The organism is Billgrantia montanilacus (assembly GCF_003336675.1).
Classification (GTDB): domain Bacteria; phylum Pseudomonadota; class Gammaproteobacteria; order Pseudomonadales; family Halomonadaceae; genus Halomonas; species Halomonas montanilacus.
On the sequence record NZ_QPII01000016.1, the window covers coordinates 1 to 55,768 of the forward strand.

The 55,768-nt window shown below is 62.7% G+C and carries 58 protein-coding genes (1 of these 58 cut by a window edge); 34 read left to right on the top strand and 24 right to left on the bottom strand.

The genetic code is table 11. The features are described from left to right. Positions 1-239: 239 nt before the first annotated feature. The 5 genes from DU505_RS17360 to DU505_RS17380 all read right to left on the bottom strand — a co-directional run bounded on the left by DU505_RS17360 (position 240) and on the right by DU505_RS17380 (position 5,000). Positions 240-1,316 carry a TRAP transporter substrate-binding protein gene (locus DU505_RS17360; protein ID WP_114480249.1) on the bottom strand — a complete coding sequence of 359 codons (1,077 nt, stop codon included), beginning with the start codon at positions 1,314-1,316 and terminating at the stop codon, positions 240-242. A gap of 230 nt (positions 1,317-1,546) precedes the next feature. Further along, the gene (locus DU505_RS17365; protein WP_114480250.1) at positions 1,547-2,701 is read right to left on the bottom strand and encodes a serine hydrolase; all 1,155 of its coding nucleotides are present in this window, start codon (positions 2,699-2,701) and stop codon (positions 1,547-1,549) included. Between the two features lie 35 nt (positions 2,702-2,736). Then, positions 2,737-3,828 (bottom strand): acyltransferase family protein, encoded by a 1,092-nt coding sequence (locus tag DU505_RS17370; RefSeq protein ID WP_114480251.1) that lies wholly within the window; start codon positions 3,826-3,828, stop codon positions 2,737-2,739. Between the two features lie 52 nt (positions 3,829-3,880). Further along, the gene (locus tag DU505_RS17375) at positions 3,881-4,252 is read right to left on the bottom strand and encodes a hypothetical protein (RefSeq protein WP_245948034.1); all 372 of its coding nucleotides are present in this window, start codon (positions 4,250-4,252) and stop codon (positions 3,881-3,883) included. Positions 4,253-4,319: 67 nt separating this feature from the next. Further along, complete coding sequence (locus DU505_RS17380; protein WP_114480252.1) at positions 4,320-5,000, bottom strand: LysM peptidoglycan-binding domain-containing protein; 681 nt, start codon at positions 4,998-5,000, stop codon at positions 4,320-4,322. A gap of 369 nt (positions 5,001-5,369) precedes the next feature. Here DU505_RS17380 and glnH point away from each other — a divergent pair, with 369 nt between their 5' ends. The 6 genes from glnH to DU505_RS17410 all read left to right on the top strand — a co-directional run bounded on the left by glnH (position 5,370) and on the right by DU505_RS17410 (position 9,969). Then, a complete protein-coding gene (gene glnH / locus DU505_RS17385) occupies positions 5,370-6,107 on the top strand; it encodes a glutamine ABC transporter substrate-binding protein GlnH (protein ID WP_114480253.1) in 738 nt (245 codons plus the stop codon). Between the two features lie 53 nt (positions 6,108-6,160). After that, a complete protein-coding gene (gene glnP, locus DU505_RS17390) occupies positions 6,161-6,817 on the top strand; it encodes a glutamine ABC transporter permease GlnP (protein WP_114480254.1) in 657 nt (218 codons plus the stop codon). Then, a complete protein-coding gene (glnQ, locus tag DU505_RS17395; protein WP_114480255.1) occupies positions 6,814-7,542 on the top strand; it encodes a glutamine ABC transporter ATP-binding protein GlnQ in 729 nt (242 codons plus the stop codon). Before glnP ends, glnQ begins: the two co-directional genes overlap by 4 nt. Beyond that, the gene (locus tag DU505_RS17400) at positions 7,532-8,587 is read left to right on the top strand and encodes a C45 family autoproteolytic acyltransferase/hydrolase (RefSeq protein ID WP_245948036.1); all 1,056 of its coding nucleotides are present in this window, start codon (positions 7,532-7,534) and stop codon (positions 8,585-8,587) included. The genes glnQ and DU505_RS17400 overlap by 11 nt, the downstream gene beginning before the upstream one ends. Further along, positions 8,556-9,482 carry a MurR/RpiR family transcriptional regulator gene (locus DU505_RS17405; protein ID WP_245948038.1) on the top strand — a complete coding sequence of 309 codons (927 nt, stop codon included), beginning with the start codon at positions 8,556-8,558 and terminating at the stop codon, positions 9,480-9,482. The genes DU505_RS17400 and DU505_RS17405 overlap by 32 nt, the downstream gene beginning before the upstream one ends. A gap of 79 nt (positions 9,483-9,561) precedes the next feature. After that, positions 9,562-9,969: a glutaredoxin family protein gene (locus DU505_RS17410; protein ID WP_114480256.1), complete on the top strand. Its 408-nt coding sequence runs from the start codon at positions 9,562-9,564 to the stop codon at positions 9,967-9,969. Here the strand turns inward: DU505_RS17410 and DU505_RS17415 are convergent. Further along, a complete protein-coding gene (locus DU505_RS17415; protein ID WP_114480257.1) occupies positions 9,957-11,486 on the bottom strand; it encodes a PH domain-containing protein in 1,530 nt (509 codons plus the stop codon). The genes DU505_RS17410 and DU505_RS17415 overlap by 13 nt on opposite strands. Further along, complete coding sequence (locus DU505_RS17420) at positions 11,483-12,025, bottom strand: PH domain-containing protein (protein ID WP_114480258.1); 543 nt, start codon at positions 12,023-12,025, stop codon at positions 11,483-11,485. The genes DU505_RS17415 and DU505_RS17420 overlap by 4 nt, the downstream gene beginning before the upstream one ends. A gap of 218 nt (positions 12,026-12,243) precedes the next feature. Here DU505_RS17420 and DU505_RS17425 point away from each other — a divergent pair, with 218 nt between their 5' ends. After that, positions 12,244-12,714 (top strand): aminoacyl-tRNA deacylase, encoded by a 471-nt coding sequence (locus DU505_RS17425; RefSeq protein ID WP_114480259.1) that lies wholly within the window; start codon positions 12,244-12,246, stop codon positions 12,712-12,714. Between the two features lie 103 nt (positions 12,715-12,817). Here DU505_RS17425 and DU505_RS17430 read toward each other — a convergent pair whose 3' ends face one another. After that, complete coding sequence (locus DU505_RS17430; RefSeq protein WP_114480260.1) at positions 12,818-13,837, bottom strand: M28 family peptidase; 1,020 nt, start codon at positions 13,835-13,837, stop codon at positions 12,818-12,820. A 133-nt stretch (positions 13,838-13,970) separates the two neighbouring features. Here DU505_RS17430 and DU505_RS17435 point away from each other — a divergent pair, with 133 nt between their 5' ends. Continuing rightward, the gene (locus tag DU505_RS17435) at positions 13,971-14,837 is read left to right on the top strand and encodes an SDR family oxidoreductase (RefSeq protein ID WP_114480261.1); all 867 of its coding nucleotides are present in this window, start codon (positions 13,971-13,973) and stop codon (positions 14,835-14,837) included. Positions 14,838-14,873: 36 nt separating this feature from the next. Continuing rightward, on the top strand, positions 14,874-15,995 hold the full coding sequence (locus DU505_RS17440; protein WP_114480262.1) for a site-2 protease family protein: 1,122 nt from the start codon (positions 14,874-14,876) through the stop codon (positions 15,993-15,995). A gap of 34 nt (positions 15,996-16,029) precedes the next feature. Here the strand turns inward: DU505_RS17440 and DU505_RS17445 are convergent, their stop codons facing one another. The 3 genes from DU505_RS17445 to trxC form a co-directional block, all read right to left on the bottom strand. Then, entirely contained in the window at positions 16,030-17,091 is a 1,062-nt protein-coding gene (locus tag DU505_RS17445; RefSeq protein ID WP_245948039.1) for a methyltransferase, read from the bottom strand. Positions 17,092-17,250: 159 nt separating this feature from the next. Next, positions 17,251-17,760, bottom strand: a complete 510-nt coding sequence (locus DU505_RS17450; protein WP_114480264.1) for a hypothetical protein — start codon at positions 17,758-17,760, stop codon at positions 17,251-17,253. A gap of 132 nt (positions 17,761-17,892) precedes the next feature. Next, positions 17,893-18,333 carry a thioredoxin TrxC gene (trxC, locus tag DU505_RS17455; protein WP_114480265.1) on the bottom strand — a complete coding sequence of 147 codons (441 nt, stop codon included), beginning with the start codon at positions 18,331-18,333 and terminating at the stop codon, positions 17,893-17,895. 157 nt (positions 18,334-18,490) lie between these two features. On the opposite strand from trxC, the gene DU505_RS17460 reads away from it, so the two are divergent. The 8 genes from DU505_RS17460 (at position 18,491) to yejK (ending at position 24,728) form a co-directional block, all read left to right on the top strand. Continuing rightward, entirely contained in the window at positions 18,491-18,778 is a 288-nt protein-coding gene (locus DU505_RS17460; protein ID WP_114480266.1) for a DUF1330 domain-containing protein, read from the top strand. 93 nt (positions 18,779-18,871) lie between these two features. Continuing rightward, a complete protein-coding gene (locus DU505_RS17465) occupies positions 18,872-19,219 on the top strand; it encodes a putative quinol monooxygenase (RefSeq protein ID WP_114480267.1) in 348 nt (115 codons plus the stop codon). Between the two features lie 103 nt (positions 19,220-19,322). Further along, positions 19,323-19,643, top strand: coding sequence for a hypothetical protein (locus DU505_RS17470; protein ID WP_114480268.1), 321 nt, complete (start codon positions 19,323-19,325; stop codon positions 19,641-19,643). Positions 19,644-19,747: 104 nt separating this feature from the next. After that, positions 19,748-20,026, top strand: a complete 279-nt coding sequence (locus tag DU505_RS17475) for a peptidylprolyl isomerase (RefSeq protein ID WP_114480269.1) — start codon at positions 19,748-19,750, stop codon at positions 20,024-20,026. A 412-nt stretch (positions 20,027-20,438) separates the two neighbouring features. Continuing rightward, the gene (locus DU505_RS17480) at positions 20,439-21,362 is read left to right on the top strand and encodes an ABC transporter ATP-binding protein (RefSeq protein WP_245948050.1); all 924 of its coding nucleotides are present in this window, start codon (positions 20,439-20,441) and stop codon (positions 21,360-21,362) included. Beyond that, positions 21,359-22,120, top strand: a complete 762-nt coding sequence (locus DU505_RS17485) for an ABC transporter permease (RefSeq protein ID WP_114480270.1) — start codon at positions 21,359-21,361, stop codon at positions 22,118-22,120. Before DU505_RS17480 ends, DU505_RS17485 begins: the two co-directional genes overlap by 4 nt. 280 nt (positions 22,121-22,400) lie before the next feature. Next, positions 22,401-23,627 (top strand): GGDEF domain-containing protein, encoded by a 1,227-nt coding sequence (locus tag DU505_RS17490; protein ID WP_181872863.1) that lies wholly within the window; start codon positions 22,401-22,403, stop codon positions 23,625-23,627. Positions 23,628-23,711: 84 nt separating this feature from the next. Beyond that, positions 23,712-24,728, top strand: a complete 1,017-nt coding sequence (yejK, locus tag DU505_RS17495; protein WP_114480272.1) for a nucleoid-associated protein YejK — start codon at positions 23,712-23,714, stop codon at positions 24,726-24,728. On the opposite strand, the gene DU505_RS17500 is transcribed toward yejK, so the two are convergent. Then, the gene (locus DU505_RS17500; protein WP_114480273.1) at positions 24,709-25,446 is read right to left on the bottom strand and encodes a glutamine amidotransferase; all 738 of its coding nucleotides are present in this window, start codon (positions 25,444-25,446) and stop codon (positions 24,709-24,711) included. The two genes, yejK and DU505_RS17500, sit on opposite strands and share 20 nt — an antisense overlap. A gap of 192 nt (positions 25,447-25,638) precedes the next feature. Here DU505_RS17500 and DU505_RS17505 point away from each other — a divergent pair, with 192 nt between their 5' ends. Further along, positions 25,639-28,113 carry an NAD-dependent epimerase/dehydratase family protein gene (locus tag DU505_RS17505; RefSeq protein ID WP_114480274.1) on the top strand — a complete coding sequence of 825 codons (2,475 nt, stop codon included), beginning with the start codon at positions 25,639-25,641 and terminating at the stop codon, positions 28,111-28,113. 109 nt (positions 28,114-28,222) lie between these two features. Next, on the top strand, positions 28,223-29,998 hold the full coding sequence (locus tag DU505_RS17510) for an ABC transporter transmembrane domain-containing protein (protein ID WP_114480346.1): 1,776 nt from the start codon (positions 28,223-28,225) through the stop codon (positions 29,996-29,998). Between the two features lie 82 nt (positions 29,999-30,080). On the opposite strand, the gene DU505_RS17515 is transcribed toward DU505_RS17510, so the two are convergent. The 6 genes from DU505_RS17515 to DU505_RS17540 form a co-directional block, all read right to left on the bottom strand. Next, positions 30,081-31,109: a potassium channel family protein gene (locus DU505_RS17515; protein WP_114480275.1), complete on the bottom strand. Its 1,029-nt coding sequence runs from the start codon at positions 31,107-31,109 to the stop codon at positions 30,081-30,083. A 383-nt stretch (positions 31,110-31,492) separates the two neighbouring features. Further along, the gene (locus DU505_RS17520) at positions 31,493-33,058 is read right to left on the bottom strand and encodes a sensor domain-containing diguanylate cyclase (RefSeq protein WP_114480276.1); all 1,566 of its coding nucleotides are present in this window, start codon (positions 33,056-33,058) and stop codon (positions 31,493-31,495) included. 628 nt (positions 33,059-33,686) lie between these two features. Further along, positions 33,687-33,968, bottom strand: a complete 282-nt coding sequence (locus DU505_RS17525) for a DUF503 domain-containing protein (RefSeq protein ID WP_114480277.1) — start codon at positions 33,966-33,968, stop codon at positions 33,687-33,689. Positions 33,969-34,015: 47 nt separating this feature from the next. Then, positions 34,016-34,957, bottom strand: coding sequence for a pirin family protein (locus DU505_RS17530; protein ID WP_114480278.1), 942 nt, complete (start codon positions 34,955-34,957; stop codon positions 34,016-34,018). Between the two features lie 304 nt (positions 34,958-35,261). Further along, on the bottom strand, positions 35,262-36,023 hold the full coding sequence (locus tag DU505_RS17535; protein ID WP_114480279.1) for a metallophosphoesterase: 762 nt from the start codon (positions 36,021-36,023) through the stop codon (positions 35,262-35,264). A 117-nt stretch (positions 36,024-36,140) separates the two neighbouring features. Next, the gene (locus tag DU505_RS17540; protein ID WP_114480280.1) at positions 36,141-36,635 is read right to left on the bottom strand and encodes an SRPBCC family protein; all 495 of its coding nucleotides are present in this window, start codon (positions 36,633-36,635) and stop codon (positions 36,141-36,143) included. Between the two features lie 181 nt (positions 36,636-36,816). On the opposite strand from DU505_RS17540, the gene DU505_RS17545 reads away from it, so the two are divergent. The 7 genes from DU505_RS17545 (at position 36,817) to DU505_RS17575 (ending at position 43,171) form a co-directional block, all read left to right on the top strand. Further along, a complete protein-coding gene (locus DU505_RS17545) occupies positions 36,817-37,635 on the top strand; it encodes a DUF1206 domain-containing protein (RefSeq protein WP_114480281.1) in 819 nt (272 codons plus the stop codon). Between the two features lie 116 nt (positions 37,636-37,751). Further along, on the top strand, positions 37,752-38,633 hold the full coding sequence (locus tag DU505_RS17550; protein WP_114480282.1) for an NAD(P)-dependent oxidoreductase: 882 nt from the start codon (positions 37,752-37,754) through the stop codon (positions 38,631-38,633). Between the two features lie 92 nt (positions 38,634-38,725). Further along, positions 38,726-39,580 carry an AAA family ATPase gene (locus tag DU505_RS17555; RefSeq protein ID WP_114480347.1) on the top strand — a complete coding sequence of 285 codons (855 nt, stop codon included), beginning with the start codon at positions 38,726-38,728 and terminating at the stop codon, positions 39,578-39,580. 2 nt (positions 39,581-39,582) lie between these two features. After that, the gene (locus tag DU505_RS17560; protein WP_114480283.1) at positions 39,583-40,761 is read left to right on the top strand and encodes a vWA domain-containing protein; all 1,179 of its coding nucleotides are present in this window, start codon (positions 39,583-39,585) and stop codon (positions 40,759-40,761) included. 113 nt (positions 40,762-40,874) lie between these two features. After that, on the top strand, positions 40,875-41,522 hold the full coding sequence (locus DU505_RS17565) for a hypothetical protein (RefSeq protein ID WP_114480284.1): 648 nt from the start codon (positions 40,875-40,877) through the stop codon (positions 41,520-41,522). Beyond that, on the top strand, positions 41,519-42,277 hold the full coding sequence (locus tag DU505_RS17570; RefSeq protein ID WP_114480285.1) for a DUF3307 domain-containing protein: 759 nt from the start codon (positions 41,519-41,521) through the stop codon (positions 42,275-42,277). Before DU505_RS17565 ends, DU505_RS17570 begins: the two co-directional genes overlap by 4 nt. Positions 42,278-42,280: 3 nt before the next feature. Beyond that, positions 42,281-43,171 carry an N-acetylmuramoyl-L-alanine amidase gene (locus tag DU505_RS17575; RefSeq protein WP_114480286.1) on the top strand — a complete coding sequence of 297 codons (891 nt, stop codon included), beginning with the start codon at positions 42,281-42,283 and terminating at the stop codon, positions 43,169-43,171. A 67-nt stretch (positions 43,172-43,238) separates the two neighbouring features. On the opposite strand, the gene DU505_RS17580 is transcribed toward DU505_RS17575, so the two are convergent. Next, entirely contained in the window at positions 43,239-43,673 is a 435-nt protein-coding gene (locus DU505_RS17580) for a hypothetical protein (RefSeq protein WP_114480287.1), read from the bottom strand. 142 nt (positions 43,674-43,815) lie between these two features. On the opposite strand from DU505_RS17580, the gene DU505_RS17585 reads away from it, so the two are divergent. The 7 genes from DU505_RS17585 (at position 43,816) to DU505_RS17615 (ending at position 51,502) form a co-directional block, all read left to right on the top strand. Beyond that, a complete protein-coding gene (locus DU505_RS17585) occupies positions 43,816-44,409 on the top strand; it encodes a GNAT family N-acetyltransferase (protein WP_114480288.1) in 594 nt (197 codons plus the stop codon). 241 nt (positions 44,410-44,650) lie between these two features. After that, positions 44,651-46,372: a proline--tRNA ligase gene (locus tag DU505_RS17590; RefSeq protein WP_114480289.1), complete on the top strand. Its 1,722-nt coding sequence runs from the start codon at positions 44,651-44,653 to the stop codon at positions 46,370-46,372. A gap of 8 nt (positions 46,373-46,380) precedes the next feature. Next, entirely contained in the window at positions 46,381-47,052 is a 672-nt protein-coding gene (locus DU505_RS17595; protein ID WP_422667059.1) for a lytic transglycosylase domain-containing protein, read from the top strand. A gap of 88 nt (positions 47,053-47,140) precedes the next feature. Next, positions 47,141-47,818 (top strand): methylamine utilization protein, encoded by a 678-nt coding sequence (locus DU505_RS17600; RefSeq protein ID WP_114480290.1) that lies wholly within the window; start codon positions 47,141-47,143, stop codon positions 47,816-47,818. Between the two features lie 9 nt (positions 47,819-47,827). Then, a complete protein-coding gene (locus DU505_RS17605) occupies positions 47,828-50,161 on the top strand; it encodes a putative bifunctional diguanylate cyclase/phosphodiesterase (protein ID WP_114480291.1) in 2,334 nt (777 codons plus the stop codon). A 10-nt stretch (positions 50,162-50,171) separates the two neighbouring features. Beyond that, entirely contained in the window at positions 50,172-51,038 is an 867-nt protein-coding gene (locus DU505_RS17610; protein ID WP_245948041.1) for a DUF3034 family protein, read from the top strand. Between the two features lie 20 nt (positions 51,039-51,058). Then, entirely contained in the window at positions 51,059-51,502 is a 444-nt protein-coding gene (locus tag DU505_RS17615; RefSeq protein ID WP_114480292.1) for a group I truncated hemoglobin, read from the top strand. Positions 51,503-51,621: 119 nt separating this feature from the next. On the opposite strand, the gene DU505_RS17620 is transcribed toward DU505_RS17615, so the two are convergent. The 5 genes from DU505_RS17620 to rfaH form a co-directional block, all read right to left on the bottom strand. Continuing rightward, positions 51,622-52,767, bottom strand: coding sequence for a GGDEF domain-containing protein (locus DU505_RS17620; RefSeq protein WP_245948042.1), 1,146 nt, complete (start codon positions 52,765-52,767; stop codon positions 51,622-51,624). Beyond that, entirely contained in the window at positions 52,764-53,246 is a 483-nt protein-coding gene (locus tag DU505_RS22945) for a hypothetical protein (RefSeq protein WP_245948045.1), read from the bottom strand. The genes DU505_RS17620 and DU505_RS22945 overlap by 4 nt, the downstream gene beginning before the upstream one ends. A gap of 154 nt (positions 53,247-53,400) precedes the next feature. Then, complete coding sequence (ccoM, locus tag DU505_RS23005; protein ID WP_281271464.1) at positions 53,401-53,517, bottom strand: cytochrome c oxidase subunit CcoM; 117 nt, start codon at positions 53,515-53,517, stop codon at positions 53,401-53,403. A gap of 145 nt (positions 53,518-53,662) precedes the next feature. After that, entirely contained in the window at positions 53,663-54,169 is a 507-nt protein-coding gene (locus DU505_RS17630; RefSeq protein WP_114480293.1) for an FKBP-type peptidyl-prolyl cis-trans isomerase, read from the bottom strand. A gap of 74 nt (positions 54,170-54,243) precedes the next feature. Further along, positions 54,244-54,783: a transcription/translation regulatory transformer protein RfaH gene (gene rfaH, locus DU505_RS17635; protein WP_114480294.1), complete on the bottom strand. Its 540-nt coding sequence runs from the start codon at positions 54,781-54,783 to the stop codon at positions 54,244-54,246. A gap of 167 nt (positions 54,784-54,950) precedes the next feature. Between rfaH and DU505_RS17640 the strand changes: the two genes are divergently transcribed. Continuing rightward, a protein-coding gene (locus tag DU505_RS17640; RefSeq protein ID WP_114480295.1) for an AmpG family muropeptide MFS transporter crosses the window boundary here: on the top strand, positions 54,951-55,768 show its 5' portion. It continues 550 nt past the right edge of the window; only the first 818 of its 1,368 coding nucleotides appear in the window; it begins with the start codon at positions 54,951-54,953; the stop codon falls past the right edge of the window.

Here is a 55,768-nt window from a genome sequence, read left to right on the forward strand (position 1 = left end):
CCGACACGATCAGCGCCACCAGGATTGCGGCGATCAGATGCTCCATGAGCACGGTCAGCCAACGGAACAGCGCCGGTCCCTTGCGCGCCTCGATGTCGATCTCCAGTGCCTTGCGGTTGGGGTCGTCGAGATATTCGGAGGGATCGGGAGGAGGAGGGGATGAGATCATGCAGTGCTCCGGTGGTAGAGCAAGGGGCAAACCTGCCCCTTGCTCCGCCACAATCAGTCCAGAGGAGGAATCAGTCGTTGCCGGCAGCGTTGGCAATTTCCTGAATGCTGGCGATCAGGTCCTCACCGATGCGCGGACCCCACTCGTCGTAGACGGGCTGTACCGCTTCCTGGAAGGCGGCGATCTGGTCGTCGTCGAGACGGGTGATCTGCATGCCCCGCTCCTCGAGCTGGTCACGGGCCCAGTCGTCGTATTCGGCGGCCAGTTGGATCTCATACTCGGCCGACTTACGGGCCGCTTCCTGTACCAACTCCTGATAGGCCGGGTCGAGGCGGTCCCAGGTACGCTCCGACATCATCATGATGAAGGGGGTGTAGACGTGGCGTGTCTCGGAGCCGTAATCCTGCACTTCATGGAAGTTGGAAGTCAGGATGGTGCTCCAGGGGTTCTCCTGCCCGTCGACCACACCCTGCTCCATGGCCGAGAACAGCTCACCGAACGCCATCGGCGTGGGGTTGGCGCCGAGTGTCTGCCAGATCGACAGGTGCACCGGGTTCTCCATGGTGCGGACGGTCAGGCCGCTCACATCCAGCCCGGCCACGTCATCGGGCGACGCCACCGGACGTGCACTGTTGGAGAGCTGACGATAACCGTTCTCGGAAAAGGTCAGCGCCTTGATGCCGGTGCCGTCGAAGGCATCGAGCATCTCCTGGGCCACGTCGCTGTTCATTACCGCGATGGCGGCTTCCCGGGTCGGCAGCAGGAACGGCAGGTCGAACACCGCCAGCTCCTCGACATAGGTGGTGGCCGGCGATGAGGAGGGATAGCTCATGTCCAGGGTGCCGGTCTGCAGCATCTCCATCATCTGCACGTCGTCGCCGAGCTGGCTGTTGGGGAAAATATTGACGGTGATACGGCCGTCGGTACGCTCGGCAAGGATATCGGCAAAATAGCGGCTGGAGAGGTACTGCGGTGAGGTCTCGGCCAGGCCGATGCCCATGCGGATGGTATGGCTGCCGTGATCGTCGAGCACAGCGCCATCGATGGCGGGCGGATCGGACAGCTCCGGTGACTGGGCATGCGCCATGCCGAGAGTGAGCGTGGCCGCGCCGGCCAGTGTGAGCGTGGTGCGCCAGTAGCGTGTCATGGCGAATTCTCCAAGGATTGTCGTTATGAGTTGGGTCATCGAAGCGTATTCAACTGCTCGCCCCTGGCCGACATGAACCATCGGTCAGGGACAAATCGGATGCTGGTGGCAAACAACTTGTTACCGGTAACATCCAATACATTGAGGCTAGTCACAGCGATGGAAGCTGTCAACGCTTATAGCGGCAACACCACCTAGACTTTCGTTGCATGCAGGATGGCAGACAGCCGTCAGGGGGCGTCGACAAAGACACCCGATTCGTAGAGTGCCCGCCCCACCGCAGCCAGTATCTGTTCGGAGCGAGCCACGTTGAGTACCCCGCGGGCACAGGCCACAACGACGACCCGCTGGCGGGCGCTACCCTCGCCATGGGTGGCGATACCGGCATCGCAGGCACGCCGATGCTGGGTACCGGTCTTGTGCGCGAACCGTATGTCACGGCCCAGCCCCGCCTTGAGCCGCCTCTTTCCGCTGCTGGTACGTGACAGGATCGCCATGAGTTCCGCAGTGGCTTCGTCCCCCAGCGCCCTGCCCTCACCCAGCGCCCTGCCCTCACCCAGCGCGGCGAGCAGCTCGGCGAAGGTATCGAGTCGACCGGCGTTGAGGTCGGTCCCATAGTAGGCTCGGAAGGCGTCATCCAATGACGTCAACTGCAGCGCGTCACGCGCATCCCCCAGTCGCCTGGCGAGCCACTGGAGACGCTGATCGTCGCTCTCCAGCTTGCGCAGCTCGATGAAGTCGAGCCCGGTCAGCGCAAAGGCACCGGGATGGAGGTGGCGGTAGACATGACGGCGAACGTCCACCAGGGTCGTGATCGCCCCCAGCCCGGCGGGGCCTTCTACCAATGACCGGGCCCGGTGGTTAACGCTGTCTATACTGAGGTGATGTATCAGCATATCGCTGGCGGTATTGTCGCTGACCATCAGCATCGACTCGAGCAACTCACGCAGGGAGAGTGCGCTGCCGGGCGAGGACCAGTTGGTGGGGCCCGCACCGTCGACGTAATCGCTTCGGCGCAGCACCAGTCGATCATCGAGCGAGACGCGCCCCTCCTCGACCCGTGCCATCAGCTCGATGGCCACCGGCACCTTGATCAGCGACGCCAGATACCAGGTTTCCTGGTCACGCCAGCCGTAGCGCTCGTCCGGTCCTTCATTGCCCAGTTTCCAGACATGGACGCCAAGCTCCCCGTCGAAGCCCGCCTCGAGCAGAGCCAGGCGCGCCTCAAGGCGCTTGGCCCACGTCGGCTCAGTCGCGACACTGGCTTCGAGCCGCTCCGTCCAGCCGGTGCCGGGCGATGCCCACAGCGGCGCTGCCAGCAGCGAGACGATAAGCAGTGAGACGACAAGCAGCGGCAAGCGCGGCGGAAAAATCCATCGAGACATAGCGGATACCCGTTGCAAGGCAATGATCGAGCCCGTCAGGCGTACTTGCGGAACCAGCGGGTCAGGCCGATCCAACCCGCGGTGGCGAGTACCAGCGCCAGGCCAAGGCCCAACACCTGCGGGTAACTGAATACCTGCCAGTACCCCAGCAGGAAGCGAAAGATCAGGAAGATCACCACGATATGGAAGATGAAAGCCATCAGCGCATCGGAGCCGACCACCGTGATCGGTTTCAGCCAGGCTGCCGCCGCGCCTCCACCCAGCAGGCAGAGCGCGAGAATGACCAGCGCACCGCCCACGCTGAATAGCATGAAAGACGGTTCCGGAGGGTGTTTGCCGACATTCCAGGCGACCTCCATCAGTGCCTCATCGAGCGCGGGCAGCGACACCGCCACGAAACCCAGCAGCAGCAGCGTCCCGACCCCCCCCAGCCCCAGCACCAGCCGACGGCGCGCCACCGGCTGCCAGTAGCTGCGCAGCACCGTCTCGCCGATCAGCAATCCGACCATCACCAGCGGTAGCCGCGAGAGCTGGCCCCAGGTGTAGTGGTCAGCATCCTCGACCAGTATCGCCTTGAGCGGCTCGATGCCCCAGAAGCCGAAGTAACGCTCGAGCCACCCCGCCAGGAGGGCAACCAGCAGTGGGCTGGCCAGGCGCGACCAGAGGGGCATTCTACGCCACAGGGGCAGTACCCAGGGGATCCACAGCAGTGCGATGGCGTAGAAGCCGAGGATCTCGACCCAGATGGGAAAACGCTGATAAAGCAGGGTGTCGAGAATATCCTCGGGTGCGTAGAGCGGCATCATCTCCACGACGGTCAGCACCTTGTACCAGAACAGCACCAGCAGTCCACGAAGCATCAGCTTCAGGCGCCTTCGCGGCCACGCGGGGCTATCGCACTTCGGCAGGAAGGCCACGGCCAGGGCGATGCCGAAGACGATGATGAACAGCGACGAGGAGAACTTGGTCAGCAGGTGAATCGGCACCATGCCCCAGTCGGGCACCTGTCGAATGCCCAACAAGCCGCTGACGGCATGACTGAGGATCATCAGCGCGATGGCAAACCCGCGCGCCAGATCGATCGCCTCTATACGCCCCGGCGACGACGGCAGCACGGGGCACTGCATGAGGCCTTCCCTCAATGCCTTCCCTCGCATGTCACGAATTCCTTATCCGCGCTCACTCCGGCACGCTCAACGGCTCGACATGCTCCAGTGTCAGCCGACGCCCTTCCATGGCCGAATATTCGAAATGGCCGACGACACGCACGCGTTCGCCCAGATGCGGCGCAATTTCCTCATGAGGGAAGATTTCAACGCGGTTGAGATCCTGATCCTCGATCCAGTAATGCAGTGGCTCTTCAAAGTGGCGCACGACGCCCTCGGTGGCAACCGTGGCGCCATCATGGGACGCCGGGTTGGACGCCAGCACGGCCAGCGTTACTTCCGCCACGCTATCCTCGCCACTGCAGGCCGCCAGGAACAGCAGACAGGCGCCGACAGCAAGCCCGATGCGCCCCTCCGACTCGATTGGCTTTCCCAGACGATTCATCTCGTCCTCCCTCTCCCTCCGGCAATACCGACAGCCGAAACCGTGCCCTTGATGACAGCCTTTGTGCTCAGCGGGGCAACACGAGCATCAAGCCCGGCCAGACCAGATCCGGGTTGCGCAGCACATGGGCGTTGGCTTCATGAATCTCTTCCCAGCGATTGCTGTCGCCATAATAGCGTCCCGCGATGCCGGCCAGGGTCTCTCCACGCCGTACCTCGTATAGCGTATCACCGCGACCACGCGCGACCAGGGTCTGGTCTCGCGCCAGCTCTTCGATGAGCTCGTCGATGTTCTCCTCGAGCCCCGCATCGCTGCCGCCGGCACGAAGCAGTCCACTGCGCGCCGAGCGTAAGGCTTCGGCCGTCAGGCGAGCCGAATTGACGGCCGAATCGAGATCAAGATCGCCACCCTCCTCCTGCGGCAGGCGCGCTCGTAGTGCGGCCAGCTCGCGCTGGGCCTGGCGCAACTGGGCTTCGCGCTCTTCCAACTGAGCCGATAGATCATCGGCTTGCCCGTTCGTGGCCGGGTCGTCCGGGGCTTCGGCGTCACCGTTCTCTTCAGCGGCCATGTCGGTGCTCGTTTCAGTCGCCTCCTCGGCCTGCCGGGTCGCTTCGGCATCGGTCGCCTCTTCGTCCTGTTGGGCAGTGGCGACGCCGGAGAGAGTGAACACCAGCAGGACGGCCGCCAGCAAGCTGCCGACCGGCCCATATCGTCTCGGCTCAGTGGACGTGATGATAGGATCGTTCATGGCAGATACCTCCCTGCAGAATTTCTGTCTGCAAAAGTTCGAGCTGCAAAAGCTCTGTCTGCAACCTCTTGCTCTGACTCGTCAAACACCTTTCTGAAAAGGCATGAACCCGCCTGTAAGGGCCTGCAAGCGCAGCCCACGGAACCAGTATGGACAGCCAGAACTCAAGTTGCCCGCCGAGGCTTCAACATAAATCAGGTCAGGCTGTTTCAGCAGCACTGCATTTGTACAGGGTAACTCTGACCCTCTCGACAGAAACATTTCTTTACGCAAATATCTTGCTGTTACCTGCCTTATGCGCAAATATATTTGCAGGATGCCGACAACGGCATCTCTATGCCGCACAACAACGACAAGAGGAAAGACATCATGAAACAGCTGCTTACCTGGTCCGCCCTCGGCCTATCCCTGGCCGTAGCTTCTGCCGCCACTGCGGACAAATTGATCGTCGCCACCGATACCGCCTTCGTACCTTTCGAATTCATGCAGGACGGTGAATACGTTGGTTTCGACATCGACATGTGGGCCGCCGTCGCCAAGGACAATGACTGGGAATACGAGCTGCGTCCCATGGACTTCTCGGGAATCATCCCGGCCCTTCAAACCAATCAGGTCGATGTTGCCCTGGCCGGTATCACCATCCGCGAGGATCGCGCCGAAGTTATCGACTTCTCCAACGGCTACTACGACAGCGGTTTCACCCTGATGGTCCCTGTGGACAGTGAAATCGAAACCACCGACGACCTGGCCGGGAAGAGAATTGCCCTGCGCATGGGCACCTCCGCCGCCGACTATGCCCAGGAGCATTTCAGCGAGACCGAGCTGCGCCTGCTCCCCAATATCGACAACGCCTACCTTGAACTGCGTTCGGGTCGTGTCGATGCCGCCATGCATGACACACCTAACGTGCTCTATTACATCGCTACTGCCGGCGATGGAGAGGTCAAGGCCGTTGGCGAACAGATGATGGCCCACGAGTACGGCATCGGCTTTCCCAAGGGCAGCGAACTGGTCGAGGATGTGAACGCATCGCTTGCAGCCATGCGTGACGATGGCCGCTACGACGAGATCTTTGAAAAGTGGTTCGGTTCCCGTCCGAGTGAGTGAAGCCGTTCGCTGCACTTCCTCAACGACGCCCCTGACGAGATCCGAGGTATACGATGAATACAGATTGGTCCGTCATCGCCACCTTCATGCCGCAGTTGCTGAACGGTGCCAAGATGACCCTTTTCATCACCCTGGTCGGGCTGTCCGGCGGCATGGTGGTCGGCGCAATAGCCGGCCTCATGCGAACCTATGGCAACTGGCTGCTCAACTACACGGCGATGTTCTACATCGAAGTCATTCGCGGAACACCCATCGTGGTTCAGGTGATGTTCCTTTACTTCGCCCTACCGGTGCTGGCCAGTATTCGCATCGACCCTCTGACGGCGGCAATGATCGCCATCATCGTCAATGCCGGTGCCTATATTGCCGAGATCGTCCGTGGTTCGCTGCAATCGATCAGCCGAGGGCTTGCCGAGGCCGGCCTGGCGCTCGGCCTGCCGCGCTGGAAGGTACTGGTGCATATCGTCGGTCCGCTGGCGTTTCGTCGGCTGATCCCCCCGCTGGGCAATCAGTTCATCATCAGTCTCAAGGACACGTCGCTGTTCATCGTGATCGGTGTCAGTGAGCTGACCCGGACCGGCCAGGAGATCATGGCAGCCAATTTCCGCGCCGTGGAGATATGGAGCGCCATCGCGGTGATGTACCTGATCATGACGGGTTCCCTCACCCTGATGCTGCGCTATATCGAGAGAAGGATGAAGATCCTATGAGCATCATCGAATTCAAGAACGTCTCCAAGCATTTCGGTGCGCTCAAGGTACTCGACGAAGTCGACCTCAATATCGACCAGGGTGAAGTGGTCGTATTGATCGGACCCTCCGGGTCGGGAAAATCGACCCTGCTACGCTGCATCAACGGCCTGGAAATGATCACCGGTGGCGACCTTCTGGTAGACGACATCAGCGTACTGGCCGGCTATGCAAAGCTGCGCGAGATTCGCCAGGAAGCGGGCATGGTGTTCCAGCAGTTCAACCTCTTCCCTCAGTTGACGGCCCTGGACAACGTCGCCTTCGGGCCCAAGCATGTCCGCGGACAGTCCACGCAGGAGGCCAGGGCCCAGGCCTTGGCGCTGCTCGACAAGGTCGGGCTCAAGGATCGCGCCGACCATTTCCCCAACGAGCTCTCGGGGGGACAACAGCAGCGGGTCGCTATTGCCCGGGCACTCGCCGTCAAACCCAAGGTAATGCTGTTCGACGAGCCCACATCGGCGCTCGACCCTGAACTGAAGCAGGAGGTGCTGAATGTCATGCGCAACCTGGCCGAGGAAGGCATGACCATGGTGGTGGTGACCCATGAGATGTCGTTTGCCAAGCAGGTTGGCTCACGGCTGATCTTCATGGAAAACGGCAAGATCGCTGTGGATGGCCACCCCCACGAGATCCTGGCCGGTGACAGTAACCCACGGCTGAAGGATTTTCTGCGTCATGTCCATTGATTCCTCCTCCATGGCCGAGGATGCTGCCGGCCTGCCGCTGGTGTCGTCCAGCGGTGGGCCTTTCGAGACCGGCCTGACCCTGGGCCGGCACGGGCACCGTGCGGTACACGACAATCTGGTGAAAAGCGATATCTGGCAAGACGTCACCAGCGAGCGGCATCACCGCCGGGTGGCGCAGATGCTCGACCATAGCCTTCGCCACCATCCCGCCGTGGTGGAAGAGATCCATGGGCTGGCCCGAGGCCTGGAGTTGCCCTTCCAGGCAGTCTTCGCCTGGAACTGCCGAGGCGACCTGCTGGCCAACAGCCCCGACGGCTGCACCACCGTGATGCTGCCCGGCCCCGAACCCTGCATTGCCCACAACGAGGATGGCCTTCCCTTCTTCGATGGCGACAGCTTCCTGGCCAACGTGAAGCCCGATGAGGCACCCGCTTTTCTGGCCTTCTGCTATCCCGGCTCCATCCCGGGACATACCTTCGCGCTGACGGCGGCAGGTATCGTTCAGACGGTGAACAACCTGCGCCTGAAACGCGTCCCGCCAGGGGTGCCGCGCATGGTGCTGGGTCGCGCCATGCTCTCGCTGACCTCGCTGGACGCGATCCGGGAACTCCTGCAGCAAGCCCCGGCTAGTGGTGGCTTTCACTTCACCCTGGCTCAGCGCGGCGATCCGCGGCTGCATTCGATCGAGGTCGGTGCCGGCCAGGTGTCGCATCGCCACGTGGACAGGGCCATGATCCATGCCAACCACGCGCTCCATCACGATTGGCGCCACACGCGCCAGATCGTCACGGGCTCCTCCCACGACCGCCAGTCACGAGGGAGCGAACTGATCACCGCCGGCGAACGCGATCCCCTCACCATCCTCATGGATACGGGCGGCGAGGGCCTGCCGATCTATCGACGTGAACCGGACGACCCGGATCGCGAGAACACCCTTGCGACTGGTATCTTTCGCCTGCTTAATGATCGCATTCAATGGGAAGTTCACACCCCGGGGAGACGCAGACCACTTCATGGCACCGACAGATTACTCTTCGAACAATGAAGGTCAGGCGCCTCGTACCCTCGAGGAATTGCAGGCCCTGTCCATCGCAATCTCTCGCGGCGAAACCGACCTACACCTGGGCCCCCGTGCCCGTGAGGTGCTGTCGCAGCTGATAGAACTGCGGGGCGACCAGTCGCTGCTGTCGATCTCCTCCCTGGCCCGCCGCCTGAACGTCAATCCATCGACAATCTCGAGGCTGGCCCGGGCATTGGGATACGAACGTTTCGGCGAATTGCAGAGCCTGCTGCTGAGTTCCAGCCTGACCCCGACCCGTTCCTTTTATCGCCAACACGCCACTGCGGCGCTGGCAGCCGACAAGCAGGACCTGCAGGCACAGGCCAGGCAGCTATGCGGGGAGCATCAGCTCAACATCGAACGCTTCATGGAAGGGCTGACCAACGAGGATCTCGACGCATTCGCCACCACTGTGATGGGAGCCAGACGGGTACGCCTCCATGGCATGCGCCAGTTTCACGCTTTCTCCAGCTTTCTGGCCTATGGGCTCGGCATGATCCGCTCGGACGTGGGCCTGCTCAGCGATGACAGTTTGGGCGTGGCCGAGGGTCTCGCATCGATGACGGCGGGCGATGTGCTGATCGCCGCCAGCTGCAAGCCCTATACGCGCCATGTGATCGACGTATGTCGAGCGGCACACGACAACGGCATTCGCACCATCGTCGTGACCGACTACTCGAGCTCCCCCCTCGTTCGCCACTCGGAGATCGCCATCCTGGCGCCCCATGAGTCGAGCTTCATTTCCAACAGCATGGTCACGTTTCTCGGCGCAGCGGAATGCCTGGTCAATGCCTGCGCCACCGTGGGTGGGGACGGCGCAGCCGAAGCACTCTCCCGCCGCGACAAGCTCATCGACCAGCTCGACATCGAAATCGGCTGACCATGGCATCCCGGCGCCGAGAACGGCATCATGACCTCCCTGAGCCCATTCATTCACGACCGAGACCACCGGATATCCCATGAGAATCCTGATTCGCTATTTTTTCCGCGGCGTGCGCCTGGTGCTATCGCCGATCCTGCTGGCCTCCGAGAAACTGAGCACGCCGACCGCGGTGGAACGCTCTCCCGAAGCGCGGGCCAACGTCGACGACGCCTGTACCCAACTGGCGCTCTACCAGTTCCAGAGCTGCCCGTTCTGCATCAAGGTACGCAAGGAGATCGCACGGCTGGGCTTGAAGATCGAGCTGCGCGATGCTCGCAATGATCTGGCACATCGCCAGGCACTGGAAACCGGGGGCGGCCGCATCAAGGTGCCTTGCCTGCGGATCGCCTCCGAAGACGGACACGACGAGTGGCTCTACGAGTCCGATGCCATCAACGCCTGGCTGCATCATCGTTTTGGCGACGCACAGCATCAGGCGGCCTGACCGACCTCCACGCTGGCCAATAGCCGATTGGCCAGCGCCCATGCCACTTGCTCCGGCAGATACGGCAGGCTAAGGCGGCCATTGGCCAGATCGAGCTGCAGCGTGACCACCCCGCGCCGCCGTTGCAGCCAGCTCTGCTGGATGCCGACCGAGACCAGGTTCTGCAGCGGGAAGATACTGGTACGCTGGCCCCAGAGCCCCTGCCGGATGCGCATGTGCTCACCCTCCTTCGCCCAGCCCATGGCCATCCAGCGCAACTGCGCCACCCCGACCGAGATCACCAGCAGTGTGGCGGCTGCCGCTCCCCAGGCCGCAGCATGGAGCCCACTGGGACCGACCATGCCAAGCACAGCCAGCAGCAATAGTGACGATCCCAACAGCAGGCGCAGCAGCACCACGCGGCGATAGATGACGTCGACCCGGGCCAGCGGCTGAACCATGCTCAAGCCTGGCCACAGGACGGCGGTCAGCTCCCTGCCCTGCTCCGTCGACAGGCCGGGCACCACGAACCGACGCGACTCTGCCGCTCCGCCACCACCCACAGCGCCGAACTGATGACAGACCAGATAGCCTCGACCCAGCAGACGCCCAAGCCCGGTCTGCACCCACTCCACCACCTGAAGTCGGGACAGGGAGAGGGCCTGCTCCTGGCGAGCGAACAGACCGCTGACTTGAACCTGCCGATCGCCGTCATCGCGCAGCACATAGCCGTGAAAGCGCCACCAGGCAGCCAGCACGGCAAGCAGCGCCAACACGGCCACTAACCCCAGCACACCCAGCCCAATCGCCAGCAGCGTCGACTCGGGCAGCCACGCCTGCAGGTCGAGCTGAGGCAGGCTGTCGTGGATCCAGCGCTCCAGCGGCCGGATCAGTGGCGACAGCATCGCCGCAATGACATAGATCGAACGGCTGGTCAGCCCATGGAGCACGAGCGCTCCCGGGGAGATGGCAAATCGCACGACGGCTTGCCCGGCCCCAGTCCGGCCGTTGACGCCGAAAGAGGGTGCGTTCTCCTCAGCGGCGATATCCGCGCCCCTCAGCCCCTGCCCCAGCGCTTCGGCAGTGTCGCGACGAATACCCGGCAGCTGAATGCTCGACGCCTCCCCGGCCAACGTTTCCACCTCCCAGAGCACAAGGCCGAAGGGGCGCATGTAGGCCGGCTGGTGCGCGGCGATATGCTGTACATGATGGGCCGCCACCTTGAACTCCCGATGCTCGAAAAGTCCTTTCTGGACGATCAGTACATCGTCATCGAGTCGAAAGCGGAAGCGCCGGTAGTAGAGCAGGCTCAGCAGTCCGGCCACCAGCAACAACAGCACGCCCCCCAGGGCAAGCTCGCGCAGCCCGAACCGCTCGACCATGGCCAGGCCTGCCCCGGCGCCTAGCAGCAGCGGCATGTGCTGGCGCACCAGCGTCGCCCCGGCGCTGATCAGCAGCAGCACCACGGCCCAGGGGGAAAGCCGCTGCCAACCGGACAGCGCCACCTGGTCGGAGTGGGCATCCTGCCTACGGCTCATGGCGTATCCGGCTTGGGTGATATCGCCGACGGCAACGCCTCCAGGCGAGTCAGCAGATGCCGCTTGACCGCTTCGGCACGCTCCGCCGACAGGCCCTCGAGCAGCAGATCGGCGCCCCTGCCCCCGGCCGTGAAGCAAGCCAGCCTGACCAGGCCGAAGGCGCGCTCCACGGGGTTGCTCAGGGTCTCGACATGCTGCAGACGCACCAGCGGCAGTACCTGGGTACGACGCACCAGCAGGCCGCGCCGGTAGATCAGATCGTGCTCTCGCAGGCCATAGCCGCGACCGCGGGCCTCTACCCACCCCATCGCGATGATGATCACCCCCAGGCCCGCCACTGCCGCGGCAAGCCACGGTTGCCATTCTGCAAGCAGCTCATGCTGCACGGGAAAGACCCAGGCCACCACCACGATGAAGGCCCAGTGGATCAGGCGAAGCACGGCCTGGCAGGGGGCCAGACGGCGGGACACCGGTGTCAGCGGTGCGTGCTCCACTTTCGGCAAGCCTTCGGGGTCCAGCGAGGGGTTATCAAACGTCACGGTGACTCCTGTTGCTTCAACGACCTGTTCGCCAGCGGCTATCGGTGGCTCTCCCGACAATATCAGATGCCGGCAAGCCGCAATTGGCAACCTGGAGACGTCAAAAGAGTGTAGCAAGCAGTGATTAGGAACTACGCTTTGACTGTGGAGAATCGATGCATTGAGGGAGGCATATCATTCGCTGATCGACGGCCCTGGCGGCCGAAGGAGACGGTATCATGTCCATCCCGATGACCATACGGGAGTACCTGAGAGCCTGTGACATCGACTACGAGGAGCTCAAGCATCCCCGTGAAGTGAGCACCAGTCGACTCGCCGAGCAGTCGCACATTACCGGCGATCAGCTCGCCAAGGCCGTCATGCTGCATTGCGATTCCGGTTACCGGGTTGCCGTGCTGCCGAGCACCTGCGATGCCGACCTGGAGAGCCTCGCACGGCTGTTCAATGAAAATGTCGAGCTCGCCTCGGAAGAGGAGATCAAGCGCCGCTTCAGCGACTGCGACCCCGGCGCCACGACGCCTGTCGGTCAGGCCTACGGGCTGCAAGTCTATGTCGATGACATGCTCCGCTATCAGTCGGATATCTATTTCGATGCCGGTGATCACGAGACGCTGCTACACATGAGCGGCACTGAATTCGAACGCCTGATGGGCGACAGTCCCCACGGCCAGTTCAGCCGCCACCACTGACGTAGCCTCCCATACCCGGCCTTTTCCAACCGCGCACATTCAACCATCCCGGGTCACGTTCACACGTATCGTGGCCCGTCTTCTTGCAGGGGTAGGCCGGGACTCAGCGCCGTGCCATCGCCTCCAGCGCTCTGGCCAGGCCCACGGTGACCCTGGCCATGGTGTCATAATCGAGCCGGTCGGGGGTATCGTCAGGGCCGTGGTAGTGCGGGTTACGGAAGTTGGCGGTATCGGTGATCATCATGGCCGGGTAGCCCATTTCCCAGAATGCCCAATGATCCGAGCGACGGATGTCGCCAATCAGCTCGGGAGCAGCCAGTCCTTCCGAGGGCACCTGGGCACTTTCCCGGAATGCAGCGATGGCCCTACGCACGAGTGGCCGGGAGGAAAGGTTGCCGATGAAGGCCACGAAGTCGCCCCGATGCGGATAAAAATGGCCGAGCAGCGGTGGGTGTTGCTGGCTGTCGGGGGCAGCGGTGTAATACCCCAGCATTTCCAGCGATATCATGCCGGCAATATGCATCTCCTGCTCCCTCGCCTGGCGGGCATAGCGCAGGCTGCCCATGGCGTCGGTTCCGAAGAAGGGCATTTCCTCGTTGACGAAGGCAACCAGGTGCAGGGAGTGGTCTAAGGTCACGTCCTGGAGGAGTCGAGCCAGCTCGAGCAGCACGGCCACGCCGGAGGCATTGTCATCGGCGCCCGGGCTACCCCGCACCGTGTCGTAGTGGGCACCAACGACCAGCACCTCTGCATCCTGTCGCTCAGCCGCGAGCCGTACCTCCACGTTATGGTACTCCCGGTTTCCGGTCGGCACGGCGTGACGAAGCGTCTCATGGCCTGCCTCCCGGAAGGCGTGCTCGATATAGTCGGCGGCTGCATGCAGCCCATCGGGGTGCCAGTAATTACGCTCGCCAATCTCGCCGGCCAGCTGCAGGACATGGCCGCGGAGCCGGTCGCGCAGCGCTTGCGCCTGAGTGTCCAGCGGAGGAGGGTCGCCCTGATAGGACGCCCCCGGCATGTGCAATACCATCCTGTAGCCTCCTCCCAGCGACAGCAGGAGCAGGACCAGGAGCAGCCCAAGCAGCGTGCTCAAGCGCAGGATAGGGATAGGGTTACGCTTCATGGCCGACCTCCTGTCCGCCTATCGCTATACCGCTCTAGCCAGCTCGAAGCCGATACACATCGATTCGAGGCAGGGACCTCCTCATGGTATACGCTATCGGCGTATCTCACTGGCTCCTGCAAGGAAAACGTACATGGCAGACTCGATGGCCTCGGCATCGCCGAGTATCCTCATCACCGGCTGTTCCAGCGGCATCGGTTACGCCGCGGCCACAACCCTGGCGCAGAGAGGGTGGCGGGTGTTCGCCACGGCACGACGGGAAGACGACGTTGCGCGACTGCAGCAAGAGGGCTTCGACGCGCTGCTGCTTGACCTGACCTGCAGTGACTCGATCGCGACAGCGGTCGACGAAACCCTGAGACGTACCGGCGGTCGCCTCGATGCGCTGTTCAATAATGGTGCCTACGGCCAGCCAGGGGCGGTGGAGGATCTTTCACGCTCGGTGCTGCGTGAGCAGTTGGAAACCAACTTGCTCGGCACCCATGAACTGACGACACGGATCATCCCGGTAATGCGGGAACAGGGCGGCGGACGCATCGTTCAGAACAGCTCGGTTCTTGGCTTTTCCGCCCTGCCCTACCGCGGCGCCTATATCTGCTCCAAGTTTGCCCTCGAAGGTTTGACCGACACCCTGCGCCAGGAACTCTACGGCACCGGTATCCACGTCAGCCTGCTGCAACCCGGCCCCATCGCCAGCCGCTTCCGCGAGAACGCCTACCGCGCCTTTCGCGACAACATCAATGCCGCGTCAAGCTATCACGCCGCCACCTACTGCGCCCTGGAGGCCCGCCTGGCCGGGGAAGGGCCATCGGCTCCCTTCACCCTCGAAGCCGACGCGGTGATTCACAAGCTGATCCATGCCCTGGAGAGCCGACGGCCCAAGGCCCGTTACCACATCACGGTACCGACCCACCTGTTCGCGGCCCTGAAGCGTATCCTGACCACACGCGGCATGGACCGGGTCCTACTGCGAGCGACGCGCGGGGAGCGGGAAACGTGAGCCCGTTGCAGGGCGAGAAAAACCGGGAGATCCAACATGTTCAAATCGGTATGGGTGCTGGGGTATTTCCGTGGCATCCGACTTGAAATTCATGTCAGTTGGCTGATCATCTTCGCACTGGTGATGGTCAGCATGACCACGGGGCTTCAGCAACAGTACCCGCATTGGACCACGGCCGATGCCGTCGTCACTGCGCTGGTCACGGTACTGATCTTCTTCGCCTCCATCCTGGCCCATGAACTGGGCCACAGCCTGGTGGCGATCCGACGCGGTGTGCCGGTCACCGCCATTACCCTGTTTATCTTCGGCGGCATGGCGCAGATGAGCCGTGATCCGGAACAGGCCAACGACGAGTTCTGGATTGCCGTAGCCGGACCAGCGGTCAGCTTTGCACTGGCGGCTCTGTTCGGCGTACTGGCTGGGGTGACCGGCGGCTGGTACGAACCAATTCCCGTGGCATTCAGCTGGCTTTCAATGATCAATCTGGTCGTTGCGATCTTCAATCTGATCCCCGGCTTCCCCCTGGATGGGGGACGGGTGCTGCGCGCCCTGGTCTGGAAGATCACAGGCAGCAACCAACGGGGCAATGAGACCGCCATCGCCAGCGGCCGCTTCCTGGCCTACGGGCTGTTTGGACTGGCGCTCTGGAACATGCTGGTCATGGGCAACCTGGTCGGTGGGCTCTGGATCCTGCTGATTGCCTGGTTCCTGCTTACCATGAACCACGCCCAGAGCCGCATGTACCAGCTGCGCGATCGCATGGCGGGTGTCCAGGCCCTTGATCTCGCCGACCCAGACGTCCCTATTGTTCCTGCAAGCCGCCCCATCGAGGAGTGGCTTCGCGAGCAGGTACTGCCCTCCGGTCGACGTGCATTCCTGGTGGGGGATGTTACGAAGGTACTGGGGTTGGTCTCTCTGAGCGACACGCGACGCATACCTCAGGAGAAATGGTCCTGGATCCCGGTGAGCGACATCATGACGCCGGCAGACAAGCTGCATCATGTCACCCCAGAGGCCAAGGCCGACGAAATCCTGCAGCTGATGAACGAGTACAACCTTAACCAGGTACCGGTCATGGCGGAGGGTCGCGCCTGCGGTTGGATTGACCGCCAGCGCCTGCTGCGGATGATCGAGCTTCATCTTGAAGTGAAGCATTGAGTCGGAGCGCCTAGCCACACTCACCGTGCCGGAATCAAGCGCTGGCGATGAACCGATCACCTGGCCTGGCAGCTCTCAGCAGCAGGTTGCGTGGTGTCAGCGCCCGGTCGCAGAAGATGCCGAGTTCGGCATCGAATCCCGACTCCATCAGCAGCATCATGCGGTCCAGGGCCAGCCAGACCTCCAGCGGGCGCCGGAACAGGTGGCGCACCAGCTCCAGGCGCTTTACCCGGGCCTGACGTTGCCAACCGGCCTCCTCGAAGCCGGCCCAGTCGACGCCCAATGGTAGCGACAGTCCCTTCTGCTGCGCCGCCCATTGGCAGAACCCGGTAAAGTCCTCGGGCATGCGACCGTAGGCGAGGCTGGGCAAGGGCAGGTAGGTATCGATGCCGCGCACCTGGCGCTGCAGATCATCGAAGCCGAGCCGCCAGGCGCTGGCCCGCTCCCGGCTTCGCCGAACCCCACCTGGCGCCGTTACCGTCTCCTGTACCGACATGGCCAGGTCTTCCCTGGAGAACGCCAGCCGGTGGGCCGCACACAGCTCTCTGGCACGTCGAGAAAGGGGCCGATAGACCTCGTCACGGGTACGGTGGTAGCAACAAGGCGCCAGGGTAACCGGGCTCCCCGTTTCGCTGGCATTTTCGAGCAGTCGCACATGTAGATCGCCACAAGCGTGCAGCGCGACAATATGGGTCTGCGCCGTCAGCGGCGCAGCCAGGGGCGAGGCAAGCACATCCAACTGACACATTTCCACCGCCACGCCCTGCCGCTGCGCCAGCCCGCGCCCCTCGTCACATAAGGTAGGCTGCCACTCCAGGGCGGTGACGTCGATGGCATGTCGCCGTGCCAGGGTACGAGCCAGGTGTCCCTTGCCGGCACACCACTCCACCAGCGACTCCCGTGGCCTCAGCCGCACCTGCTCGACGAAGGCTTCGATCTGGCGCCACTTGCGCCCACCAACATGCTGCCCCCACGCCTGCGGCAGCGAGACTGGAGGAGCGGTGAGTATCGGCAGGTCCACCAGTGCCCCGAGCTCTGCCACCGGCAGCCATTCGTCCAGCGGCGAGGCGTGAAAGGGGGAGTCCTGCAGTCGCACGGCGTCCTGCTCACTCAGCCCCAGCAGGGCCTCGCCAAGTGCTGGAAAGTCGTCGAGCCAGGGCAGATGGGAGTACTGAAACGGCAGCGGTCGCCAAAGCGGCTGCCAGCGGGAGAGCAGCTCGGTGAGACAGGCAAGACGACGATGAGCAGACAGCGCCTAATACTCGATTCGGGAGGCAGCGATATCGAACTCCACGGCGACATCGACACCCTCTTCCAGGTTCGGCTCCTCGCCAAGGGCCTCCTGCAAGGCCAGGGTGCCCTGCACGCGGCCAACCACCCGAGCGATGCCACCATCGACCGCAAAGGACTCCAGGGTCAGCCGCACGTCGGCCCCTTCAGAGGTGTACACGGGCGGCATGGCCGAGGTGCCGATCAGGTTGAGTATATCGTAATGAGCCACCTCGCCGTCCTTGAGGGCCACGCTGATGGAGAGCGAGTCTCGGCTCTTCCTGCCATCGGGGTCGACGAAGCCAACGATGTCGATATGGAAATCACCACCGCCCATATCGGTAAAGGTGGCGCTGGCGTCACCGTCCTCACGCAGGATGAACCACTCCCGCTCGGCGCCATCGAGCTCACCCTCCAGGCGCTCCGCAGCGGCCGGTGAAGACCAGAGTCCGGCAGCCAGGATGGTGCCCAGTAAAATCGCTCCCCAATGCCTCATGCCTTCCCCCTTGCCTGTGCCAGGCTACCCTCGCTCTGCGCCAGCTAACCCCTGGCGTGCATGCGATTGCGTGAGCCTCTCTTCAGGGTAACCGGTATAGCCCTCATCATGCTCGTTCTTGTCGAGCGGGGCTCAGGTCAGGAGGTACGGTTGCAGCCATTCGCGGAGCTGAGGCCCCTGCAACAAGCCAGGTTGCCGCGCCACTTCCTGGCCGCCCCGGAAAACGATCAGGGTGGGAATGCTGCGAATGCCGAAGCGCCCCGCCAACGCCTGCTGGGCTTCGGTATCCAGCTTGGCGAATCGCATCCGTGGTTCGAGTTCCTTCGCCGCATCGGCAAATATCGGTGCCATCGTCTTGCAGGGTCCGCACCAGCTGGCCCAGAAGTCCACGACCACCGGCATCTCGCTGCGCTCGACCACGGCACGAAAATTCTCCTGGGTTAGCTCAGCCGGCTCGCCGGTAAAAAGCCGATTTTTGCAGCTGCCGCATTTCGGGCCATTGCCCAGACGCGCCTGGCTGACGCGGTTGACAGCGCCACAGCTGGGGCAGCCAAGAATGAGTGAAGCGGACATGAAGGGGTCTCCTCTGCGTGGGATTGATGACAAGATGATGCCACAGCCCGCGTCCATCAAGCTTTGCTGAGCAAAGGTGCCGCCATCATCCGGTACGGAATGATAAGGTTGGCGTGTTTGCAGGCATGGCGACATCCATCAAGGGGGAAGACGAGAAATGAGCAGAGCCTATGTTGTGGGAAGCGTCACCATAAGGGATGCCGAAAAATGGGCACAGTACGTCGCCGAGGTGCCAGCCACCCTCACTCCCTGGGGCGGCGAACTCATGCTGCGTGGCAAACAGGCCGCCGTGCTGGCGGGCCAGCCGCAGCACAGCAACCTGGTAGTGCTCTCCTTCCCCGACCTGGAATCGATCCACGGCTGGTACGCCTCCCCCGCCTATCAGGTACTGATCCCACTGCGCGATGCCGCCGCAATGGTCGACCTGGCGGCCTACCAAGCCTAGCCGTCTTCTCCGCTTGCGGACATTTTCGGACAACACCTTATGATATCGTCCGCGTGCTATCGACCCGATCCCATTTTATCGCTGAGAGTTACCATGTCACAGAAGATCTACTGTACCGCCAGTTTCAAGCCCAAGCCCGGTCGGGAAGAGGCCGTGTTCAAGGCGCTTCAGGCGCTCGAGCCCAACGCTCATCGTGAGGATGCCTGCCTGCTCTATACCGTCACCCGCCAGATCGACAATCCCTTCGCCCAGGGGGAGAGCTATCCCATCGTCTTCCACGAGATCTGGGCCAACCGTGAAGCCTTCGAGGCGCACTGCCAGCGCCGCGAGATCCAGCAGTTCTTCCAGGCACAGGTCGAGTCTCCCGAAGGTGATATCGAAGCGGCCAATGTCTGCGTCTACACCGACGAACCGATCGATTTCGATGCCCCCCAGCTATAGTGATTGATCGCACACTGCCGCGAAGCGGGCGGGAGCCGCGGCTCCCGCCTGTAACCTGTGAGTTAACCACCCCAGCATACCGCCAGCCTTCAAGGAGGTCCCCATGGGGCGCCTGTTTTCCCTTATCGTGATTGTGAGCCTGGCCTATGGCGGGCTCTACTTCTACTACGGCGTGGCGATGAAGCAAGCCATCGAACGGCAGATCGATGACCGCGGCCTCACCGCACTCGAAGTGGAACGTATCCATTACGGCCCGCTGGCGCCGATCACCTCGGACGCCAGGATCTCGGCCACCGTGACCTACCGCGGCGCCGAGGCCACGCTGAACATCAGGGTCATCGGCCACCCGATCTTTTCGGACGAAATGCGGGTCGAACTCGATGGGCTTCAGGCACTGCGGCTAAGGATCGGAACCGGGGAGTGAAGACACCGGTGAAACCGAACCCACCGGCAGCGCCGCCTGGCTTGTCGGCATGATAGAATTGTTCCTCCTTTCATCGGCAAGACGCCAATTTTGGAGAGTGCAACATGGCCAGGGCAACCGCGCGTCATATTCTGGTAAGCAGCGAAGCGAAGTGTGAGGCCCTCAAGGCCGAGATCGAGGGCGGTCGCGATTTCGCCGAGGTGGCGAAAGAGAACTCCTCCTGCCCCTCCAGCGCCCAGGGCGGCGATCTGGGCAGCTTCGGGCCGGGCCAGATGGTTCGTGAGTTCGACGAGGTCGTCTTCTCCGGCGAGCTGAACAAGGTTCACGGCCCGGTGAAGACCCAGTTCGGCTATCATCTGCTGGAAATCACCAGCCGCAGCTAAGGGAACACTGCACAAATGCCTGCGCGAGCGAATCACGGCGTTGCGCGGTGCTCGAAGCCCTCACATATACCCCATATGCTCCGGCTCCTGCGCTCCGTGCGCCTTGTGCTTCATCTCGCTCGTCGATTTGTGCAGCGTTTCCCTGAAGAGTGGCGACAGCCAGGAGAAGCCGCACGTGCCCGTCACGGCGGCTTTTTTGGTTCCACAGCCTGTGCCGGGTGACATCTCGCGTTACGATGGTGCCCATTGGTTCGTTCTCCAAGGAAGCACTGAACAAAGGTGCGGTGCTTCCTTACGGAAACAGGGACGACGCATGACAATATCATTCAATCACCTGCCCACGACCATGCCTGACGATAGCACGCCAGAAGATCGCGCTGCCCCAGGACAAAGCGAGACCACCGGCTCCCCGATGATCCAGGTGGAGCAGCTCGACAAGGTCTTCGATGGCGGTTTCCAGGCGTTGAAGAACGTCAGCCTGGAGATCCAGCGCGGTGAGATCTTCGCCCTGCTCGGCCCCAATGGCGCGGGAAAGACCACCTTGATCAGTGTGATCTGCGGTCTGGTGCGGGCGAGCAGCGGTAGCGTCAAGGTCGATGGCCATGACAACGTGGCCGACTACCGCCAGGCACGGGCCATGATCGGCCTGGTGCCGCAGGAGCTCACCAACGAGGCCTTTACCACGGTATGGGATACGGTGAGCTTCAGTCGCGGGCTGTTCGGCAAGCCCAAGAACCCTGCACATATCGAGAACGTCCTGCGCGCCCTGACCCTGTGGGAGAAGCGCAACAACCGCTTGCTGGAGCTCTCCGGCGGCATGAAGCGCCGGGTACTGATCGCCAAGGCACTGGCCCATGAGCCCAAGGTGCTGTTTCTCGACGAGCCCACCGCCGGCGTCGACGTGGAGCTGCGCCGCGAGATGTGGGAGGTGGTACGCCAATTGCGCGACCAGGGGGTCACCATCATCCTGACCACCCACTACATCGAGGAAGCCGAGGAGATGGCCGACCGCATCGGAGTGATCCTGCGTGGCGAGCTGGTGCTGGTGGAAGAGAAGGCGGCGCTGATGCGCCAGCTGGGCCGCAAGGAACTGACCCTCCACCTGGACCATGCACTGGACCAGGTCCCCGCGGCACTGGCCGGCCACGACTTGGCGCTAACCGAGGAGGGCCATGCCCTGGTCTACACCTACGATGTGGCACGGCAGGAGGAAGGTACCGGTATCGCCGGCCTGCTTGCCGACCTGGAGGCTACCGGCATCCGGGTGAAGGATCTGCATACCCGGCAGAGTTCGCTGGAGGAAATTTTCGTCAGCCTGGTCAGGGAGAGAGCATGAACCTGCAGTCCGTCAAGACCATCTATCTGGCCGAGATGGCACGAAGCCTGCGCACCGTACTGCAGAGCATCGTCTCACCGGTGGTATCCACCTCGCTCTACTTCGTGGTCTTTGGCGCCGCTATCGGATCGCGCATCAGCGAAGTGGATGGTGTGAGTTACGGTGCCTTCATCGTGCCCGGGCTGATCATGCTGATGCTGCTGACTCAGAGTGTCTCCACCGCTTCGTTCGGTATTTTCTTTCCCCGCTTCTCGGGCTCGATCTACGAAATCCTCTCGGCCCCCATCTCCTACCTGGAGATCGTCCTGGGCTTCGTCGGTGCGGCGGCCACCAAGTCGCTGATATTGGGCCTGATCGTGCTCGGCACGGCACGCCTCTTCGTGCCCTTTACCATCCAATACCCACTGGTCATGCTGCTCTTCCTGGTGCTCACCGCCCTCACCTTCAGCCTGCTCGGCTTCATCATCGGCATCTGGGCCGACGGCTTCGAGAAGCTGCAGCTGGTGCCACTGCTGGTGGTCACGCCGCTGACTTTCCTCGGTGGCACCTTCTACTCCATCGACATGCTGCCTCCCTTCTGGCAAACGGTGACGCTGCTCAACCCGGTGGTCTACCTGGTCAGCGGCTTTCGCTGGAGTTTCTACGGCAGCGGCGATGTCAGCATCTGGGCCAGCGTGCTAATGATCGTGGCTTTCCTGGGAGTCTCGCTGGCGGTGGTGAACTGGATATTCAAGACCGGCTATCGTCTCAAGCCATGAGCCGGCACCTCTGTCGACTGCCGCGGCATCCGGCAACTGGAGACCTCAGCCGTTTCTTGCGGGCTGCTTGCAACTTTTTCCGGCCATCGTGTAATTTTGTGTAGCGAATGCGCACAGGAGACGCTGGTAAAGTGCAAGACTCGCGTCCATGCTTGATGTGTGCAACGAAGCGGCGCATCCAGGGAACCGGCTCCGCGGAAGACCGACAAGAACGATAAGCGGAAGGAGTCTGTCGCGGCGTCGAGGCGCTGTGAACAGCATCCTTTCAAGGAAAGAGTCGATGGCTGCTGGCAACAACGAGGCCAGGGAGGCGCCTCTTCTCGACTGGCGCAGCGAGTTTCAGGATGCGGCGCTGGAAGCGTTACACCGCCGCACCATGCTGGCGCAGGATGCCCAGCAGCTTTGCTATGCTCTGTTGGCAATTGCCGTCATTTTCCTCGCCTTTATCCTGGCTGACGTCACCCTGCTCGGCGTTGGCAGTGACTTTCTCGCACTGCTGGCCATCCGCACGTTCGTTGCTCTTTGCTGTATGGCATTGGCCATGGCGGTCAAGCTGCAGCCAGCACTGGCACATCGCCGGTTACCGGTGAACCTCGCTTACCTCGTCGGCATCAGCGGGCTTCTTCTCACCATACCGCTGCATCCGGGCCCCGTCGGCCTGCATATCGCCACCATGGTGGTCGCCAGTACGACGCTCTACCTGCTCGTACCCAACCGCCTGCCGTGGATCCTTGCCTGGAATGCCTATCTCCTCCTCGGCTTTACCGTCGCGCTCGGTTACTGGTCCGATCTCTCGCCTGGCATGCTCGCCAGCGGCCTGCTGCTGCTGGGCTTCGCCAACCTGCTGGGCTGGGTGACGCTAAACCGACTCAACCGACTTCAGCGCAGGCAGTTCGCCCTGCTGGTCGAGGAGCGTGAAAATAATCGCCAGTTACAATCCGAGATCGAGGAAAGGCGATTGCTGGAACAGCAGCTGCGTATCATGGCCAGCACCGACCACCTGACCGGAATCGCCAACCGCCGCCACTTCTTCGAGCTGGCCGAGCGAGAGTTGAATCGCTCCAGGCGTCAAGGGATACCGCTGGCCATCTGCATGGTCGACATCGACCTGTTCAAGGAACTCAACGATCATCATGGCCATGCGGTGGGCGACCTTGTCCTGGCCACGGTGGCTTCCTGCTGCGAGTCGGTGCTGCGTGAAACGGACATCATCGGCCGTTACGGCGGTGAGGAGTTCGTCATCGCCCTACCCCAGGCCGATACCACCACTGCCACCACCATTGCCGAACGGCTACGCAAGAAAGTGTCCCTACTCTCCCTGCCCATGCTGAGCGATACTGCCGTACTGTCCGTCACGGTGGGAATCAGTCGTGTGGAGGAGGATGAAACGACACTCACTCCGGCCCTGCTCCGCGCCGACGAGGCACTCTACGAAGGCAAGGCACAGGGGCGCAACCGTGTCGTGGTAGCTGGCTCCCCCTCATCCCGGGACGCCATCGAAGCCTGAGTGGCCGTGTCCAGTCAGTTGCCGGGTTGAACTCAGCCCCGTGGGGGGTATCATCGCTTTCCTGCCCTTCTGCCCGGACACTCCATGCCGATACTGCACAGCATCATCCACCGCATCGCCAAGGCATCCGGCGAGCAGCCCGCCACCCTGCATCCGGCGCCTGCCGAACCCGCGGTTTCGGACTCCCTGGAAGATCTTCTGGCCGGCTTCAACGACGCCTACCATGCCAAGCCCAAAGCCTGGGGTCACTTCAAGCTCGAGCAGGACGTCGAGGAAACGCAGGAGCTGCGGTTCCCCCGGGAGCTGGCAAGCTATCTGGATGGCCACAGCGACTTCATCGCCTTCACCCGTGGCGTGGCACAGCGCATCGCCGAACTGCTCGATGCACACCTGTCGATCTCCGGACACCTGCTGTTCGTCGACTATCAGCATGGCGACACCCGCTACCTGAGCCTGGCCCTGCTTCATCACCGCGAAGGTTACGCCATCGATACCGAACACAGCGTAGTACCCTCAGCACAGCTGAACCTGACCCAGATGAGCCTGGCGGCGCGCATCAATCTCAGCCAGTGGCGCAGCGACTCACCATCCCGGCAGTATCTCTCCTGGACCCGGGACCGCGGCGGCAAGAAATTGGCCGAGGGCTTCGCCGAACTGCTCGGTGCCACGGAGGGCGTGGACGCCACCGGCGAGACACGCACCCTGCTGAAGGCCTTCAGCGACTATGTGGAGCAGGAGGACTTTGCCGAAGAGCAGAGCCGGGAGAAGACCGACGTGCTGCTCGACTATGCCAACGAGCAGGCGCGCAGCGGCGAGCCCATGACCCTGGAAGCGCTCTCGGAACTGCTCGACGAGCAGCAGCCGAAGGCTTTCTTCGACCATATCCGCAACGCCGACTACGGGCTATCGCCCGAGATCCCCCCCGACAAGCGAACTCTCAGCCAGTTTCGCCGCTTCACCGGCCGTTCCAACGGCGTTTCGATCAGCTTCGATTCGCATCTGCTCGGCTCCAGCATCGAATACGATGAAACGCAGGACCGGCTGATCATCAAGAAAGTCCCCAACGGGTTACGGGAGCAGCTCAAGGAGCGGCAGGGATGAGTTGATTGGCCGCCTCCGCCGCCATCAACCACTCCCTGAAGACCTGCTGGCCACGCCGCTCGAGATCCGGCCCCAGCGACAGCGCCTGCTGACGGATATCTACCGGGTCGACGCCTGACCCCGCGAGCTCGGCGGCATGGCCGATCAGCCACTGCTCGATTCGTCCCGGATCCGCCTCGAGATGAAACTGCAGCCCCAGCACGCTATCGCCCACGGCAAAGGCCTGGTGGGCGCAGTCATGGCTGTAAGCCAGGCGCACCGCGCCGGGTGGGGTCTCGAACATGTCGCCATGCCAATGCAATACGGTATCCGGATTGCCGATATGGCGCAGCGAGCTCTCCTGTCCCTCCCGGGTCAGGCTGAGATCGGCGAACCCAATCTCCTTCTCGGGCATGGGGAAAACCCTGCCCCCCAGCGCGCGGGCGATCAACTGTGCCCCCAGGCAGATGCCGAGCAGCGGTCGCCCCGTATCGAGCCGATGGCGAATGGCATCGAGCTCGGCGCCGAGGAAGGGGTATAGCGCCTCGTCGTTGGCCCCTATCGGCCCTCCCAGCACTACCATCAGCTCAGGGCTATCGACATCCAGTGCCTCCAGAGCATCGGGGCCCAGCAGGCCCGGATCCAGATAACGAATCCGGTAGCCGAACTCTTCGAGAACCGGTTCAAAGATACCCAGATCCTCGAAAGCGACATGGCGAAAGGCGACGACACTCTTCATGCGAAAGAAGCTCCTTTTCTTGCAGACGTTACGGCACGCGACTGGGGCAAAAGCCAGCGTCGGCCTCTCCTTCTTGTACTGAGAATGGCACAAGGCGACAAGTCTCGTTTGCCGTGACGGCGCAAACCCGACTAGTTTGAGTGTGAAGCAACACGATGCGCTTCAATAATGTAGCAAGGAGGGAGCCCGGTTATGCAGGACAAGGAAGTGGCAACCCAGGAGAAACCGCTGGTCGTCATCACAGGGGCTTCTGGCGGTGTCGGAACGGCACTGACCCAAAGCCTCAAGCAGGACTATCGAATCATCGCCCTGGACCGGAACGAATCGGAGGAGGCCGATGAGAGCCACGAGCTCGACCTGACGGATGTCGACTCCATCAAGCAGGCGATGGATAAGATCATCGAGCGGCATGGACGCGATATCGCCGCGGTGGTCCATCTTGCCGCCTACTTCGATTTCACCGGTGAGGAGTCCCCGCTCTACGAAAAGGTCAACGAACAGGGCACCAGGAACCTGCTCGAGGCACTCGAGGGCATGAACGTCGAACGTTTCGTCTACTCCAGCACCATGCTGGTCCACGAGCCTCAGGTGCCGGGGCACCGGGTCAACGAAGACACCCCGATCGGCCCGACCTGGCCCTACCCACAGTCCAAGGCCAAGACCGAAGCGGTCATTCGCGAGCATGCCAGCATGCCCTACACGCTGCTGCGGCTGGCTGGCATGTACGACGAGAAAACCAGCGTGCCCACGCTGTCGCACCAGATTGCACGCATTTACGAACACACGCTGAAAAGCCATTTCTACTCGGGCAACACCAACGCCGGGCAGGCCTGCGTGCACAAGGAAGACATGGTCGATGCCTTCCGTCGCACCATAGACCGGCGCCACGAGCTGCCCGAGCACAACGAGATCCTGATCGGCGAGGAGCATGCCGTCAGCTACGAGGCGCTGCAAAACCGCCTGGGCGAGCTGATTCACGGCAAGAAGCAGTGGAAGACCGTGGTCATGCCCAAGCCACTGGCCAAGACCGGCGCGGCACTCGAGGAGAAAAGCGAGCCGCTGGTGCCGGACGACTTCGACAAGGGCGAGAAGCCCTTCATCAGGCCGTTCATGATCGACATGGCCGACGACCACTACGAGCTCGATATTCGTCGCGCGCGGGAACAGCTCGGCTGGGAGCCGCGCCATGCCGTCTTCGACGTGCTCGAAGATATGATCGACAACCTGCTCGCAGACCCTCACGCCTGGTACGAAGCGAATGGCATCACCCCGCCCGACTGGATCGAGGAGGCCGAAGAGAAGGGAGCCAACCCCGAACGGGTGCTGGAGGATTACCTGGCCCATGCTCAATGCGAGCACTATCGCTTTCTCTGGGCACACTTTTTCAACGTCGGACTTGGTGCCTGGCTGGTAGCCTCCCCTGCCACACTGGGCTATGGCGGCGCCATGGCCTACAGCGACATGGCCTCGGGTCTGCTTCTGGCGCTGTTCGGCGCCCTCTCGCTGTCGCTGAAGCTCGGTTGGGCACGCTTCGCCTGCGCTGCCATAGGCCTTTGGGTGCTGTTCGCCCCGCTGGTGTTCTGGAGCGAAAGCGCGGCGGCTTACCTCAACGGCACCCTGGTCGGCACCTTGGCCATCGGCTTCGCGGCCCTGGTACGACCGACGCCCGGTGTCTCGCCCGCTGCGGCGATGACCGGCCCCACCATGCCGCCCGGATGGAACAACAACCCCTCGAGCTGGTTCCAGCGCATGCCGATCATCGTGCTGGCCTTCGTCGGCTTCTTCGTCTCGCGTTACTTGGCCGCCTACCAGCTCGGTCATATCGACGCAGTGTGGGACCCCTTCTTCGACGGCACCCGCCAAGGACTGAACGGCACCGAGGACATCATCACCTCTGAAGCTTCAGAAGCGTGGCCAATACCTGATGCCGGCCTCGGCGGCATTGTCTACATGCTGGAGATCCTGCTCGGCTTCATCGGCGCGGCCAACCGCTGGCGCACCATGCCTTGGGTCGTTGCCACGTTCGGCGTGCTGATCGTGCCGCTCGGCGTGGTTTCGGTGACCTTCATCATCATCCAGCCGATCCTGATCGGCACCTGGTGCACCCTGTGCCTGATCCAGGCCGGCGCGATGCTGCTGCAGATCGCCTACGCCTTCAACGAGTTCGTCGCCACCGGCGAATTCCTCAAGCGGCGCCACAAGGCCGGCGCCCCGATTCTCAAGATCTTCTTCACCGGTGACACCGACGAAGGTCCCAACGAGTCGCCGGACGAGAACTTCCAGCGCAAACCGACGACGATCATTGGCGACGCACTCGGAACCGGTGTGAACCTGCCATGGAACCTGGCGCTGTGCATCCTGATCGGCGCCTGGCTGATGCTGACCCGCATCACCTTCGGTGCCGAAGGCACCCTGGCCAACTGGGACCACCTGATTGGCGCGCTGATCATCACCACGGGCGTCATCGCCATGGCCGAATCGGCCCGTCCCGTGCGCTGGCTGATGATCCCGCTGGCCAGCATGCTGTTGTTCACGCCGTTCCTGCATGGCGCCGACATGTTGGCCACGACAAACAGCCTGGTCTGCGGCGTGGCGGTGATCGCGCTCTGCTTGCGCCGCGGACCAATGCGCGGCAAGTATGGCAGCTGGAGTCGGCTGCTGGCGTGAAGACCCTGCGGCAAGGTCGCCTCGCTACCGGCGCCCTTGCCGCTTCCATGCACTCCCGGGACGGTACTGGTATCGTGTCGGCATGCCTGCCACCCGCGACGACCCCGCCATGACTTCACGCCCCGACCCTCGGGTGCTGCTGCGCCTACTCACGCTGCTGGCACCCTATCGCAGCCGGCTGGCCATTGCGGCTCTCTCCCTTCTGGTGGCCTCAGCCAGCGTCTTACTGCTGGGCCAGGGACTGCGCCTGGTCATCGACCAGGGCTTTCTGGCCACCGACCGCGCTCAACTCAACCAGACCCTCGCCGCCATGCTCGTCGTCGTTGCCGTACTGGCCGGGGCGTCCGCGCTACGCTACTACCTGGTGAGCTGGATCGGCGAAAGGCTGGCGGCGGACCTGCGCCGGCAAGTATTCGATCATCTGCTCGAACTCGAACCGGCCTATTTCGAGAACGCCGCCCAACGCGACCGCGGCGCCGCCGAGATCGCCTCGCACCTGACGGCCGATACCAGCGTGCTGCAGACGCTGTTCGGCTCGTCGATCTCGCTGGCGCTGCGCAACCTGGTCATGCTGCTGGGTGCCGTAACCTTGATGCTGATCACTCAACCCTGGCTCTCCGCACTGGTACTGATCGGCATCCCCGCCACGATGCTGCCAATCCTGTGGTTCGGTCGCCGGGTGCGCCGCCTCTCCCGTGATAGCCAGGACCGAGTCGCCGAGCTGGGCCGTTACGCCAGCGAGACCCTGGATGGCATCCGCACGGTGCAAGCCTTCACCCACGAAGCGATCGACCGGCGCGACTACGGTCAGCGCGTCGAACACGCCTTCGCCACCGCGGTGGTACGCACGCGACAGCGCGCCTGGCTAACCGGTGTGGCCATGTTGGCGGTATTCGCCGCCGTGGGGCTGATGTTATGGCAAGGCGGACAGGCGGTGCTGGCCGGCGATATGAGTGCAGGGGAGCTTTCCGCCTTCGTCTTCTATGCAGTGCTTGCCGCAGGGGCGGTGGCCACCCTGGCGGAGGTGGCCGGAGACGTACAGCGCGCCGCCGGGGCCGCCGAGCGGCTGCTCGAGCTGCTGGACGCCGAGCCCGGCATTCGACGACCGACCCAGCCGACGCACCTGCCCTCGCCGCTGCGCGGCGAAATCCGCCTGGAGGGCGTGGCCTTTACCTACCCTGGGCGGGAAGCGCCAGCTCTCGATTCCCTCGATCTGTGGATTCGACCCGGCGAGCGCATCGCCCTGGTTGGACCGTCCGGCGCCGGCAAGAGCACTCTGCTGGGGCTCCTGCTGCGTTTTTACGACCCCGACCGGGGCCGCCTGACGCTGGATGGAATCGACCTGCGCGAACTCGATCCCAAGGCACTGCGCGCCACCATGGGGCTGGTGGCCCAGGAGCCGATACTGTTCACCGGCACGGTGGCCGACAACCTGCGCTACGGCAAGCCCAATGCCGGCCTCGATGAGCTACGCGAGGCCGCTCGAGATGCCAATGCCCTCGCCTTCGTCGAGGCCTTGCCTCTCGGTTTCGACACCGAGCTTGGTCCCGGCGGCGTGCAGCTCTCCGGCGGCCAGCGACAGCGCCTGGCAATCGCACGAGCACTGCTGAAGAATCCCAGCGTACTGCTGCTGGACGAAGCTACCAGCGCCTTGGACGCCGAGAGCGAACGCCTGGTACAGCAAGCACTGGACAGGCTGATGGCCGGGCGCACGAGCTTGGTGATCGCCCATCGGCTGGCCACTGTGACCTCCGCCGACCGATTGTTGGTATTTGACGAGGGGCACCTGGTCGCTTCAGGTCGTCACGCTGAACTGCTCGAACAAAACCCGCTCTACCGCCACCTGGCGGAGCTCCAGTTCGGGCGTCACCGGATGGAAGCTTGAACCAGCGCGGCCGTGAGAAAGAACCCGATGCAATACCCGCTCCACCAGTAGGCAGGCACGGTGTCCACGGGTATTGCTGGGTTCAGCCGGGGGTCGGCTGGCGCGGCGCTTGCGTGCCGACCCATAGCTCCTCCCACTCCCAGCCATCCTTTTCTACATACGCGAGCCATAGCCGCTGGCGCTCTAGCCCGAGCAGGTAAGTAACGATCTCGGCCTGTGACCGGTCAAATTGCGCGAGCGAGGGCACCGCTCCGTCGGGGATTTCAGGACAGAGGCTGGCTGGCCTGACGAAATCGCCATTCAGATTGGTCAGAAAGCTCTCGATCGCATAGAGGTTCCTCCTGAGCTTTCGTCGGACCGATTCGGTCAGCGTTGGGCAGGCGAAGCAGATAATGGTCAGGGTCTGGTAAAGTCTGGCCAGTGCCATGGGCAAGGCACGCTCCGGCTCGGACGCATGGTAATAGTGAAGAATGGGATAGGCCAGGTGCTGCTCGCTTATGGCGATTATCTGACCTTTCAATGCATCGACCTGATCGGCCAGCTCTTCGAATGCCTCCCCTTCGTCCATATTGCTCAGCATCTGCTCAGGGGTTTCACCCAAGGCGCTGATCAATATTGCAAGTTGACGCTTGTCAACGACGGCAGAAACCACCGCCACGATGTAGGTAACCGCCAAGGTGAACAGGACGAGACCATTGCCAGCTGCCAGCACGGCCAGTATCTGCCACTTGGGCGAGCCGGGAACGAAGTCACCGTAACCCAATGTGGTTATCGTGTAGCCGAGGAAATAGGCCCGCTCCACCAGGCTGGCCTCAATCCCGGTATCGGCATGGGTAACCGCTTGTCCTTCACTACAGAACAGCAACCACCAACCGAGCCAGGCCAAACCGACCCAGACGAACACCAGCATGAGGGTGACCCACGGGCCCACAGCCGACAGCATCCCGTGGGTACAGAACTTGCGATGGATCAGAAGGAAGGGTTGCCATACCAGGCGAATGAGGCGGTTGGTAATGGGACCCGAGCGGGAAGCCGACAGCGTCGTCTGAATGGCATCATAAGAAGCCAATACCACAATCACCGATCCCGCCAGCGCGAGCAGCCCTGCCATGGCAGATTCCTTTCCCTGTTTGCATCGTATCAACCTACCGCTTGATACCGTCACACGCAAATGAGGGTGAGTCGACCTAAGAAGATTGCCTCAAGAGAAGCCATCCTTAGTTGACATTTTTATTTCGGAAACACATAGCGCACAGAAGACAAAAATTAACTTTATAATCCGCAAGAAAGGACAACCTTTCCTTTCATTAAACTACGCAAGCTAGCTTGATATCTTGCGTGGTATGCACCTCGATAATCTATCAAACGATTACCGCAATATTGCCGTTCAGGCACGCCTGCTTCTCAAGAAGCGAATGTGACACTCGGATAATATACTGCCGAGACTACCAGGGCCAAACTTGGCAGTCTTTCTTGATCCGTAACCCTGGCTAGCTATAGACGGTCAACCCGGCCTCGATTCGCACCGGCGTCGGCACTCTCCTTTTTGGCCTGGTACATGGCCCTGTCAGCGGCATCGCACAGTTCCATCGCGCCTTGGCCGTGCTCGGGAAACGCCGCCACCCCGATACTTAGCGTCAGGGACAGGATATGACCGTTGAGTACATCGAAGCGGCTCGATGCCACCAGGTTCTCGATACGATTCGCTGTCTCCCTGCCCGCCTCGAATGACATTTCGGGAAGGATGATCGTCAGCTCATCACCACCGTACCGGGCTATGCAGTCCACCTTGCGCAGACTGTCCTTGATGAGCTGACTGACCTGCCGCAGCACCGCATCGCCAGCCAGATGACCGTAGCTGTCGTTGATGGTCTTGAAATGATTTAAATCCAGCCAGAGCAGGCTGAACGAGCGGTTATAGCGAGTGGCACGGGCTATCTCGTCCTGCAGGATACGATTGAACGCACGACGATTGAGTAGCCCCGTCAAGGCATCCTGCCCCGCCATCAGCTCTAGCTCCTGCTCCATCCGCTTACGTTCAGTGATATCGACAATGATGCCTTCCAGGAACGGTTCACCGTCTATCTTCACTTCACGCCCCTGCTCCCAGCACCACACCAGTTCTCCACTACGCTTGCGAAGCTGATATTCGACGGCAAAGGGCTTGCCTTCCTCAATGGCCCGCTCGACCTCGGCACGGAGCCGATCCATATCCTCCGGCAGTACGAGGCTGGCCCAGGCAACGAGGCGGCTGTCCACCAGCTCCTCTTCCCGGTAGCCGGTCAGGGCCAGACAAGCACTGGAGACGAATCGCATGGTCCATTGGGTATCGTTCAGGCAGCGGTACGCCATGCCCGGCAGGTTGGCGATCAGCGTGGTCAGCTCCCGTTCACGCTTGAACAGGGCCTGCTCGGCGGCTCGCCGTGCCGTGACATCACGACCGATCGCCACCGAACCGACGACACAACCGTTCTCATCGGCAATCTGTCGCGAGTCCCAGGCAATGACCTTGTCCTCACCATTGCGGGTACGAATGGTGGTTTCAAAATCCTGGACCTCAGCGCCGTCGCACAGGATCTGCTCCACTTCGCAAGCAATACGCCTGCGATAGCAGGGGTCCGGGTACAGCAGTTGCCAGATCCTGTCGCTGCCCAGCACCTCATCGCGCCGGTATCCGGTGATGCGTTCGGCGGCATCGTTCCACAAGGTGACCCGCGCTTCGCGGTCCAGCCCGTTGATCCAGACATGGGCACTTTCGATGACACTTGCCCTGAACTGGCTCAGGGCATGCAGTTCGGCCCGCTGCTGCTGGTTACGCTGCAACAGTGCTGCATCCGCCTTCCACTCTCGTTTCAACAGGAAAAACAGTGCGGCGCTGGTCACAGCCACAAACCCCAACCCTTTCACGGATTGGGCCTGGGTCAACCAAGACGTTCCCGCCACACGTCCACCAAGCCACCAGTCGGACACGATGATCCATACACTGGCAACGAGTGCATAGCAGAAGGTCATTCGTGCCGCACGCCTGGCCGGCGTTGCGGGCGAAGCGGGTTTATCCATGCGTACCACTTGTCGTGACACCATTACCCCACGAAGCGTGGAAGCGATGTCATCGTTATCGGGGCTTTACGAGGAATCCTGGGCCCCTTTATTCAGATTAGTTTGCCATTTTTTTCTATCGTGTGGGTAAATTTTGACCGATGCTGCCCATAGCACACGGCTATTGAACATGATTCTTCGATCAAGACGCATCGACCTCAACGCATCGGTCACGTCGACTAAAGTCTCATTGCCTTGCCGCATGTCGGCGCCGAAGCTGTTTCCGGTGCAAGACAAAGTCCGCACCATAAAAAAAGGCCCCCGAAGGGGCCCAAGTGGAGCACGCCAGCTCACTCTGTTTATCGCCTTTCCTGATGGCGACGTTGAAATCGGTTGCAGGTGCCAACTCGCCTAGCTTGTGTCGAAATAGCTTGTGTCGAAATCGGTTGTCTCGAATCAGCCTGCCTGGCAATCACTATACGAAAAACATGCCAGCTCAAAAAGAAATTAAACAATATCAATACTTTACCTTGGAAGCCCCGGCAGCCAAGCCTGACGCACGCTGCTTTGCAGCAACCCTGTTGCACCAGTTAGGTACTATTTTCCCCTCTCCTGCTTCATCAGCGCGCAGCCAATGTTGTGTTCGCCTCTAGAGGATCTCCCGGGACACGTCGAGCACGCGACCATCGACTGAGCGCTGCAGTTTCTCCTCGATCTCGCTGCAGAGGGATTCGACCTTCTGCGGTGACATGGCGGCCACCACGAAGGTCCATTCGCTCGCTTCCAACCGGTCATGTTCACCGCTCTCGCACACAGCAACCGCGGGATTGCGGCCGAAGCGCTCATGCAAGCCGCCCATGCGCTGGCGCTTCTCCTTGAGGGATCCGCAGCCGGGCAGTGATAGGGTCATGGTCAGGATAGTGATGTGCATGGGAGTCATTCCGTTGATCGTGATCTCGAGCTAGTCGGGCATGCTCATTAGATCTTCCACGGCAGTGGCGCCGGCATCAACCGCTCACCCGACCATTGGGGAATACTGCCAAAGCGCTCGCTGCCCGCCTCCCAGTCGCGCTGGGCCTCGGCGATCTCCGCCTTGCTGTGGCCGACGAAATTCCACCAGATTAGCACTTCTTCCCCCAGCGGCTCGCCGCCGATCAGAATGGCACGACCGCCTGCGCTCATCGACAACTCCACCTCATCGCGGCCGCGGCCCAGGTAGGCCAGCTCATTGGCGACAAAGCGATCTCCGCCGATCTCGAGCTCACCGTCCAGGGGCAGTACGGCGTACTCGAAGTCGTCTCGCAGTGGCAGGCCGATCGTTGCGGCCCGGCTAGCCTCGAGGTCGAGACCCACCAGCGGTGAGAACGTCAGGGGTGGCGCCAGACGGCCGTCGAATTCGCCGATCAGCAGGGTCAGCTCGACACCTTGTGCCTGCCAGCGGGGCAGCTCCGCATAGTGATCGAAGCGAGGCTCGGTATTACGACTCGCCTCGGGCAGTGCAATCCAGAGCTGGGCGGCATGCAGGTGGCTGGCGCCGGCCACCGACTCTTCGGTATGGCTGATGCCGCGCCCCGCGGTCATCAAGTTGACCTGCCCCGGTCGTATCACCTGCTCGCTGCCCAGGCTGTCGCGGTGCAACACCTCTCCCTCGATCATCCAGGTGAAGGTCTGCAGGCCGATATGCGGGTGCGGCCCGACGCGCAGGCCGGCGCTTTCGCTCTTGAAGACCGCCGGCCCAGCATGATCGAGGAAGCACCAGGCCCCCACCAGGCGCCGCTGACGTGAGGGCAGCACTCGATTGACCGGAATACCGCCTACGTCAGCGGTGCGAGCCGAGACATGCTGAACCTGGCGTTTTCCGTCAACCAGCGGGCAATCCAGGGAGGATGAGAGGCTGCCTTCATTGACGAGATTGCTCATGGAACACTCCTTGAGGACGAAGTGGGTCTATCTGCCGAAATGCTGTGGAGTGAAGCCTCGGCGAAACCCCGAGCGGTGCTTCTCTCAGCATAGGCCGCGCCTACGCCGCCCGCCCGGGGTTACGCCGCTCCGGTTCAGCCCTATGTTGCGCTATAGCTCTGGATCAGGTTGGCATACTGCGGAGAAAACCCGGCAGCACGGCTGCCGGAATACGCCAGCAGCGCGATGTGGCCCTCTGGCACCGGGAGCCGGATGGCCCCAACCGGGCGCAGCCGCAGGTCCCAGACATTGATCGGGTCATCGCTCACACCTCGATGACCAGGTCCGGCACGAACACTGGCGGCTCGAACTCACCGGGGTAGCCCCCGGGGTTGGCGATAATCCGGGTACCGGCCAACGTCATGTCCACCGGCTCGTGCACATGGCCGTGAATCCACAGGTCGGCACGCCCCATCAACCCCGGCAGATGCGAGGCGAAGGCGGGCGACAGGGCGTCACCCCGGTAGCGTGGGGGGATGCATTCGGCCAGCGGCGCATGATGGCTGATCACCACCCGCGGCCCGCCGAAGGGAACGGCCAGTTCCGCGTCGAGCCAGGCCAGGGCCTCCGCATGCAGCCGCTGGCTCTCCAGGGGGCTGAAGGTCTCCCCCGCCGGCTGCTCGATAATGCTGAAATCCGGCATCATCCCGAGGGCCTTCTGCTCGGTCAATGCCGGGTCGTTGCCGGGCTCGCCGGCATAGAGGGCAAAGTCCGTCCACAGGGTGGTGCCGTAAAAGCGTACCCCCTTCAGCGTGAGCGAACGGTTGTCGAGTAGATAGACACCCAGCCGCTCGGCTTCGTGGACAAGCCTGCGACGCAGCGCGGGCATGCTGGTACCGAAGAACTCGTGGTTGCCCGGCACATAGAGGACCGGCTGACCGGCAAACCGGGCGGCGGCCCAGGCCAGGCCCTCTGCCTCGCGGTGGATATCGCCGGCCAGGATAACCACGTCCGACGCCACCTCCGGCAGCTCACGCCCCTCTTCGAAATGTTCCAGATGCAGATCTGAAAGCACCCTGAGCCGCATATGTCTGTCTCTCCTGTCGGCCGACGCCAGATGGGATCTGGTTCAGCATATCGATCGGAGTCGACTACGCCACGACATGGAATTACCGTGGCCCGCGTGTTCTTTGCAACACTCATCTCACGCACCCTCTTCCGCGGCCTCACGCAAGGCCAGTTTCCGATAATACTCCAGGATGTATGGCCAGCCGTACTCGGAAGCCATGGCGTCGCGATACTCCTTGGCGCCTTCGCCATGGTGTCGAAAACCCTGGTGCTCCAGCATCAGGCGGGCAGCACTCGCCCCGTTCTCGTGGAAACGAAGCTCCACCGTGCTGGCCTGGGCGGGATCGGGCTGCGGTACACGGCCGGGGCCGATCTGCCAGCTGAAGACCAGCCTTTCGGGCGGCGACCAGTCCAGCACCCGCCCCCAGTCCACCTGAAAGCCGTGCGGGCCCACCTCGGTACAGCGGCCGCCTTCACGTGGCTCTATGCCGATGCCCTGCAGCGCTGCCTGCGACCAGCTGTACTCCGATGGCCACCAGTCAGCGAACCGTTCGACGAACAGCTGGAAGGCGCGGTTTCGCGCGAGAGGAAGGACGATCTCGTGCACGGTTGAATCATTCGTTGCTGCCATCACGGGCTCCCTTTCCTGTGGCTACCTCCAAGCGTAGCTATGCCTGCGCCGGCTGGACGAACGCCTCACCTTCCGTGCTTTCGTGCCGTACCGATCGCGCCCCTCCTCAGGTACCAAAGCCGAACTGCTAAAGTGGACGAAAGAATTCGCCACCGACGCTCGGCTTAGTCAGGAGGACGCCATGACAAACAGGATACCGACACCGGATCGAGGGGACGCCTTCGATATCATTGCACGATGGGGCTACGCTGCACGTGGCATCGTGTATCTGCTGATTGGCGGCCTGGCCGCGCTGGCGGCGATTGGTCAAGGAGGCGAGACGACGGACAGCCGCGGTGCGCTGGAGAGCCTGATGGGCGCCGCGTGGGGCGACGTACTGCTCGGCGCCATCAGCTTGGGCCTTTTGGCGTATGCCTTGTGGCGTTGCATACAGGCCATCAAGGACACCGACCACCACGGCACTGATTCCAAGGGGGTAGCCATCCGGGTGGGCCTGTTGGTGAGCGCGGTGACGCATACCCTGCTGGCTTTCTTTGCCGCTAGCCTGATCTTTACATTGGGTGGGGGCTCAGGGGATTCCGGGGGTGGCTCGGAGGGTATGGCCAGTTGGTTGATGCAACAGCCATATGGACGCTGGCTGGTGGGGGCCGTGGGTCTGGCCATTATCGGTGCCGGGGTTGCGCATGGCATAAAGGGATGGAAAGCGAAATTCGATCGTCACTTCGACATGCCACCGCAGAACCAGCGCTGGGCCTACCCCATCTGCCGCTTCGGTCTGGTGATCCGCGGCCTGGTCTTCCTGATCATCGGCACGTTCTTCCTCATCGCAGCTTACCAGGTGGACCCGGACCAGGCGGGCGGACTTGCGAAAGTCTTCAGCACGCTACGTAGCCAAGCATTCGGACGTTGGCTCCTGGCCGTAGTGGCGGTGGGCCTTTTCGCTTTCGGTCTCTATAGCCTGCTCGAAGCCGTGTACCGGCGCGTGAATGCGCCGGGATGACTTTTGCATGAGGCTCACTTCCTTGATGGTGGGCTAGCGAGGTGTTGGTATTGATGGAAAACCCTTCCATCGCGCATTCTAGGGAGCGATCACTTCCCCCTCACCGGAGATACGACATGACACAGCCCCGCCTCGGCTTCATCGGCATAGGCCTGATGGGTGACCCCATGACCCGCCGCCTGCTGGACGCCGGCTTTGCCGTCACGGTGTGGAACCGCACCGCGGAGAAGAGCGATGCCTTGCGCGCTGCCGGTGCCCGGGTGGCGGGCTCCATCGCCGAGCTGATGGAGGAGGTGGACGTGGTGCTGCTGTGCCTGGCCAATACCGCCGTAGTGGAGCACGTGGTATTCGGCGAAGGCGGCGTGGCGGTCCATGGGCGCGCCGACCAGCGGCTGGTGGATCTTTCCAGCAGCGACCCGGCCGCAACGCGAGACCTTGCCGAACGTCTGGAAAAGGAATGTGGCATGCGCTGGGTCGATTCGCCGGTCTCCGGCGGCGTGGCCGGGGCCGAGGCGGGCAGCCTGGCGATCATGTGCGGCGGCGCAGAGGAAGATGTCGATGCCGTGCGCCCCCTGCTCGCCCCGCTGGCGGCACGGGTCTCGCACATGGGACCGGTGGGCGCGGGCCAGGTCACCAAGGTGTGCAACCAAATGATCGTGGGCTGTCAGGCGGCAGTGATTGCCGAGATGGTGGCGCTGGCGGAGACCAGCGGCGTGGATGCCTCGCGACTAACCGAGGCGCTGGCCGGCGGCTTTGCCGACTCCAGGCCATTCCAGATCCTTACCCCGCGCATGGCGGCCAGCGACTTCGCCAACCCCGCCTGGCATCTGCGCACCCTGCTCAAGGATCTCGACATGGCGGTGGCCCAGAGCCAGCGCACTGGCAGCGCCACGCCCATGAGCAGCCTGGCCGCCCAGCTTATGCGCACCCATGTCGGCCATGGCCACGCCGAGCACGACCCGGCAACGCTGGTGGAAGCCTATCGGCGCAAGGAATGACGAGGGCGAAAACCAAGGTGTTTGTCCCTCGCCCCGCCCTTCCGTACACTTGTTTGACTCTCCCCTACACGATGCTACGCCGAGGCATGACCATGGCTTTCGATTCGACCTCCACCTATGTGGCCACCGATGCCCTCAAGCAGGCGGTGAATGCCGCCGTGACTCTGGAACGGCCTTTGTTGATCAAGGGCGAACCGGGCACCGGCAAGACCCTGCTGGCCGAGGAGCTGGCAGCCTCGCTTGATACGCGACTGATCACCTGGCATATCAAGTCCTCCACAAAGGCCGCCCAGGGCCTGTATGAGTATGACGCGGTGAGCCGCCTGCGCGATTCCCAGCTCGGCGTCGAAGGCGTGGAGAACGTCGCCAACTATATCAAGCCCGGCAAACTCTGGGAGGCCTTCACCGCCGACGAGCGGGTGGTGCTGCTGATCGACGAGATCGACAAGGCCGACATCGAATTCCCCAACGACCTGCTCCAGGAGCTGGATCGCATGGAGTTCCATGTCTACGAGACCGGCGAGACCATCGCCGCCCGCCACCGCCCTATCATCGTCATCACCTCCAATAACGAGAAGGAGCTGCCCGACGCCTTCCTGCGCCGCTGCTTCTTCCACTACATCGAGTTCCCCGACCGCGAGACCATGCAGCAGATTGTCGACGTGCACTTCCCCGACATCGCGCCGAAGCTGGTCGGCGAGGCGCTGGAGGTGTTCTTCGACCTGCGCCAGGCACCGGGGCTGAAGAAGAAACCCTCCACCTCGGAGCTGGTGGACTGGCTGAAGCTGCTGATGAGCGACGACCTGGCCCGGGAGGCGCTCTACAACCGCGACCCGGTGAAGGCGATTCCCCCCATGGCCGGTGCCCTGGTCAAGAACGAGCAGGATACCCAGCTGCTGGAGCGACTGGCCTTCATGCTGCGTCGGCAAGGCAACCAGAGGCGCTGAGCATGTTCATTGGCCTGTTCGAAACCCTGAAGCGTGCCGGCGTACCGGTGTCACTGCGCGAGTTGCTTGATCTGCATGCCGTGGTCGAACACGGCGTGGTGTTCGCCGACATGGAGGCGTTCTATCAGGTAGCGCGCACCGTGATGGTTAAGGATGAACGCCACTTCGATCGTTTCGACCGTGCCTTTTCCGCCTGGTTCGAGGGCCTGGAAAACCTCGACGCCGCCATCGAGGCGCTGATTCCCGACGACTGGCTGCGTCGAGAATTCGAGAAGCAGCTCAGCGAGGAAGAAAAAGCGCAGATCGAGTCGCTTGGCGGGCTGGAGAAGCTGATCGAGACCTTCAAGAAGCGCCTCGAGGAGCAGAAGGAGCGTCATGCCGGCGGCAACAAGTGGATCGGCACCGGTGGCACCAGTCCCTTCGGCGCCTACGGCTACAATCCCGAGGGCATTCGCATCGGCCAGGAGGGCTCACGCCATCGTCGGGCGATCAAGGTGTGGGATGAGCGCCGCTTCCGCGACTACGACGATTCGCTCGAGCTGGGCACCCGCAACATCAAGATGGCACTGCGCCGACTGCGCAAGTTCGCCCGTCAGGGCGCCGCGGAGGAGTTTGATGTGGATGCCACCATCCGCGACACCGCACGAGACGCCGGCCTGCTCAACGTGCGTATGCGCCCGGAGCGCCACAACACGGTGAAGGTGCTGCTGTTCCTCGATGTGGGCGGCTCCATGGACGACCACATCCGCGTCTGTGAGGAACTTTTCTCTGCCGCTCGTTCCGAATTCAAGCACCTTGAGCACTACTACTTTCATAACTGCTTGTACGAAGGTGTCTGGCGCAACAATCAGCGCCGTACCAGCGAGCGGATTCCCACCATGGACGTGCTACACACCTACGCCAGCGACTATCAGGTGGTGATTGTCGGTGATGCCGCCATGTCACCTTATGAAGTGACCCACCCCGGCGGCAGCGTCGAGCACTTCAACGACGAAGCCGGCGGCGTATGGCTCCAACGCCTGGCAGCCAAGTTCCCGCGCTTGGCCTGGCTCAATCCCATGCCGCCGCGGGCCTGGGAGTACACCCACTCCACCCAGTTGATCCGCCAGTTGATCGACGACCGCATGTATCCGATGACGCTGGAAGGGCTGGAACATGCCATGCGTGAGTTGGCTCGCTGAGAGCCAATAGCCCTGAAGGGCGATAATGAACAAATATAGCCCTTAAGGGTTATTTAGTTGCCAAATAGCCTTTTTCGGCTATGATGAAGTCGACCCTCCCTGGAGCGCTTGCCATGACCCAGCGAATCGCCGTGCTGACCGGCGATGTGATCGACTCACGCAAGGTCGAGGATCGCCAGCGGCTCTATGCACTACTGGACCAAACCCTGGCCAAACTGGCCGCCCGACATGATGGTCGCAGCGAACGCTTCCGCGGCGACGGCTTCCAGTTGGCCCTACCCAAGGCGACAGTCGCCATGGAAGTGGCTATCGCCCTGCGCGCGGCGCTGATCGAGCACTCCGAGGCCGACCAGCGCTGGGACGCCCGCATTGCGGTGGCGGTAGGGCCGGCAAGCTGGCCGGGAAACAGCCGGCTTGCCACGGCGGATAGCGAGCCCTTCGTGCGCTCCGGCCACGATCTGGATGCCTTGAGCGAGGGCAGCTCGCACTTGTCGCTGGCACTGCTGGACGACGTCGACGACGGCAGCCTGGCCCTGCTGATGCGCTATATGGACGACATGGTGGCAAGCTGGTCGCGCTACTCGGCCGAGGTGGTCAGGCTCAGCTTGGAGAGCGAGACCTCCCAGCAGGCAATGGCCGATCAACTGGGTATCCGTCAGCCCAGCGTGCACAAGCGGCTGCGTGCCGCTCGTTGGCCGCTGCTGGCCGACACCCTGGCCTACCTGAACGAGCGGCTGGCGGAAAAGGATAAACGCCGATGAACCCTAACGATCTCTCCCTGCTGATGGGGCTGGTGCTGGCCCACCTGGTCGGCGACTTCCTGCTGCAGCCGCGCCACTGGGTGGAAGACCGCATACTCAGGCTGCACCGCTCACGTCACCTGCTCTACCACGTGCTGGTACACGCCGGCCTGACTGTCCTGGTGCTGGTGGTAGCCGCCTGGCTCCTGCCCATTTCTCGCGGCCCGCTGGCGGCGCTTGCCGGTGCCGCAGCGGTGGCCGTCAGCCACTGGCTGATCGACCTGGGCAAGGCAACGCTGCCTGCCGGCCGGCTACGCTGGTTCCTGCTCGACCAACTGCTGCATTTGCTGGTGCTGTTCGCGCTGTGGCTGGCCTGGCTCGGCAGCCTGGCCCCACTCGAAGCGCTCGGTGCCTGGCTGCTCACACCGACGGTGCTGGGCGTGGCCACCGCCTACCTGATCGTCACGCGCCCCTTCTCGTTCGCCATCGCCATGATAATGAAGCGCTGGAGCAGCCAACTCGAGGATACCGGCACCCTGGCCCAGGCCGGTGCTCGAATCGGTATGCTGGAGCGCCTGCTGGTGCTCTCCCTGGTGCTGCTCGACCAGCTGACCGCGGTGGGTTTCCTGCTCGCCGCCAAGTCAGTGCTGCGCTACGGCGACCTGCGGGAATTCAAGGATCGAAAGCTCACGGAGTACGTGCTGCTGGGCACTCTGGTAAGCGTGGCATCAACCCTGGTCCTGGGCCTGACGCTCAGACTGCTGCTGGAGAGCTGAACCATGTGGCGCAAGCGTGTCGTCATTGCATCCCTGGCCCTGCTGCTGGCTGCTTGTGCGAGCCCCCGGCCGCTCGAACAACGCAAGGGTTATGTGGTGGACCACAGCCATGTGGCGCCGTCCCACAATAGCCGGGTACGCCATCTGGTAATGCACTACACCGATGTGGACGAGACCGAATCGCTGGCGACCCTGACCGGACCCCACGTCAGCAGCCATTACGTGCTGCCGCTCCCGGCTCGCCAACGGGCCGGCGAGCCGCTGGTCTACCAACTGGTGGACGAAGAGCGCCGTGCCTGGCACGCCGGCGCCAGCGCCTGGAAGCAGCGTACCAATATCAACGACACGTCCATCGGCATCGAGATCGTCAATACCGGGCCCGACCGCCCCTACGCCGACGTAGAGCGGGCGCTGGAGCACGACCCGGAAAGCGTTACAGCGATCCACTGGGCGCCCTACCCCGAGGCACAGATAGAGGCGCTGATCGCCCTGTCGCGGGATATCATCGAGCGTCACAACATTCACCCCACCGACGTGGTAGCCCACTCGGATATCTCGCCAACGCGCAAGATCGACCCGGGCCCGGCGTTTCCCTGGCATGCCCTGTACGAAGCGGGTATCGGCGTGTGGCCCGAAGGCGCCACCGTGTCACGCTATCGCGAACGGTTCGATCAGGCGCTGCCCGAGCTCTCCACGCTGCAGGCGGCACTCCAGGCCTGGGGCTATCCACTGGTGGTAAGCGACGAGCTGGATGCACAGACTCGCGCGGTACTGCGCGCCTTTCAGATGCGCTTTCGTCCCCGTGACTATCGCGGCCTGCCCGATGCCGAGACCGCTGCAATCCTCTGGGCACTGCTGGCACGCTATCGACCCGATGAACTCTCGGGACTGTAGCCCCGATAGCAAAACGCCACCCTGGGGTGGCGTTTCTGGCTCGACGTTATTGGCGCAAGGCCGACCGTTACATGGTCGCCAGGCGCTCACTGTCGTTGATGCCGGACATGCGCACCAGGGCCAGGGCCTCATCGAGTGAATCGACCTCTTCGACCAGGAGCAGCTCGCTATCGAGGCTGACCGCCTTGCCGGTCTTCTCGGAAAGCAGCAGTTCCAGGGCGGCGACATCCATATCCTTGTCGAGCGGCATCGCATCCACACCGGCGGTCTGGGTGCCGGGCAGATAGATGGTGCCGTTGGAGAAGTCCACCGCGTAGGCAATCACCCCAGGCAGGATAAAGAACAGCAAGCCCACGCCATTGGCGATGGCCACCACGGGGTCGATGCGTCCGTCCATCTGCCCCTTTCGTTCGGGGTGGAAAAGGGTGCCGCAGCCTGACAGCGCCGTGATGGCGATACCGACCACCAGGCCGTTCAGGGTGCGACGAAGCCTGGGCTTCATGGCTGGGCTCATGACAGGATCTCCGGATAGGGATGTCATCGCTACCGTGGCATTGCTGCACAGGGCACCGAGAGGCAGAATCGGAGCGAGTCTACCATAGCCGTTCTTCATACAAGCGTTTAGCATTTTCACGGAGGCACCCATGGCCGAGATCGCCATCAGTACCTGCCAGGGGAGCGCCATCACGCCCTATCTCGACGACCTGGCCCGGTTGAGAATTCGCGTCTTCCGCGACTTTCCCTATCTCTACGACGGCGACCTCACCTATGAGGCCGACTACCTGCGCCGCTATGCGGAGTGCCCCGAGAGCCTGTTCGTGCTGGCCTTCGATGGCAACGCCCTGGTGGGGGCATCCACCGGCATGCCGCTGGCCGACGACATGGCAGCGTTCCGCGCGCCCTTCGAGCGGGCCGGCTTCGATATCGGCAGCGTGTTCTACTATGGCGAGTCGGTGCTATTGTCGAACTACCGTGGCCGCGGCATCGGCAAGGCCTTCATGGAGGCCCGGGAACGGCATGCCGCCGAGCGTGGCTTCTCGACCGTGGCCTTCTGTGCCGTGGAGCGCCCCGACAACCACCCGCTGAAACCCGAAGGCTACGTGCCACTGCACGGCTTCTGGCGCTCGCGGGGCTACGAGCGCCACCCAGAGCTCGCCACCACCTTCCACTGGAAGGACGTCGGCGAGCCCGAGGAGACCGACAAGCCGATGGTGTTCTGGCTGAAGTCTTTGGCATGATATTCGCCCGGAGCTGATCCGACGACAGGCCTGCGAGGAGGCGCTGTGAACCCCTCCCTGGGCGCTACATTTGCCATCCATGGCAAATGACCTCCTCTTCGGCCTGTCCTCGGCGCTCCTCGCCTGTTCACCAGCTCACTCTTTTGCCGCCGCTACCCGTTGCCCGTACAATGCCCCGAACGCCGCTCGTCGCGGCACACCGACTCATGTCAAGCCCATGCTGGAAGGAAACGCCGGACCCATGCGCGCCACCCAACTGTTGATCGCCACCCTGAAGGAAACACCCGCCGACGCCGAAGTGATCAGCCACCAGCTGATGCTGCGCGCCGGCATGATCCGCCGCCTCACTTCCGGCCTCTATACGTGGCTGCCGGTCGGCCTGCGCACGCTGCGCAAGGTGGAGCGAATCGTGCGCGAGGAGATGGACCGCGCCGGTGCACAGGAGGTGCTGATGCCAGCGGTGCAGCCCGCCGAGCTGTGGCAGGAGTCCGGCCGCTGGGAACAGTACGGCCCCGAGCTGCTGCGCCTGAAGGACCGCCATGAGCGCGACTACTGCGTCGGCCCCACCCATGAAGAGGTGATCACCGACCTGATGCGCCGCGAGCTGGCAAGCTACAAGCAGCTGCCGGCCAACTTCTACCAGATCCAGACCAAGTTTCGCGACGAGATTCGCCCGCGTTTCGGGGTGATGCGCTCCCGCGAGTTCATCATGAAGGACGCCTACTCCTTCCATATCGACCAGGCCTCCCTGAAGGAGACCTACCAGGCGATGTACGATGCCTATGTGCGCATCTTCACCCGCCTGGGCCTGGACTTCCGTCCCGTACTGGCCGACACCGGCGCCATCGGCGGCACTGACTCCCACGAGTTCCATGTGCTGGCCGACTCCGGCGAAGACGCCATCGTCTTCTCCAACGAGTCCGACTACGCCGCCAATATTGAGAAGGCCGAAGCCCTGCCGGCGCCGCTGGGTTCCAATCCCGAGCGCGCCGCGCCAAGTGAAGCGCTGCGCCTGGTCGACACGCCCAACGCCAAGACCATCGCTGCCCTGGTGGAGCAGCACGGTCTACCCATCGAGAAGACCATCAAGACGTTGATGGTGCGCGCCGCCGAGGGCGGGCTGATCGCCCTGCTGGTGCGTGGCGACCACGAGCTCAACGAGATCAAGGCGGTAAACCTGCCCGAAGTGGCCGAGCCGCTGACCATGGCCACGGAGGAGGAGATCCGTGCCGTGGTGGGTGCCGGTCCGGGCTCGCTGGGCCCGGTGAATCTCGACATGCCGATCGTCATCGACCGCAGCGTGGCGCTGATGAGCGACTTCGGCGCCGGCGCCAACGTCGATGGCAAGCACTACTTCGGCATCAACTGGGAGCGTGATGCGTCCCTGCCCCAGGTTGCCGACCTGCGCAACGTGGTCGAGGGCGATCCCTCGCCGGATGGCAAGGGCACGCTCTCCATCAAGCGCGGCATCGAGGTGGGCCACGTTTTCCAGCTGGGCAAGAAGTACTCCGAAGCCATGAACGCCACGGTGCTCGACGACTCTGGCCGCGCCGCCCACCCCTGGATGGGTTGCTACGGCATCGGCGTGACCCGCGTGGTGGCCGCCGCCATCGAACAGAATCACGACGAGAACGGCATCATCTGGCCCGACGCCATCGCCCCCTTCCACCTTACCCTGGTGCCGATGAATGCCCACAAGTCGCAGCGGGTTCGCGAGGAGTCCGAGCGTCTCTATGCCGAACTCACCGCCGCCGGCTTCGACGTGCTGCTGGACGATCGCGACCTGCGCCCAGGCGTGAAATTCGCCGACCAGGAGCTGACCGGCATTCCCCACCGCCTGGTGGTGGGCGACCGGGGCCTGGACAACGGCGAGCTGGAGTACAAGGGGCGACGCGACAGCGAAGCGACCATGGTGCCGGCGGACAGTATCCTCGCGTTCCTGCGCCAGCGGATTGAAGGCTAGGCTGGGACGTGCCGACACTTGCCGCCTGGCTGATGGTCGGATTGATCGCCCTGCCAGGCGGCGGCGCCCAGGCGAACGAAGGGGCCGGCGTCGATGAGACGGGTTTCCTCGGCGAGCTGTCGCCGAACACGCTTCCCGCGAATGCTTTGCCGATGGAGCCCCGGGTTCAGGTGCTGCCGGACATCCCCCCTTCGCTGCGGGCGACCCTAGACGCGGTTACCACGGCGGAGCTGCCCGCGGAGTCGGTATGGGCAGCACGCCAGTGGATGAACGAGATGGAGCCGCGTCTGGCCCGCTACGTCTCAAACGCCGCACTGCGCAAGGAGATGCTCGGCCGAATCTATCACGAGTCACGGCTGGCCGGCCTGGCGCCGGAAATCGTGCTGGCGGTGATCCAGGTGGAAAGCGCCTTTCGTGCCGATGCCGTCTCCTCGGCCGGCGCCGTGGGCCTGATGCAGATCATGCCCTTCTGGATTCGCGAACTCGGCCGCCCGGCGGATGAGCTCAAGGACCCCTGGCTCAATCTGCGCTACGGCAGCACCATCCTCGCCCACTACCTGGCCGTGGAGCGCGGTGATCTCACCAGGGCGCTTGCCCGCTACAACGGCAGCCTGGGCAAGACCTGGTATCCGGAACGGGTAATGGCCGCCTGGCGCAGCCACTGGTGGATTGCTCGCTGAACCTGAGCCCCTGTTCAAGATTCCAGGCGTACCTGCCGATATGGGATAGGCAACATGCCCCGACGATTCCCAGCCATAGGAGCGCTCCATGACCCACCTGCGCGGCACACTCGCCCGAGCCGCCTGGCTGTTTCTTTGCCTGGGAATGCTGGCCCCGGCCGCACAGGCCACCCGCATCGTCATCATCGATGCGGACAGCGGTGACCCTCTTGAGAATGCCGTGGTCGAGATCCAGACCGGTACAGCGGAGCCGACGCAGTCTGCCGAGGTCATGCAGCGTGACGCGGCCTTCCACCCCCACGTCTCGGTCATTCCTACCGGCAGCGCAGTGAGCTTTCCCAATCGCGACACCACCCGGCATCACGTCTACTCATTTTCCCCGGCAAAGGTCTTCGACCTTGAGCTCTATCTGCAAGAGACACCGCCTCCGGTGCACTTCGACCGTCCCGGTGTCGTGGTGTTGGGCTGCAACATTCATGATCAGATGCAGGCCTTCATCGTCGTCAGCGATGCCCTGCATGTCGCCGTCACCGCCGACGATGGCGTGGCCGAGTTCGTCGGTTTGCCCGCAGGCAGCCACGATGTGCGCGTCTGGCATCCTCAGCTCTCGGATACGCACCAGCAATGGTGGGAAGGCAGCGTGGCGTTCGGTCAGTCACTGACGGTGTCGCTGTCGCTCGAGGGAACGCCGCCGCCGCCAGAGACGCTTTCCCCCCTGCAGCAGCGCTTTCGCGATGCCGCCCAACAGCACGCCGAGCAGAACTGAGATGGCGATATGACATTCCGCTTGCGCCTATTGGTGGTCATGCTGCTGGTTGTGGTGGTGTCACAGCTGGTCACCGGCGGTGCCCTCCTTCGCGCGATCACCCAGGATGCGCTGGAAAAAGGGAATCGCGACCTGGGCGTCGGGCTCCGCGTCCTCGAACAGGTGCTCGACGAGCGCGGCCGATTCCTGCAAGGCAACGTCGAGATCCTCGCCAATGACTTCGGCTTCAAGAGTGCTGTCGCCACCCGGGACACCGGCACGCTGCAGTCGGTGCTCGCCAATCACGGCGATCGCGCCGGTGCCGACATGGTATTGCTCGGCGACCTCGACGGCACGCTGCTGGCTAGCAGCCACCACCCCCAGGGAACGGCAATGCCCTTTCCCACACTTTGGGAGCAGGCTCGGGAGACGGGTGCAGCCGTCGAGGTCGTTATTCAGGAGGGCAAGCCCTACGAGTTCGTGTTGTTGCCGGTCCGTGCTCCCAACCTGATCGGCTGGGTCGGCATGGGTTTCATGATCGACCAGACACTGGCCAGCGAGATCCACGCCCTGACCCGATTGGACATCAGTTTCATCACCCACCGGAATAGCAGCGGTGGACCGGGGCACCGGGTTTCGTCGCGGGAGGACCTCGACGCCGCGGCCCTCCAACGACTCACCGCCGAGCTCGACTCCGGGCGCTTCCTTCAGACGAGCGCCTTCACCGAGGACGATCGCTACCTTACTCGTGCACGGCTCCTGCAAAGTGATGCCGGCAACCAAACCTATGCGGTCGTCCAGGCATCCCGCTCCAGCCTCCTCGGCGCCTATCGCGATCTGCAGTGGCAGTTGGGTGGCGTTATCGCCGTGATCCTGCTCTTAACGGCGGCCCTGGCGGCCTGGAGTGCAAGAAGCATGAGCCACCCCTTGAGCGTACTGGCCGATGCCGCCAGGAATATCGGTCGGGGACAGAATCTGAAAAGCGTGGATGTAACCCCGCATGGCGAGATAGGCCTTCTGGCGGGTACGCTGCTCTCCATGCAGGAAGACATTCGCCAGCGCGAGCAGAGCCTGCTGCATCAGTCCCGCCATGACCGGCTTACCGGTCTGCCCAATCGCAGCTCGGCCCAGGATGATATCGAGGTTCTGGTCCGCCAGCAGACCCGGTTCAGCCTGCTACGCATGGAGATACTCGATTTTCGGCGCATCAATGACACCTTTGGCTACGCCCTTGGCGATCGCGTGCTGATCACCCTGGCCCAGCGGCTCAGAGACCTTCCGTCCCCCGTGCGCAACGCCTACCGCCTGGGAACCGACGAATTCCTGCTGGTGGTCGATGTCTCGGCATGCGATGACCGCTGGGTCGAGTCACTTCTGGCAGGGCTTTCGCAACCCATCGACCTCAATGGATCGCCAATCCATCCGAACCTGCTCGTTGGCGAAGCGAATTACCCTGACCATGGCAACAACGTCGACCTGCTGCTGCGCCGGGCCGATATCGCCCTGCATGCGGCGAGTGCTCGACACCAAAGCCATCAACGCTACCTCGAGGGCCAGGACGAGGAGCACCTGCGCCAGCTCACTCTGATTCGCGACCTGCAGAGCGCCGTGACCTGCGATCAGCTGCACATGGTCTACCAGCCCAAGATCGATGCCAGTAGCGGTGAGGTGGTGGAATTCGAGGCCTTGATGCGCTGGCAGCACCCCTCCCTCGGTTTTATTCCGCCCGATGAGTTCATCACCCTGGCCGAGCGCTCAGGAAACATTCGGCCGTTGAGCCGCTGGATGTTCAACGCCGTATGCAGCCAGCTTGCCGCCTGGCAGTGCCAGGGACAGCGCCTCTCCGTGGCGATCAACCTCTCCGCCGCGGACCTCGGCGATACCGACCTGGTCGACCTGCTGCTCAACCACATGCGCCACCATGGCCTGCAAGCCGACCAGCTGGCACTCGAGATCACCGAGAGTGCCGTCATGGAGGACGCGATCCTGGCCAGCCATTCACTCAACCGCCTGCGCCAGGCTGGCCTGACGATTGCCGTGGACGACTTTGGTACCGGCTATTCCTCGCTGGCACAGCTCAAGCAGCTGCCGGTAAGCGAGCTCAAGATCGACAAGTCCTTCATCCTCAAACTCGATAGCGAAGAAGATGACGCCACAATCGTGCGTTCTACCATCGAGATGGGGCATAGCCTGGGGCTACGCATCGTGGCCGAAGGGGTCGAGAATGCCGCCAGCGCCACACTGCTGCGCGAATACGGCTGCGACTTCCTCCAAGGATACTGGATTGCCCGCCCCCTGGCTGCCGACCAAGTGCTCGAATGGCTGGTTGATAATGCTCCCTTCCCCTTCACCACGCCTCCATGAGGTGCGCCGAATGATGACTTCTCCCTTCTTGTTCATGGCCAGGATGATTCGCGATGCACTGCTTGTCATCGCCCTTTGCCTGTTCGCCGGCCAGGCGTTGGCCGGTAGCCGCCTACTCGCCACCGGCGGCGTCAGCCAGATCGAAGGAGCCGCCGGTGGCGGCCTGTCGCCATGGGGAGTACTGGCCGGCAGCGCCAGCGAAGGCGAGTTGGCAGCGACCGCTTTCATCAGCACCGCCCCCCTGAGCGACTACACCCTGACAGCGGGAGGCATAGCGCTGAACGTGCATGACCGTCTGGAACTCTCGTTGGCACACCAGCACCTGGCACTCGATACCCTGGGTGGTCGACTCGAACAGCAGATCGCGGGAGCCAAGCTGCGACTGTTCGGTGACCTGCTGTATCACCCCTGGGGCGTGTGGAGCCTCGGCGTGCAGCACAAGCGCCTGGATGATGGAAGCCTGCCGCGGGTGATCGGAGCACACGACGTTCAGGGTAATGACATTTATCTCAGCGGCAGCAAGCTAGTGTTCGCCGCCTTGGCCGAGCGCAACCTGCTGCTCAACCTGACACTGCGTTCCACCCGCGCCAACCAGGGCGGGTTGCTCGGCTTCGGCGGCGATCTCGAGCCGGGTCGCACGCTGGTCGCGGAGGGCTCGGTTGGCCTTTTTCTCACGCCTCGATGGATTATCGGCGCCGAGTATCGTCAAAAGCCGGATAATCTGAGCTTCGCCCGCGAGGACGATTGGCGCAGCCTCTACACTGCCTATTTCTTCAGCCCGCAGCTGTCGCTGACCGGTGCCGTGCTGGATCTGGGTGCAATCGCCGGACTCGAACACCAGCACGGCGGCTATTTGTCGCTTCAGTTCGCGCTCTGAGACGTTTGGAGGAAACTCAAATGAAACGTTTGGTACTCGCCCTGGCCATGACGACACTGCTGCTCGCCGGCTGCGGCCAGCGTGCAGACCACGCCACCCTATACGACGCACTGGGAGGTCGGCCAGGAGTTGAAGCCACCGTCGAGAACCTGATGTATCGCATCGCCGATGATCCCACCCTCGTCGGCTTTTTCACCAACACCAACATCGACCACTTCGCTGCATCGCTGGAACAGCAACTGTGCGACCTGGCCGACGGCCCCTGTCATTACGACGGCCCGCCCATGGATCGTGCCCATCAGCACATGGGTATCACTAACGCCGACTTCAATCGTCTTGTTGGGCATATGGAACAAGCGCTGATTGCCGAAGGGGTTCTACTGGGCGCGCGCAACAGGCTGTTGGGGCGCCTGGCTCCCTTGCACGGCGAGATCATGCGGCGACAATCGCCACCGGCCCACTGACGCCATTCTCACAACGGCTGCTCTGCCACTGAGGCTAGCAGTTTCGCGGTTGAGCGGGCCGGACTCGGGGCCAGATAATGCGCTGGCAGCGCAATCTCTTGACGTCGACGTCGCTGGAATCAGCTTTCCTCGAGGTTCAGATCGCTGCTGGAGACCACCTTCACTTGTGCCACTTGCCACCCGTTGCGTCCTCCGGCCTTGACGCGGTACAGGGCCTGGTCCGCAGCGGCATAGCCGGCATCGAAACCGGCCTGCCCGGCGATGAAGCGAGCCGCCCCAACGCTGAGCGTGACGGTGGCGGCGCTGGGATGGTCAGGGTGGTGCAGGGCCGCCTCGCGCAGGCCAGCCACCAGCCGCTCACAGTACCCGGTCAACACACCATCGTCGGCACAGTCGAACAGGGCGGCGAATTCATCGCCGCCCATGCGATAAAGTCGCGCCTGTCCACCCAACGTCTCGTCGATGAGCTCTGCCAGATTTCGCAACAGCTTATCCCCGTCAGGGTGCCCCAGGCTGTCGTTGTACTGCTTGAAGAAGTCGATATCGATCAGAATCAACCCCATGGGTTGACCCTCGCAGGCCAGCACATCCTGATGGAGTGCGCTGCGATTGCCTGCGCCTGTCAGCGGGTCGCTGAGCGCCCGCGTCATCCACTCCAGGCTCTCCCGGGTGGCACGCTCGGCACTGCGCCGGTGTCGCTCGTGCATCCACCAGAAGACCAGGCCAAGGGCGAAGATCACCACGCTACCGAACAATACCTGCCCCTGGTGCCGACGCGTGTCTTCAACGAAGGCTGACGTGACGCTGCTGCGCCGGTCCAACTGGTGCATCTCGATTTCGGTGAGACAGCGAATCGGGCCAAGCAGGCTATTACGAAGGTCACCAACCAGCACACTCTCTCCCGAGCGTAGCTTCACCTTCAGTTCATCGAGGGCGGCCAGGCTCGGCTGCGTACAGCTATATTCGTTGCGATACAGGCCGATATCGAAGAGGCTGTAGGCCAGTTCCATCTGGAAATGCGCCCGCTGCCGGTTCCCCGCGTCCAGCGGATCCAGCAGCAGGAGATCCAGGCTCTCCTGCAGGTAGTCACGGGAACGGGTCGCAAGCTGCTGTCCGGTCAAGTTGCCGGCCTGGCTGAAATAAGCGTGTATCTCGGGATAGACCCAGCGGGTCTGGTAGGCAATCAGCAGCACCAGAAGCGTAAAGCTCATCAGGCTGAGCCATAGCCAACCCAGATGCCGCTTCCAGTGAGGTGCCGGCTTCACGGCACCGCCTCTATGCGCTTGATCATCCACACCCAGTCGTTGAAGTTGCGCAGGTTCGCAGGATCCCGGTCACCGTAGTCGCGCTCGACCAGCCGTACCGGGCCCCGGTCACGCAGTGCCAGGGGCTCACCATCCTGATGCGTGACCAGGATCCAGTTGTCATCGTTCCAGCCGCCGAGGGCGACGTCATAATCATCCCAGGCGTAAAAGTGCAACGACTCCGGCACACCCCCGAAATGCTGGATCAGCAGGTCACGAAAGACCAGGCCGCGTATCTCGACCTCTTCTGCCAGATAGGGATCAAAGAAAGTGAACTCGACATCGGCCTGCTCGCGAAGCTCATCGACGGAGAGAAGGATTTCCTCTCCATTGTGCTGCAAGACAAGCTGATCGTGGCTGACCGCACTGACGGTCGTCGACAGCAGCATGCCGGCTGCCAACCAGGCAGCCAGAGAGATAAAGGATCGCGAAGATGACATGGGCTGCCTCCGTCCTGCAGATTGGTACGCTGGTTTCTTTTTGTTTCGACATTCTGACAGAGTTTATCACGAACAAAAAAATGCCGGCCCAAACGGGCCGGCTACTGGGGGGATAAAATCCCCCCTCCCCTGACGACTTGCTGTGCAGCTTGGCTCAGTGCTTCTTCTTGCGATGATGGTCGCGGATTACGAAGCCGACCCAACCTGCCATGAATGCGATCATCATCGCGACGGTGACCAGCCCGAAAATTACTGCGTCATCCCAGTACATGGTGTTCTCTCCCCGTCTCCGATGCGATGACTGCACTGTAGCGCGGCAACGCCGGGGGAAAACTGACCTGTATCAATTTTGCATCTACCCGCTATCCAGCATGATCCCGAATTTGATGCAGGTCAGTTTTCTGAGCCTTTCGGCTTCAGGGGAGCTTGCGGTCCTCGACCTGGGAGGGGTCGACATCCGGCGGCAGAGGGTGGCCCTTGGCCAGTTCGGCACGATTTGCCTCACGCACCGTGAGGACCTCGAGCCGGTAGTGCAGGGTGCGTCCGGCCAGGGGATGATTGGTGTCGATCCGCACCGTGTCGCTACTGACATCCAGGATGGTGACGACCTGCGGACCATCATCGCCCGCGGTCTGGAAGCGCATCCCCGGGGCCAGGTCATCCATGGGAAAGGCGGCGCGTCCCACCTCCTGCACCAGTGCCTCGTTACGCAGCCCATAGGCCTCGTCGGGCGCCAGGGCCACCGTCAGCTGAGCCCCCTCCTGCTGGCCCTCCAGGGCACGCTCCAGCCCGGCCATGATGTTGTCATGACCATGCAGGTACTCCAGCGGTGCCGATCGGGCCCGCGAGTCATCGAGTACGGTGCCCTGCTCGTCACTCAACACATAGTGCAGCGTCACGACCCGCTGCGGGGCAATTGTCATGGTGGCTTTCTCCTTGAGGTATCAGATTCGACACTAGCACCTGGCAAGCAAGCGCAACCAGCGATCCCGGAAGCTCAGCCCTGGGGACGTAACTGGGCCACGGGCATCACCAGCTGCTGCTGACGGTTCAACAGGTTGAGCAGCACAATGGCACGCTCCTCGCCCTTGTGGCTGGCGAAGACTGCCTGCAGGTCCTTGAACGGACCCTCGGTGATCTCGACGATCTCGCCAGCGCGAAAATAGACATTGGCGGTGGCATTCTGGTCTTCGACCCCCTTTTCGCGAAGCGTCTCGACCAGGGCATCCTCTACCGGCAGCGGCTTGTCACCAAAGGTGACGATCCTCAGTACGCCGCGAGTGGAACGAATCGGTCGCCAGTTGCTGGCCACACGATCCAGGCGAATGAAGATGTAATGGGGAAACAGCGGTTCATCCAACCAGACCAGCTTGCCGCCACGCTTCTTCTGCACCTCCAGCACCGGGTGAAAGAGGTCGTAGCCCTGGTTCCCAAGGTGTTCGGCGGCACGAAAGGACTCCCCCCCCTTGCACTGGATGACATACCAGCGCGGTTGGTCATCCTCGACATCGACCGGTGGGCGTTCGGAATCGCTCATGAAGGGCTCCTGATCGGGATATCCTGCTGGTATCGCTGCCGGGGCTCTGCAACAATCGACCAGCCGTTGCATACCGCTCGCCCCGCCGAGCGGTGGCCATTCTAACATTGTTGACCGTCATCGGGCGGCCCCACAAGGCCACCGAGCCACAAGGAGCGGCATACCGAATGTCCACCCCTATCGCCCGCCGCAGCTGGCGTTCCGCCCTGGCCATCTATCTACGCGCCCCCGTCATCACCATGCTGTTTCTGGGCTTCTCCGCCGGGCTGCCTTTCCTGCTGGTGTTTTCGACGCTTTCCGCCTGGCTTCGCAGTGACGGGGTGGAGGTCGCGGCAATCGGTTTCTTCTCCTGGATCGGGATCCTCTACTCAATCAAATTCTTCTGGGCACCCATTGTCGACCGCCTGGCCCTTCCCGTGCTGACTCGCCGGTTCGGCCAACGGCGTGGCTGGATGCTGCTGGCCCAGGCCATGATAGCCGCTGGCCTCATCGGGCTGGCCAGCCTCGATCCCAATCAGAACCTGATGCTGGTGGCCGCCTTCGCCCTGCTGGTTGCCTTCGGATCGGCCACCCAGGACATCGCCATCGATGCCTTTCGCATTGAATCCGCCCCGGATGATATCCAGGCTGCCATGGCATCGACCTACATCATCGGCTATCGCGGCGGCCTGTTGGCCGCCGGCGCCGGCGCCCTTTACGTGGCATCGTGGATCTCCTGGGAAGCCGCCTACCTCACCATGGCCGCCCTGGTGGGCATCGGCGTGATCACGGTACTGATACGCCCCGAGCCGGAGCGACTGTCACTGACGACCCAACTGATACATGAACCCCGGGTACGTGCCTTCATTCGTGCCAGCCGCGGTCAGCCGCGTCACCTGCGCCGCCTGGGTGCCTGGCTGATCGGCGCGGTGGTCTGCCCCTTCACCGACTTTCTGTCGCGCCACCGCCTCAAGGCGCTATGGCTGCTGGTATTCGTTGCGGTATT

What these genes read in the sequence shown, in the direction of transcription:
- DU505_RS17545 (WP_114480281.1), top strand. Translation starts at nt 36,817, where the DNA reads ATGACAAACAGGATACCGACACCGGATCGAGGGGACGCCTTCGATATC.
- glnH (WP_114480253.1), top strand. Translation starts at nt 5,370, where the DNA reads ATGAAACAGCTGCTTACCTGGTCCGCCCTCGGCCTATCCCTGGCCGTA.
- rfaH (WP_114480294.1), bottom strand. Translation starts at nt 54,783, where the DNA reads ATGAGCGATTCCGAACGCCCACCGGTCGATGTCGAGGATGACCAACCG.
- DU505_RS17580 (WP_114480287.1), bottom strand. Translation starts at nt 43,673, where the DNA reads ATGAAGCCCAGGCTTCGTCGCACCCTGAACGGCCTGGTGGTCGGTATC.
- ccoM (WP_281271464.1), bottom strand. Translation starts at nt 53,517, where the DNA reads ATGTACTGGGATGACGCAGTAATTTTCGGGCTGGTCACCGTCGCGATG.
- DU505_RS17415 (WP_114480257.1), bottom strand. Translation starts at nt 11,486, where the DNA reads ATGAGCCGTAGGCAGGATGCCCACTCCGACCAGGTGGCGCTGTCCGGT.
- DU505_RS17360 (WP_114480249.1), bottom strand. Translation starts at nt 1,316, where the DNA reads ATGACACGCTACTGGCGCACCACGCTCACACTGGCCGGCGCGGCCACG.
- trxC (WP_114480265.1), bottom strand. Translation starts at nt 18,333, where the DNA reads ATGTCCGCTTCACTCATTCTTGGCTGCCCCAGCTGTGGCGCTGTCAAC.
- DU505_RS17570 (WP_114480285.1), top strand. Translation starts at nt 41,519, where the DNA reads ATGAACCCTAACGATCTCTCCCTGCTGATGGGGCTGGTGCTGGCCCAC.
- DU505_RS17510 (WP_114480346.1), top strand. Translation starts at nt 28,223, where the DNA reads ATGACTTCACGCCCCGACCCTCGGGTGCTGCTGCGCCTACTCACGCTG.
- DU505_RS17515 (WP_114480275.1), bottom strand. Translation starts at nt 31,109, where the DNA reads ATGGCAGGGCTGCTCGCGCTGGCGGGATCGGTGATTGTGGTATTGGCT.
- DU505_RS17585 (WP_114480288.1), top strand. Translation starts at nt 43,816, where the DNA reads ATGGCCGAGATCGCCATCAGTACCTGCCAGGGGAGCGCCATCACGCCC.
- DU505_RS22945 (WP_245948045.1), bottom strand. Translation starts at nt 53,246, where the DNA reads ATGTCATCTTCGCGATCCTTTATCTCTCTGGCTGCCTGGTTGGCAGCC.
- glnQ (WP_114480255.1), top strand. Translation starts at nt 6,814, where the DNA reads ATGAGCATCATCGAATTCAAGAACGTCTCCAAGCATTTCGGTGCGCTC.
- DU505_RS17440 (WP_114480262.1), top strand. Translation starts at nt 14,874, where the DNA reads ATGTTCAAATCGGTATGGGTGCTGGGGTATTTCCGTGGCATCCGACTT.
- DU505_RS17610 (WP_245948041.1), top strand. Translation starts at nt 50,172, where the DNA reads ATGATGACTTCTCCCTTCTTGTTCATGGCCAGGATGATTCGCGATGCA.
- DU505_RS17540 (WP_114480280.1), bottom strand. Translation starts at nt 36,635, where the DNA reads ATGGCAGCAACGAATGATTCAACCGTGCACGAGATCGTCCTTCCTCTC.
- DU505_RS17600 (WP_114480290.1), top strand. Translation starts at nt 47,141, where the DNA reads ATGACCCACCTGCGCGGCACACTCGCCCGAGCCGCCTGGCTGTTTCTT.
- DU505_RS17550 (WP_114480282.1), top strand. Translation starts at nt 37,752, where the DNA reads ATGACACAGCCCCGCCTCGGCTTCATCGGCATAGGCCTGATGGGTGAC.
- DU505_RS17460 (WP_114480266.1), top strand. Translation starts at nt 18,491, where the DNA reads ATGAGCAGAGCCTATGTTGTGGGAAGCGTCACCATAAGGGATGCCGAA.
- glnP (WP_114480254.1), top strand. Translation starts at nt 6,161, where the DNA reads ATGAATACAGATTGGTCCGTCATCGCCACCTTCATGCCGCAGTTGCTG.
- yejK (WP_114480272.1), top strand. Translation starts at nt 23,712, where the DNA reads ATGCCGATACTGCACAGCATCATCCACCGCATCGCCAAGGCATCCGGC.
- DU505_RS17380 (WP_114480252.1), bottom strand. Translation starts at nt 5,000, where the DNA reads ATGAACGATCCTATCATCACGTCCACTGAGCCGAGACGATATGGGCCG.
- DU505_RS17425 (WP_114480259.1), top strand. Translation starts at nt 12,244, where the DNA reads ATGTCCATCCCGATGACCATACGGGAGTACCTGAGAGCCTGTGACATC.
- DU505_RS17590 (WP_114480289.1), top strand. Translation starts at nt 44,651, where the DNA reads ATGCGCGCCACCCAACTGTTGATCGCCACCCTGAAGGAAACACCCGCC.
- DU505_RS17475 (WP_114480269.1), top strand. Translation starts at nt 19,748, where the DNA reads ATGGCCAGGGCAACCGCGCGTCATATTCTGGTAAGCAGCGAAGCGAAG.
- DU505_RS17435 (WP_114480261.1), top strand. Translation starts at nt 13,971, where the DNA reads ATGGCAGACTCGATGGCCTCGGCATCGCCGAGTATCCTCATCACCGGC.
- DU505_RS17465 (WP_114480267.1), top strand. Translation starts at nt 18,872, where the DNA reads ATGTCACAGAAGATCTACTGTACCGCCAGTTTCAAGCCCAAGCCCGGT.
- DU505_RS17400 (WP_245948036.1), top strand. Translation starts at nt 7,532, where the DNA reads ATGTCCATTGATTCCTCCTCCATGGCCGAGGATGCTGCCGGCCTGCCG.
- DU505_RS17375 (WP_245948034.1), bottom strand. Translation starts at nt 4,252, where the DNA reads ATGAATCGTCTGGGAAAGCCAATCGAGTCGGAGGGGCGCATCGGGCTT.
- DU505_RS17505 (WP_114480274.1), top strand. Translation starts at nt 25,639, where the DNA reads ATGCAGGACAAGGAAGTGGCAACCCAGGAGAAACCGCTGGTCGTCATC.
- DU505_RS17410 (WP_114480256.1), top strand. Translation starts at nt 9,562, where the DNA reads ATGAGAATCCTGATTCGCTATTTTTTCCGCGGCGTGCGCCTGGTGCTA.
- DU505_RS17500 (WP_114480273.1), bottom strand. Translation starts at nt 25,446, where the DNA reads ATGAAGAGTGTCGTCGCCTTTCGCCATGTCGCTTTCGAGGATCTGGGT.
- DU505_RS17430 (WP_114480260.1), bottom strand. Translation starts at nt 13,837, where the DNA reads ATGAAGCGTAACCCTATCCCTATCCTGCGCTTGAGCACGCTGCTTGGG.
- DU505_RS17485 (WP_114480270.1), top strand. Translation starts at nt 21,359, where the DNA reads ATGAACCTGCAGTCCGTCAAGACCATCTATCTGGCCGAGATGGCACGA.
- DU505_RS17365 (WP_114480250.1), bottom strand. Translation starts at nt 2,701, where the DNA reads ATGTCTCGATGGATTTTTCCGCCGCGCTTGCCGCTGCTTGTCGTCTCA.
- DU505_RS17470 (WP_114480268.1), top strand. Translation starts at nt 19,323, where the DNA reads ATGGGGCGCCTGTTTTCCCTTATCGTGATTGTGAGCCTGGCCTATGGC.
- DU505_RS17605 (WP_114480291.1), top strand. Translation starts at nt 47,828, where the DNA reads ATGACATTCCGCTTGCGCCTATTGGTGGTCATGCTGCTGGTTGTGGTG.
- DU505_RS17575 (WP_114480286.1), top strand. Translation starts at nt 42,281, where the DNA reads ATGTGGCGCAAGCGTGTCGTCATTGCATCCCTGGCCCTGCTGCTGGCT.
- DU505_RS17565 (WP_114480284.1), top strand. Translation starts at nt 40,875, where the DNA reads ATGACCCAGCGAATCGCCGTGCTGACCGGCGATGTGATCGACTCACGC.
- DU505_RS17530 (WP_114480278.1), bottom strand. Translation starts at nt 34,957, where the DNA reads ATGAGCAATCTCGTCAATGAAGGCAGCCTCTCATCCTCCCTGGATTGC.
- DU505_RS17520 (WP_114480276.1), bottom strand. Translation starts at nt 33,058, where the DNA reads ATGGATAAACCCGCTTCGCCCGCAACGCCGGCCAGGCGTGCGGCACGA.
- DU505_RS17535 (WP_114480279.1), bottom strand. Translation starts at nt 36,023, where the DNA reads ATGCGGCTCAGGGTGCTTTCAGATCTGCATCTGGAACATTTCGAAGAG.
- DU505_RS17370 (WP_114480251.1), bottom strand. Translation starts at nt 3,828, where the DNA reads ATGCAGTGCCCCGTGCTGCCGTCGTCGCCGGGGCGTATAGAGGCGATC.
- DU505_RS17555 (WP_114480347.1), top strand. Translation starts at nt 38,726, where the DNA reads ATGGCTTTCGATTCGACCTCCACCTATGTGGCCACCGATGCCCTCAAG.
- DU505_RS17560 (WP_114480283.1), top strand. Translation starts at nt 39,583, where the DNA reads ATGTTCATTGGCCTGTTCGAAACCCTGAAGCGTGCCGGCGTACCGGTG.
- DU505_RS17490 (WP_181872863.1), top strand. Translation starts at nt 22,401, where the DNA reads ATGGCTGCTGGCAACAACGAGGCCAGGGAGGCGCCTCTTCTCGACTGG.
- DU505_RS17405 (WP_245948038.1), top strand. Translation starts at nt 8,556, where the DNA reads ATGGCACCGACAGATTACTCTTCGAACAATGAAGGTCAGGCGCCTCGT.
- DU505_RS17450 (WP_114480264.1), bottom strand. Translation starts at nt 17,760, where the DNA reads ATGAGGCATTGGGGAGCGATTTTACTGGGCACCATCCTGGCTGCCGGA.
- DU505_RS17630 (WP_114480293.1), bottom strand. Translation starts at nt 54,169, where the DNA reads ATGACAATTGCCCCGCAGCGGGTCGTGACGCTGCACTATGTGTTGAGT.
- DU505_RS17480 (WP_245948050.1), top strand. Translation starts at nt 20,439, where the DNA reads ATGATCCAGGTGGAGCAGCTCGACAAGGTCTTCGATGGCGGTTTCCAG.
- DU505_RS17615 (WP_114480292.1), top strand. Translation starts at nt 51,059, where the DNA reads ATGAAACGTTTGGTACTCGCCCTGGCCATGACGACACTGCTGCTCGCC.
- DU505_RS17525 (WP_114480277.1), bottom strand. Translation starts at nt 33,968, where the DNA reads ATGCACATCACTATCCTGACCATGACCCTATCACTGCCCGGCTGCGGA.